Annotated in this window: 53 protein-coding genes and 1 other RNA gene (2 of these 54 cut by a window edge); 24 read left to right on the top strand and 30 right to left on the bottom strand. The window is 61.7% G+C overall.

Annotated elements, in window-relative coordinates; all coding sequences use genetic code 11:
* On the bottom strand, positions 1–78 hold the 5' end (the start) of the coding sequence (locus CAG02_RS06150; RefSeq protein WP_085708987.1) for a peroxiredoxin. It extends 561 nt beyond the left edge of the window; only the first 78 of its 639 coding nucleotides appear in the window; its start codon is at positions 76–78; its stop codon lies off the left edge, out of view.
* A gap of 293 nt (positions 79–371) precedes the next feature.
* On the bottom strand, positions 372–1715 hold the full coding sequence (locus tag CAG02_RS06155) for an OprD family porin (RefSeq protein ID WP_085708986.1): 1344 nt from the start codon (positions 1713–1715) through the stop codon (positions 372–374).
* Between the two features lie 365 nt (positions 1716–2080).
* Here CAG02_RS06155 and tauA point away from each other — a divergent pair, with 365 nt between their 5' ends.
* Positions 2081–3070, top strand: coding sequence for a taurine ABC transporter substrate-binding protein (gene tauA, locus CAG02_RS06160; RefSeq protein WP_139831847.1), 990 nt, complete (start codon positions 2081–2083; stop codon positions 3068–3070).
* A gap of 39 nt (positions 3071–3109) precedes the next feature.
* Here the strand turns inward: tauA and argA are convergent, their stop codons facing one another.
* Together argA and argE are read right to left on the bottom strand one after the other, a co-directional pair.
* The gene (argA, locus tag CAG02_RS06165; protein ID WP_007951778.1) at positions 3110–4408 is read right to left on the bottom strand and encodes an amino-acid N-acetyltransferase; all 1299 of its coding nucleotides are present in this window, start codon (positions 4406–4408) and stop codon (positions 3110–3112) included.
* A 135-nt stretch (positions 4409–4543) separates the two neighbouring features.
* Entirely contained in the window at positions 4544–5692 is a 1149-nt protein-coding gene (gene argE, locus CAG02_RS06170) for an acetylornithine deacetylase (protein WP_085708984.1), read from the bottom strand.
* A gap of 156 nt (positions 5693–5848) precedes the next feature.
* On the opposite strand from argE, the gene CAG02_RS06175 reads away from it, so the two are divergent.
* Positions 5849–7219 carry an inorganic triphosphatase gene (locus tag CAG02_RS06175; protein ID WP_085708983.1) on the top strand — a complete coding sequence of 457 codons (1371 nt, stop codon included), beginning with the start codon at positions 5849–5851 and terminating at the stop codon, positions 7217–7219.
* A gap of 39 nt (positions 7220–7258) precedes the next feature.
* Here CAG02_RS06175 and CAG02_RS06180 read toward each other — a convergent pair whose 3' ends face one another.
* Positions 7259–7729 (bottom strand): Lrp/AsnC family transcriptional regulator, encoded by a 471-nt coding sequence (locus CAG02_RS06180; protein ID WP_007951785.1) that lies wholly within the window; start codon positions 7727–7729, stop codon positions 7259–7261.
* Positions 7730–7855: 126 nt separating this feature from the next.
* On the opposite strand from CAG02_RS06180, the gene CAG02_RS06185 reads away from it, so the two are divergent.
* From CAG02_RS06185 to CAG02_RS06195, 3 genes are all read left to right on the top strand, one after another.
* The gene (locus CAG02_RS06185; protein WP_085708982.1) at positions 7856–8194 is read left to right on the top strand and encodes a hypothetical protein; all 339 of its coding nucleotides are present in this window, start codon (positions 7856–7858) and stop codon (positions 8192–8194) included.
* A gap of 90 nt (positions 8195–8284) precedes the next feature.
* Entirely contained in the window at positions 8285–10069 is a 1785-nt protein-coding gene (locus CAG02_RS06190) for a GspE/PulE family protein (protein ID WP_085708981.1), read from the top strand.
* A 69-nt stretch (positions 10070–10138) separates the two neighbouring features.
* Complete coding sequence (locus CAG02_RS06195; protein ID WP_007951791.1) at positions 10139–10456, top strand: DUF2388 domain-containing protein; 318 nt, start codon at positions 10139–10141, stop codon at positions 10454–10456.
* 54 nt (positions 10457–10510) lie between these two features.
* Here the strand turns inward: CAG02_RS06195 and gcvP are convergent, their stop codons facing one another.
* A complete protein-coding gene (gene gcvP / locus CAG02_RS06200) occupies positions 10511–13384 on the bottom strand; it encodes an aminomethyl-transferring glycine dehydrogenase (RefSeq protein WP_085708980.1) in 2874 nt (957 codons plus the stop codon).
* A 156-nt stretch (positions 13385–13540) separates the two neighbouring features.
* Here gcvP and CAG02_RS06205 point away from each other — a divergent pair, with 156 nt between their 5' ends.
* Positions 13541–14683 carry a DegT/DnrJ/EryC1/StrS aminotransferase family protein gene (locus CAG02_RS06205; RefSeq protein ID WP_085708979.1) on the top strand — a complete coding sequence of 381 codons (1143 nt, stop codon included), beginning with the start codon at positions 13541–13543 and terminating at the stop codon, positions 14681–14683.
* Between the two features lie 72 nt (positions 14684–14755).
* Here CAG02_RS06205 and gcvH read toward each other — a convergent pair whose 3' ends face one another.
* From gcvH to CAG02_RS06250, 9 genes are all read right to left on the bottom strand, one after another.
* A complete protein-coding gene (gcvH, locus tag CAG02_RS06210; RefSeq protein ID WP_085708978.1) occupies positions 14756–15139 on the bottom strand; it encodes a glycine cleavage system protein GcvH in 384 nt (127 codons plus the stop codon).
* A gap of 48 nt (positions 15140–15187) precedes the next feature.
* The gene (gene gcvT, locus CAG02_RS06215; protein ID WP_085708977.1) at positions 15188–16270 is read right to left on the bottom strand and encodes a glycine cleavage system aminomethyltransferase GcvT; all 1083 of its coding nucleotides are present in this window, start codon (positions 16268–16270) and stop codon (positions 15188–15190) included.
* Positions 16271–16426: 156 nt separating this feature from the next.
* Positions 16427–18043, bottom strand: coding sequence for an iron ABC transporter permease (locus CAG02_RS06220; RefSeq protein WP_085708976.1), 1617 nt, complete (start codon positions 18041–18043; stop codon positions 16427–16429).
* Between the two features lie 95 nt (positions 18044–18138).
* A complete protein-coding gene (locus tag CAG02_RS06225) occupies positions 18139–19143 on the bottom strand; it encodes an extracellular solute-binding protein (RefSeq protein ID WP_085708975.1) in 1005 nt (334 codons plus the stop codon).
* Between the two features lie 107 nt (positions 19144–19250).
* Complete coding sequence (locus CAG02_RS06230; protein ID WP_170931575.1) at positions 19251–20468, bottom strand: 2-octaprenyl-3-methyl-6-methoxy-1,4-benzoquinol hydroxylase; 1218 nt, start codon at positions 20466–20468, stop codon at positions 19251–19253.
* A gap of 9 nt (positions 20469–20477) precedes the next feature.
* Positions 20478–20963, bottom strand: a complete 486-nt coding sequence (locus CAG02_RS06235; protein WP_085708973.1) for a DUF4442 domain-containing protein — start codon at positions 20961–20963, stop codon at positions 20478–20480.
* Entirely contained in the window at positions 20956–22143 is a 1188-nt protein-coding gene (ubiH, locus tag CAG02_RS06240) for a 2-octaprenyl-6-methoxyphenyl hydroxylase (protein ID WP_085708972.1), read from the bottom strand. Before ubiH ends, CAG02_RS06235 begins: the two co-directional genes overlap by 8 nt.
* Positions 22140–23474 (bottom strand): Xaa-Pro aminopeptidase, encoded by a 1335-nt coding sequence (gene pepP / locus CAG02_RS06245; protein ID WP_085708971.1) that lies wholly within the window; start codon positions 23472–23474, stop codon positions 22140–22142. Before pepP ends, ubiH begins: the two co-directional genes overlap by 4 nt.
* Before the next feature lie 27 nt (positions 23475–23501).
* Positions 23502–24062 (bottom strand): YecA family protein, encoded by a 561-nt coding sequence (locus CAG02_RS06250; protein ID WP_085708970.1) that lies wholly within the window; start codon positions 24060–24062, stop codon positions 23502–23504.
* Positions 24063–24187: 125 nt separating this feature from the next.
* On the opposite strand from CAG02_RS06250, the gene CAG02_RS06255 reads away from it, so the two are divergent.
* The 4 genes from CAG02_RS06255 (at position 24188) to CAG02_RS06270 (ending at position 25606) form a co-directional block, all read left to right on the top strand.
* A complete protein-coding gene (locus tag CAG02_RS06255) occupies positions 24188–24397 on the top strand; it encodes a TIGR02449 family protein (protein ID WP_007940359.1) in 210 nt (69 codons plus the stop codon).
* On the top strand, positions 24394–24711 hold the full coding sequence (locus CAG02_RS06260; RefSeq protein ID WP_007967943.1) for a cell division protein ZapA: 318 nt from the start codon (positions 24394–24396) through the stop codon (positions 24709–24711). The genes CAG02_RS06255 and CAG02_RS06260 overlap by 4 nt, the downstream gene beginning before the upstream one ends.
* 30 nt (positions 24712–24741) lie before the next feature.
* Positions 24742–24920: non-coding RNA, 6S RNA (gene ssrS / locus CAG02_RS06265), on the top strand.
* Positions 24921–25000: 80 nt separating this feature from the next.
* Positions 25001–25606, top strand: a complete 606-nt coding sequence (locus CAG02_RS06270) for a 5-formyltetrahydrofolate cyclo-ligase (protein ID WP_085708969.1) — start codon at positions 25001–25003, stop codon at positions 25604–25606.
* 37 nt (positions 25607–25643) lie between these two features.
* Here CAG02_RS06270 and CAG02_RS29775 read toward each other — a convergent pair whose 3' ends face one another.
* Positions 25644–25799, bottom strand: coding sequence for a hypothetical protein (locus CAG02_RS29775; RefSeq protein ID WP_007911192.1), 156 nt, complete (start codon positions 25797–25799; stop codon positions 25644–25646).
* 197 nt (positions 25800–25996) lie between these two features.
* Here CAG02_RS29775 and CAG02_RS06275 point away from each other — a divergent pair, with 197 nt between their 5' ends.
* Positions 25997–26449 carry an EVE domain-containing protein gene (locus CAG02_RS06275; RefSeq protein ID WP_085708968.1) on the top strand — a complete coding sequence of 151 codons (453 nt, stop codon included), beginning with the start codon at positions 25997–25999 and terminating at the stop codon, positions 26447–26449.
* A 142-nt stretch (positions 26450–26591) separates the two neighbouring features.
* Here CAG02_RS06275 and CAG02_RS06280 read toward each other — a convergent pair whose 3' ends face one another.
* Positions 26592–26999 carry a flagellar basal body-associated protein FliL gene (locus tag CAG02_RS06280; RefSeq protein WP_065259922.1) on the bottom strand — a complete coding sequence of 136 codons (408 nt, stop codon included), beginning with the start codon at positions 26997–26999 and terminating at the stop codon, positions 26592–26594.
* A 150-nt stretch (positions 27000–27149) separates the two neighbouring features.
* On the opposite strand from CAG02_RS06280, the gene CAG02_RS06285 reads away from it, so the two are divergent.
* Entirely contained in the window at positions 27150–28127 is a 978-nt protein-coding gene (locus CAG02_RS06285; protein WP_085708967.1) for an NADPH:quinone oxidoreductase family protein, read from the top strand.
* A gap of 6 nt (positions 28128–28133) precedes the next feature.
* Here the strand turns inward: CAG02_RS06285 and CAG02_RS06290 are convergent, their stop codons facing one another.
* The gene (locus tag CAG02_RS06290) at positions 28134–28766 is read right to left on the bottom strand and encodes a flagellar basal body-associated protein FliL (protein WP_085708966.1); all 633 of its coding nucleotides are present in this window, start codon (positions 28764–28766) and stop codon (positions 28134–28136) included.
* 225 nt (positions 28767–28991) lie between these two features.
* On the opposite strand from CAG02_RS06290, the gene glpT reads away from it, so the two are divergent.
* Positions 28992–30341 carry a glycerol-3-phosphate transporter gene (glpT, locus tag CAG02_RS06295; protein ID WP_085708965.1) on the top strand — a complete coding sequence of 450 codons (1350 nt, stop codon included), beginning with the start codon at positions 28992–28994 and terminating at the stop codon, positions 30339–30341.
* Here the strand turns inward: glpT and CAG02_RS06300 are convergent.
* Positions 30317–30985, bottom strand: coding sequence for a gamma-glutamylcyclotransferase (locus CAG02_RS06300; RefSeq protein WP_085708964.1), 669 nt, complete (start codon positions 30983–30985; stop codon positions 30317–30319). The two genes, glpT and CAG02_RS06300, sit on opposite strands and share 25 nt — an antisense overlap.
* A 355-nt stretch (positions 30986–31340) precedes the next feature.
* On the opposite strand from CAG02_RS06300, the gene CAG02_RS06305 reads away from it, so the two are divergent.
* On the top strand, positions 31341–31817 hold the full coding sequence (locus tag CAG02_RS06305) for a sn-glycerol-3-phosphate transporter (RefSeq protein ID WP_085708963.1): 477 nt from the start codon (positions 31341–31343) through the stop codon (positions 31815–31817).
* Positions 31818–31859: 42 nt separating this feature from the next.
* Here CAG02_RS06305 and CAG02_RS06310 read toward each other — a convergent pair whose 3' ends face one another.
* The 6 genes from CAG02_RS06310 to CAG02_RS06335 all read right to left on the bottom strand — a co-directional run bounded on the left by CAG02_RS06310 (position 31860) and on the right by CAG02_RS06335 (position 39212).
* On the bottom strand, positions 31860–32828 hold the full coding sequence (locus tag CAG02_RS06310; RefSeq protein ID WP_085708962.1) for a CDP-6-deoxy-delta-3,4-glucoseen reductase: 969 nt from the start codon (positions 32826–32828) through the stop codon (positions 31860–31862).
* Complete coding sequence (gene ubiD / locus CAG02_RS06315) at positions 32828–34294, bottom strand: 4-hydroxy-3-polyprenylbenzoate decarboxylase (protein WP_085708961.1); 1467 nt, start codon at positions 34292–34294, stop codon at positions 32828–32830. The genes CAG02_RS06310 and ubiD overlap by 1 nt, the downstream gene beginning before the upstream one ends.
* Positions 34295–34363: 69 nt before the next feature.
* Positions 34364–36361, bottom strand: a complete 1998-nt coding sequence (locus CAG02_RS06320) for an acyltransferase family protein (RefSeq protein WP_085708960.1) — start codon at positions 36359–36361, stop codon at positions 34364–34366.
* 183 nt (positions 36362–36544) lie between these two features.
* A complete protein-coding gene (gene rho / locus CAG02_RS06325; RefSeq protein ID WP_007951825.1) occupies positions 36545–37804 on the bottom strand; it encodes a transcription termination factor Rho in 1260 nt (419 codons plus the stop codon).
* 250 nt (positions 37805–38054) lie between these two features.
* On the bottom strand, positions 38055–38384 hold the full coding sequence (gene trxA, locus CAG02_RS06330) for a thioredoxin TrxA (RefSeq protein ID WP_003206727.1): 330 nt from the start codon (positions 38382–38384) through the stop codon (positions 38055–38057).
* A 120-nt stretch (positions 38385–38504) separates the two neighbouring features.
* Positions 38505–39212, bottom strand: a complete 708-nt coding sequence (locus tag CAG02_RS06335) for a FadR/GntR family transcriptional regulator (RefSeq protein WP_085708959.1) — start codon at positions 39210–39212, stop codon at positions 38505–38507.
* Between the two features lie 256 nt (positions 39213–39468).
* Between CAG02_RS06335 and CAG02_RS06340 the strand changes: the two genes are divergently transcribed.
* The 5 genes from CAG02_RS06340 to ppx all read left to right on the top strand — a co-directional run bounded on the left by CAG02_RS06340 (position 39469) and on the right by ppx (position 44038).
* Complete coding sequence (locus CAG02_RS06340; RefSeq protein ID WP_085708958.1) at positions 39469–40254, top strand: transporter substrate-binding domain-containing protein; 786 nt, start codon at positions 39469–39471, stop codon at positions 40252–40254.
* 21 nt (positions 40255–40275) lie between these two features.
* Positions 40276–40956 carry an amino acid ABC transporter permease gene (locus CAG02_RS06345; RefSeq protein WP_039765327.1) on the top strand — a complete coding sequence of 227 codons (681 nt, stop codon included), beginning with the start codon at positions 40276–40278 and terminating at the stop codon, positions 40954–40956.
* Entirely contained in the window at positions 40953–41603 is a 651-nt protein-coding gene (locus CAG02_RS06350; RefSeq protein WP_085708957.1) for an amino acid ABC transporter permease, read from the top strand. The genes CAG02_RS06345 and CAG02_RS06350 overlap by 4 nt, the downstream gene beginning before the upstream one ends.
* Positions 41590–42327, top strand: a complete 738-nt coding sequence (locus tag CAG02_RS06355; protein ID WP_085708956.1) for an amino acid ABC transporter ATP-binding protein — start codon at positions 41590–41592, stop codon at positions 42325–42327. Before CAG02_RS06350 ends, CAG02_RS06355 begins: the two co-directional genes overlap by 14 nt.
* Positions 42328–42535: 208 nt before the next feature.
* Entirely contained in the window at positions 42536–44038 is a 1503-nt protein-coding gene (gene ppx / locus CAG02_RS06360) for an exopolyphosphatase (RefSeq protein ID WP_085708955.1), read from the top strand.
* A gap of 66 nt (positions 44039–44104) precedes the next feature.
* On the opposite strand, the gene ppk1 is transcribed toward ppx, so the two are convergent.
* A complete protein-coding gene (gene ppk1 / locus CAG02_RS06365; protein WP_085708954.1) occupies positions 44105–46330 on the bottom strand; it encodes a polyphosphate kinase 1 in 2226 nt (741 codons plus the stop codon).
* 18 nt (positions 46331–46348) lie between these two features.
* Complete coding sequence (hemB, locus tag CAG02_RS06370; protein ID WP_007951836.1) at positions 46349–47362, bottom strand: porphobilinogen synthase; 1014 nt, start codon at positions 47360–47362, stop codon at positions 46349–46351.
* Between the two features lie 208 nt (positions 47363–47570).
* Here hemB and CAG02_RS06375 point away from each other — a divergent pair, with 208 nt between their 5' ends.
* Positions 47571–48227 (top strand): DedA family protein, encoded by a 657-nt coding sequence (locus tag CAG02_RS06375; RefSeq protein ID WP_085708953.1) that lies wholly within the window; start codon positions 47571–47573, stop codon positions 48225–48227.
* Here the strand turns inward: CAG02_RS06375 and CAG02_RS06380 are convergent.
* The gene (locus tag CAG02_RS06380) at positions 48208–49443 is read right to left on the bottom strand and encodes a sterol desaturase family protein (RefSeq protein ID WP_085708952.1); all 1236 of its coding nucleotides are present in this window, start codon (positions 49441–49443) and stop codon (positions 48208–48210) included. The two genes, CAG02_RS06375 and CAG02_RS06380, sit on opposite strands and share 20 nt — an antisense overlap.
* Positions 49444–49559: 116 nt before the next feature.
* Here CAG02_RS06380 and elbB point away from each other — a divergent pair, with 116 nt between their 5' ends.
* Positions 49560–50228 (top strand): isoprenoid biosynthesis glyoxalase ElbB, encoded by a 669-nt coding sequence (elbB, locus tag CAG02_RS06385; RefSeq protein ID WP_085708951.1) that lies wholly within the window; start codon positions 49560–49562, stop codon positions 50226–50228.
* Between the two features lie 137 nt (positions 50229–50365).
* Here elbB and CAG02_RS06390 read toward each other — a convergent pair whose 3' ends face one another.
* Positions 50366–50821, bottom strand: a complete 456-nt coding sequence (locus CAG02_RS06390) for a YaiI/YqxD family protein (RefSeq protein ID WP_065258237.1) — start codon at positions 50819–50821, stop codon at positions 50366–50368.
* Positions 50822–50940: 119 nt separating this feature from the next.
* Positions 50941–52836: an FTR1 family protein gene (locus CAG02_RS06395; RefSeq protein WP_085708950.1), complete on the bottom strand. Its 1896-nt coding sequence runs from the start codon at positions 52834–52836 to the stop codon at positions 50941–50943.
* A 151-nt stretch (positions 52837–52987) separates the two neighbouring features.
* Here CAG02_RS06395 and CAG02_RS06400 point away from each other — a divergent pair, with 151 nt between their 5' ends.
* The 3 genes from CAG02_RS06400 to CAG02_RS06410 form a co-directional block, all read left to right on the top strand.
* Positions 52988–54361 (top strand): COG3014 family protein, encoded by a 1374-nt coding sequence (locus CAG02_RS06400; protein WP_085709253.1) that lies wholly within the window; start codon positions 52988–52990, stop codon positions 54359–54361.
* A gap of 201 nt (positions 54362–54562) precedes the next feature.
* On the top strand, positions 54563–55957 hold the full coding sequence (locus CAG02_RS06405) for a COG3014 family protein (RefSeq protein WP_085708949.1): 1395 nt from the start codon (positions 54563–54565) through the stop codon (positions 55955–55957).
* A gap of 15 nt (positions 55958–55972) precedes the next feature.
* On the top strand, positions 55973–56049 hold the 5' portion of the coding sequence (locus CAG02_RS06410) for a YcfL family protein (RefSeq protein WP_085708948.1). Its footprint extends 298 nt past the window's final position; 77 of the gene's 375 nt are visible here — the first part of the coding sequence; its start codon is at positions 55973–55975; its stop codon lies off the right edge, out of view.

Consider the following 56049-nt stretch of genomic DNA (forward strand, 5'->3'; position numbering starts at 1 on the left):
CCATTCGTGGAAACGAATCTTGCCGGCGCTGGAGTCCTGTTCGAAATCGGGGGCGATATCGCCGAGTCTGAGGCTCATGGTGCTGCTCCTGATGAGTTGTTGGAGACCTCAACTGTAGCTCGGGATTTGCCATTCAGAAAAAGAATAAATAACTAGATATCTAGACCATTTGAGAATATTAAACTTCTGTTCACTGGACGCTCGCCGGCAACGCGCCGAACATCGGCCCCAAGGTTCGAGAAGGCCTTGAGTTGCTGTAAAGAGGGAAATGTCGGGAAAGGTCTACGGGGGTGGGCCTGACCCGAAAACACAAAAGCCCCGTCCGGCGCGATGCCGGACGGGGCTTTTTTACGTCGGTTGCTCGAGCGCTATTACAGCAGCGGGATCGAGTAGCTGACGATCAGGCGGTTTTCGTCCTGGGAACGGGTGTTCGCCAGGTCGGTGCGCCATACAGCGTTCTTCCAGGCAACGCCGAGGTTTTTCAGCGGGCCTTCCGGAATCACGTAACCAACGGTCAGGTCACGTTCCCACTCGGTGCTGTCGCCCTGAGGGGTATTGATGTTGTCGCCACGCAGGTAGATCACACCGGCGGTCAGGCCAGGTACGCCGACTTTGGCGAAGTCATAAGCGTAGCGAGCTTGCCAGGTACGCTCGCCGGCACGGGCGAACTTCTGGATCTGCATGTCGGTGATGGTGCTGTTGGACGAGCCGTCACCCTGGTTCAGCCAAGGGAAGTCACTGTCGCCCTTGGTGTACTGGTAGCCGCCACCGAAGGTGTGACCTTCAACCGAGTACAGAGCCAGGTAGCTGTACAGATCGTTGTCGACCTTGCCCTTGACGGTTTTGCCGCCGTAGAAGCCGCTGGTGTAGTAGGCAGGCGTGTCACCGTTGTTGCCGTTGTCACGGCTGCGGTAGTAACGCAGGTCGCTTTTCAGTACGCCTGGACCGATGGCCCAGTTGTGTACCAGACCCAGGAAGTTCTGCGAGTAGAACTCTTTCAGCTCGCCGTAGTAGTACGAGGCGGTCAGGTCTTTGGTGATTTTGTAATCAGCACCGGCGTAGTAGAACTTGTTGCTGAACACGCCGGCGTCGTAGTTCGAACCGGCGTTCGCACCAGCGATCGACATGTTCTCGTTGTTGCTCGAGTTACGGCCCTTGACGGCTTCAACCTGACCGGCAGTCAGGGTCAGGTCCTTGATCTCGTTCGACGTGATCGCTTCGCCCTGGAAGGTCTGTGGCACCAGACGACCATCGTTGTACTTGATGACCGGGTTGTTCGGCAGCAAGGTACCGACCTTCAGCTCGGTCTGGGAGATTTTGACCTTGCCGGTCACACCCAGGCTGGCGAAGTCGTGTACGGCTTCGTTGCCATCGCTTGGGAAAACGGTGCCGCCCGAAGCAGTGCCGGTGTAGTTACCGTGTTCGGCACGGCTGGAGTCCAGGCGCACGCCGTACAGGCCGATGGCGTCAACACCGAACTGAACGGTGCCCTGGGTGTAACCGGAGATGAAGCGCAGATCGAAGGCTTGGCCCCACTCGGCGTTCTTGTTGCGGGTGTTCGACGACGCAGACGGCTGGCCATCGCGGTTGTCGGTGTTGATGTAGAAGTTACGCAGCCCCAGTGTGGCCTTGCTGTCTTCGATGAAACCGGCTGCGCCTGCCTGCTGCGCAATAACCCCTACGGCCACGGCCAGGGCCAAGGTGGACTTGTTCATGTATCGCTCCTCTCGTTTCTAATTCTTGTGTTCCTGGTCCGGAGTCTGATGCCCCTGGATCCTAAGATGCGCGATTAGCGCCAGACCGTGACTGACAAGTCAATCGTAACCTTGTGCGTCTACGACCAAGGTCTAATCGCAGTTATTTGGTCCTTGCAGGGTAAAGACTTCCAGATAAACCCAAAAAGAATTTATTCATTCTTTTTCATACCATTCAGGAATATGACCGGATAGTGGCCATCTGTACCGGGATACAGCGTATCGGCGCCTAAGCTCATTCCTAAATGGTATTTATTAGCCTTTTTTTAGATCGTTTAGCTTTGGCGAAACCCCGATTCGTCAAACCCTATCGAAAAGGCGACGCCATCATGGCCAAACGTGCACTATCTAGTCAATTTGTTACAGTTTGTGTGTCAGCGCTGATTTCTTTTTCTGTCCATGCTTCCAGCCTCACTGTCGGCTACCAGACCGGCATCGATCCAAGCAAAGTCCCCCAGGCCGACGGCGTTTACGAGAAGACCATAGGCGAGAAAATCGACTGGCGCCGTTTCAACAGCGGCCCGGAAGTAGTGACAGCCATCGCTTCCGGCGACGTACAGATCGGCAACCTCGGCTCCAGCCCGCTGGCGGCAGCCGCTTCGCGCAACCTGCCGATTGTCGCCTTCATCGTTTCGGCACAGATCAATGCCGCCGAAGCACTGGTGGTGCGCAACGGCAGTGGTATCGACAAACCCGAGGATCTGGTGGGCAAGACCATCGCCACACCCTTCGTCTCCACCTCCCACTACAGCCTGCTTGGCGCGCTCAAGCACTGGGGCCTGGACACCTCGAAAGTCAAAGTGGTTAACCTGCAACCCGCAGAAATCGCGGCGGCCTGGAAACGCGGCGACATCGATGGCGCCTTTGTCTGGTCGCCGGCACTGGGCGAGATCCGCAAGACCGGCAAGACCCTGACCGACGCCGCACAGGTCGGCCAGTGGGGCGCGCCAACCTTTGAAGTCTGGGTCGCGCGCAAGGACTTTGCCGAGAAGCATCCGGAGGTCGTGGCCAAATTCGCCAAGGTGACGCTGGACTCGTTCGCCGACTACGCCGCCCATAAAGACAGCTGGACCGCCGATTCGGTGCCGGTGCAGAAAATCGCCAAACTGACCGGTGCCAACGCCGCCGACGTCCCGGAATTGCTCGCAGGTTCAGCGTTCCCCGATGCCAAGGTGCAACAGACCACGGCGCTGCTGGACGGCGGCACGGCGAAGGCGATTGGCGAAACGGCAAAGTTTTTGAAGGAACAAGGCAAGGTCGAAAGCGTACTGCCCGACTACTCGCCTTATGTCAGTGCGAAGTTTGTAGCTGAATAAAAGCATTGCCCCCACTCATTGGGTGGGGGCAATCGCACTTCACAGGGACTTTTCGAAGATCTTCGAATTGCGCTGATAGTTATAGAGAGAAGCCCGCGCTGCCGGCAGGCGCTCGACGCTGCTCGGCTCGAAGCCGCGCTCGCGGAACCAGTGGGCAGTGCGAGTGGTGAGGACGAACAGAGTCTTCAGGCCCTGCGCCCGGGCACGGGTCTCGATGCGCTCAAGCAATTCATCACCGCGACCGCCATGGCGATACTCAGGATTCACCGCCAGGCACGCCAGTTCGCCAGCATCCGAATCGGCAATCTGATACAGCGCCGCACAGGCGATGATCATCCCTTCGCGCTCGACCACGCTGAACTGCTCGATCTCGCGCTCCAGTACTTCACGGGAGCGACGCACCAGAATCCCCTGCTCCTCCAGCGGACTGATCAGGTCGAGTAGACCGCCGACGTCTTCAATCGCTGCCTCGCGCACCAGCTCGAATTGCTCCTGGGCCACCAGCGTACCGCCACCGTCACGGGTGAACAGTTCGGTCAGCAGCGCGCCGTCCTCGGCATAACTGACGATATGGCTACGCGCCACGCCGCCACGGCAGGCTTCGGCGGCGGCATCCAGCAGTTCTGCCTGATAGTTGCTGCCCAGACGCTGCAAATGCGCCGGTACTTGTTGCGGGCGCAGCTCGCGCACCAGTTTGCCGTTTTCGTCGATCAGGCCGAGGTCGGCACCGAACAGCAGCAGCTTGTCGGCGCCCAGATCGATGGCGGCACGGGTGGCGACGTCTTCGCAGGCCAGGTTGAAAATCTCACCGGTCGGCGAGTAACCCAGTGGCGACAGCAGCACGATGGAGCGCTCGTCGAGCAGGCGGTTGATACCCTTGCGGTCGACCCGGCGCACTTCACCGGTGTGGTGATAGTCGACACCTTCCAGCACGCCGATTGGCCGTGCGGTCACGAGGTTGCCGCTGGCCACCCGCAGGCGCGAGCCCTGCATCGGTGACGAGGCCATGTCCATCGACAGCCGCGCTTCGATGGCGATGCGCAGCTGGCCGACCGCATCGATCACGCACTCAAGCGTCGCGGCATCGGTGATGCGCATGCCGTGGTGGTAATGCGGGGTCAGGCCACGAGCTGCGAGGCGGGTTTCAATCTGTGGGCGGGAACCGTGCACCAGCACCAGTCGCACGCCGAGACTGTGCAGCAGCACGATGTCATGGACGATGTTGCCGAAATTCGGATGCTCCACGCCGTCGCCGGGCAGCATGACGACGAAGGTGCAGTCGCGGTGGGCATTGATATAAGGAGACGCGTGACGAAGCCAATTGACGTATTCGGGCATGAACCTGGGCCTGTAATAAATAGCAGCCGGAAAAAGGGCGAAACGGAAAACGCACAGCGGGCTGATGGTTATCGTCGGAACAGGCTTGGCGACACGCGCGCGCTCCTCATGAATACGGGTTGGTCGGACGGCAATTTATACAGCTTTGAGACAGTAATGTTCGATCAACTGCCGCAATAGATGCACGGTAGGCTGCAAACGTGACATTTCAAGGTACTCGTCCGGCTGGTGGGCACAGGCGATGTCGCCGGGGCCGAGCACGATGGTTTCGCAACCAAGGCGCTGAAGATAAGGCGCTTCGGTGCCGAACGCTACCGCTTCGGCCGTGTGGCCGGTGAGTTTTTCGGCGATTCGCACCAGCTCGGCGTCCTCGGACTGCTCGAACGGCGGCACCTCGGGAAACAGCGGCGCGTAATCGATCTTCACCTGATGCCGCTCGGCGACCGGGTTGAGCTTGCGCAGGATCTCGGCCCGCAGCACTTTCGGGTCCATTCCCGGCAACGGCCGCAGATCGAACTCCAGCGAACACTGACCACAGATGCGGTTGGGGTTGTCGCCACCATGGATGCAGCCGAAGTTCATGGTCGGCTGCGGCACGCTGAACTGCGGGTTGTTGAATTCGCGTTGCCACAGCAGACGCAGGCCACGCAGCTCGCCGATGGCGTCGTGCATCGCTTCGAGGGCGCTGTGCCCCAGGCGCGGATCCGACGAATGGCCGCTCTGCCCGAGGATATCGATGCGCTCCATCATGATGCCCTTGTGCATGCGGATCGGCTTGAGCCCGGTCGGCTCGCCGATCACCGCCGCCCGGCCCAGCGGCCGCCCCGCTTCGGCCAGCGCCCGGGCACCGGACATCGAGCTTTCTTCATCGCAGGTGGCGAGGATCAGCAATGGCTGCCTGAACGGCTGGTCGAGCAGCGGTTGCACGGCCTCGATGATCAGGGCGAAAAAACCCTTCATGTCGCAGCTGCCGAGGCCGACCCAGCGGCCGTCGACTTCGGTGAGTTTCAGCGGATCGGTTTTCCACAATGCATCGTCGTAAGGCACGGTGTCGCTGTGCCCGGCCAGCACCAGCCCGCGGGGGCCGCTGCCGAAACTGGCGAGCAGGTTGAACTTGCCGGGGCTGACCTGCTGGATGTCGCAACTGAAGCCCAGATCGCCGAGCCATCCGGCGAGCAGATCGATCACCGCCCGGTTGGATTGATCCAGGTTCGGTTGGGTGCAGCTGACCGACGGCACGGCGATCAGTGCAGCGAACTGGTCTTGCATGGATGGCAAAGGCATCGCTGACTCCAACTCCCGGATTGAAGTCCATCATAGAACCATCCTGCGCCGAGAATAAACCGCCGCAAAGCGTAGGAAGGTTCAGTCCTGTACACTGCACGACCTTGGCAGCCACACATTCCCCCGGCTGCGCTCCCGATCCTGGATTTTCCGGCCATGCAGAAAGAAACCGAAATCAAACTCCGCGTCAGCCGCGAAACCCTCGCCGCCCTGCGCGAGCACCCTCTCCTGAAAAAACGCAACAAAAGTGGCTGGGAACGCCGTGAGTTGATGAATCAGTACTTCGACACGCCCGAGCGTGACCTGGCCCGGGCCAAGGTTGCCCTGCGCCTGCGCAAGGACGGCGAAGAAGTGATTCAGACCCTCAAGACCCGTGGCCAGAGCGTCGCCGGTCTGTCCGAGCGTAACGAATACGACTGGCACCTGCCCAAAGCCAAGCTCGACGTGAAGAAACTCGACGGCGAATGCTGGCCCGAGTCCCTCGCCGAGCTGGACAAGAAAACCCTGAAACCGATCTTCACCACCGATTTCGTCCGCGAGCGCGCCGAAATCGCCTGGGGCCGTGGCAAGACCAAAGTGGTCATCGAAGCCGCGCTGGACCTGGGCCATGTGGTGGTCGGCAAGCAGAAAGAAGAAATCTGCGAGCTGGAACTGGAACTGCGCGAAGGCGAGCCTGCCGCGCTGCTGGAACTGGCCGCCGAGCTGGCCGAAACCCTGGCCCTGATGCCGTGCGACATCAGCAAGGCCGAGCGCGGCTATCGCCTGTACGACGCCAACAGCTACTCGCTGAGCCTGCCGGCGCCGGCCATCAGCGCTGAAACCCCGCTTGACGACGCCTTCGCCGCCCTGAGCTGGCACTTGCTCGGCAGCAGCCAGCGTCTGGCCGAACAGTATCGCTTCAACGGTCACTGGCGCCTGCTGCAGGACTGGGTCGAGAGCCTCGCGGAAATGCGCGCCCTGTTGAGCAGCCTCGGCCAGGCCGCGCCGCGTCAGTCGACCCACGACCTGCGCGTGGCACTGGATGCATTGCTGGAAGACTGGCGCCCACTGGTGCAGGTCGGCCTTGAAGACGAAGACGTGCGCAAAGCCGCGCCAGAGCAGTTCCTCGAAGAGCTGGAAGACCCGCGCTGGGGCCTGTTCTCGCTGAACACGTCGCGCTGGTTGCTGGCCCGCACCTGGGCTGCCGACCGCAACACCCGTGGCAATCGCCAGGGTGCCGCGCAATTGCAAAGCTGGCTGCCGCGCCTGCTGGGCGAAGAAGCCACTTCCCTGCAATTGCAGCGTTATCAGCAGCAGCCGGAAGATCTGGCCGAGCAACTGCCGCGCATCGAACGCATCCAGGTCTGGCTGCACCACGCGCGCAACGTGCTGGAGATCCCGGAAATGGATCGTCTGTACGGCGAGCTGAACAAACTGGCGCAACTGGCCAACGAGCCGACCATCACCGATGAACTGCTCGATGCACGCAAGCATCAGGCGATTGCGGTTTACCAGAATCGCGCCTGGAAAATGCTGCTGCGCATGTAATCCCCGGATGATGATCGTTCCCGCTCACGGGAACGATCATCAGCGCAATACCGGCAGGCTCGTCGTCGACTTGATCTCCGACAGCGCCACAATCGAGTTCACTTCCTGAATCCCCGGCACCAGCGACAGCTTCTCGAAGAAGAATCGCTCATACGCCTCGATGTCCGCCGCGACGATCCGCAGCAGGAAATCCACCGCCCCCATCAGCACGTAACACTCCAGCACTTCCGGAAAGCCGCGAATCGCCTCGGTGAATTCGGTGAAGTTCGAACGGCCGTGGGCGTTGAGTTTGATTTCGGCGAAGATCTGCGTGTTCAAGCCGATTTTCTTGCGATCGAGCAAGGTCACCTGGCCGCGAATGATCCCCTCCTCCTTCATCCGCTGAATCCGCCGCCAGCACGGCGACTGCGACAGGCCCACCTGTTCGGCGATCTGCGCGCTGGACAGGGAAGCGTCCTCTTGCAGCAGGGCGAGAATGCGCCGGTCGTAGCTGTCCAGCTCACTGTGCATAAATAATCCTCAAAATCAGACAAAGCCGAATTGATTAACCCTATCAACCGGCCAATCGGCTCATCTTAGACAAGAAATGCCCGGCATCGAATGTAAAAATTTCTCCACTGATTCCGGAGACCTGCCATGCCACACCTCGAAGCCGTCAACACCCCAGCGCCCCGTGCCGATGTGTGGAACGTCAGCAACGCCCATTGCCTTGCGCAGTACCAGATTCTGGCCGAGGCCGAGCCGGATTTGCTGGTGCGGGTGCTGAACCTGTTCGCCCTGCAGTTCCTCACCCCGGAACAGGTCAATGTCCAGCGTCTGGACGACCTGCTGTCCATCGACATCGTCATGGGTGGCCTGAGCTGGCACCGCGCCCAGGTGATCGCGGAAAAACTTCGTAACCTGATCAGCGTCTGCTCGGTGAATCTGCAGAACCCCGATGCGGCGTGGGATGCGCCGGCTCAGGCGGCTGGCTGACAAAAGCGGAAACGCCTTTGTCGGGTAGTGGCCCAACGGTCGGCGGGGCCACGACTATCCTTTGCGGACTGTCGTTCAAAAGGAGCCCGCATGTCCGTTCAACTCGCCACTCAGGACCGCTGGCTGGATCTCAATGATGTATTGCGTGAACTGGTCGCCCAGGGCTTCATCAGCCAGGACTCGGCCGAACACGCGCTGAATGCCCGCCGTCGGCAGGCGACCCACGGTCAGATACATCCGCTGGAATTCATCGCCGGCCAGCAACTGGACGACCTCAGCCGTCCGGGCAAGCACCTGGACCTGGAAAGCCTGACCCTGTGGCTGGCACAGCAGGCCGGCCAGCCGTACCTGCGCATCGATCCGCTGAAGATCAACGTCGCCGCCGTGACGCCGCTGATGTCCTACGCCTTCGCCCAGCGCCACAAGATTCTCGCGGTGTCGGTTGATCGCGATGCGGTGACCGTGGCCAGCGCCCAGCCTTACGTCAGGGGTTGGGAAGCCGATCTGACCCACGTGCTGAAACTGCCGGTCAAACGGGTGGTAGCCAACCCGGCGGACATCCAGCGCTTCAGCGTCGAGTTCTTTCGCCTCGCCAAATCGGTCAGCGGCGCCAGCAACGCCGACCAGCCGGGCAGCAACCTCGGCAACTTCGAACAACTGCTCAACCTCGGCGCCAGCGATCAGGAGCCGGACGCCAACGACGCGCATATCGTCAACATCGTCGACTGGCTGTTCCAGTACGCCTTCCAGCAGCGGGCCAGCGATATCCACATCGAGCCACGGCGCGAGCAAGGCACGGTGCGATTCCGCATCGACGGCGTGCTGCACAACGTCTATCAGTTTCCGCCACAGGTGACGATGGCCATCGTCAGCCGCCTGAAAAGCCTCGGCCGGATGAACGTCGCCGAGAAGCGCAAACCCCAGGACGGCCGGGTCAAGACCAAGACCCCGGACGGCGGCGAGGTCGAGCTGCGCCTGTCGACCCTGCCCACCGCGTTCGGCGAAAAAATGGTGATGCGGATCTTCGACCCGGAAGTGCTGCTCAAGGATTTCGACCAGCTCGGGTTTTCCGCCGATGACCTGCGGCGCTGGCAGGACATGACCCGACAGCCCAACGGCATCATTCTGGTGACCGGCCCGACCGGTTCGGGCAAGACCACCACGCTCTACACCACCCTGAAAAAACTGGCGACCCCGGAGGTCAACCTCTGCACCATCGAGGACCCGATCGAGATGGTCGAGCCGGCCTTCAATCAGATGCAGGTGCAACACAACATCGACCTGACCTTCGCCGCCGGCGTGCGGGCGCTGATGCGGCAGGACCCGGACATCATCATGATCGGCGAGATCCGCGACCTGGAGACCGCCGAAATGGCGATCCAGGCTGCGTTGACCGGGCACCTGGTGCTCTCGACCCTGCACACCAACGATGCACCAAGCGCCATCAGCCGTCTGCTGGAACTCGGCGTGCCGCATTACCTGATCAAGGCCACGGTGCTCGGGGTCATGGCTCAGCGTCTGGTGCGCACACTGTGCCCGCACTGCAAGGCGCCGCTGCCTGTCGCCGAAGAGGACTGGCAAACCCTGACCCGGCCGTGGCAGGCGCCGCTGCCGGGCAATGCGCAACGGGCCATCGGCTGCCTGGAATGCCGCGACACCGGCTATCACGGCCGCGCCGGGGTCTACGAAATCATGCAGCTGACCGACAGCCTCAAGGGGCTGATCAGCCCCGATACCGATCTGACGGCGCTCCGCCGCCAGGCTTTCAAGGAAGGCATGCGCAGCCTGCGGCTATCCGGCGCGCAGAAAGTCGCGGCGGGGCTGACGACCATCGAGGAGGTCCTGCGGGTGACGCCGCAGAGCGAGCAGAAATAGCCCGTCACGGAACCGGATCGTCGAAATGACGATCCAAGCCGTTATTCAACACCAGTGGAGTCATCCCTCATGCGTCTCAAACTTGCTGTCGCCACCCTTGCCCTGCTGTCTCTGCCCGTCGGTTCGGCAATGGCTGACAGCTTTTGGCGTAACGTCATTTCGTCCGGCGCCACCACCGGCTCGACGTACCTGACCTTCAAGGATCACAAACTGATCGTCGCCGCCCAGGACGACGCCGGCAGTTTCGTTGCCAGCGATGGCGGCATCCGTGGCCCGTACCTGGAAGCCGCCATGCAGAAAGTCCGCGCCGACAACCCGGGCCTGCAGGCGACGGACATGGAACTGGCGAACGCGATCCTGGCGAAGAACGCCGTGGCCTCGGAATAAATCTGTCGCCCACAAAAATGCCGCTCACATGAGCGGCATTTTTTTGCTCGCCGATCAGCGGTAATCGTCTACCGGCACACACGCGCAGAACAGGTTGCGGTCGCCATAGACGTTGTCCACCCGGTTTACCGCCGGCCAATACTTATGCGCCTTGGTGTGCGCATCCGGCGTGATGCCCTGCTCGATGCTGTAGGGCCGTTCCCAGACGCCGGTGACATCGGCCAGCGTATGCGGTGCCCGCTTGAGCGGATTGTCCTCGGCCGGCCAGTTGCCGTTCTGCACTTCGGTGATTTCCGCACGGATGCTCAACATGGCGCCGATGAATCGGTCCAGTTCAGCCTTGGATTCACTCTCGGTCGGCTCGACCATCAAAGTGCCCGGCACCGGGAACGACATGGTCGGTGCATGGAAGCCGTAATCCATCAGGCGCTTGGCGATGTCTTCCTCACTGATGCCGGTCTGCGCTTTCAGCGGCCGCAGATCCAGAATGCACTCGTGGGCCACCCGATCATTGCGCCCGGTATAGAGCACCGGGAAGGCGCCGGACAGATGCTGCGCCAGGTAATTCGCCGCAAGGATCGCCACTTCGCTGGCGTCCGCCAGTTGCGGCCCCATCATGGCGATGTACATCCAGCTGATCGGCAAAATGCTCGCACTGCCCCAGGGTGCCGCGCTCACCGCGCCGTTCTGCGGCTGCGGCCCGTCGATCGGCACCACCGGGTGATTGGCGACGAACGGTGCCAGATGCGCGCGAATGCCGATCGGGCCCATGCCCGGCCCGCCTCCGCCGTGGGGAATGCAGAAAGTCTTGTGCAGATTCATGTGCGAGACGTCGGCGCCGATATCCGCCGGCCGCGCCAGCCCGACCTGGGCATTGAGGTTGGCGCCGTCCATGTACACCTGGCCGCCGTGCTTGTGGATAACTTCGCAGATTTCGCTGATGCCCTCCTCGTACACACCGTGGGTCGACGGATACGTCGCCATCAGACACGACAACTTGTCTCCCGCCTCGGATGCCTTGGATTTCAGGTCATCCAGATCGACGTTGCCCGCCTCGTCGCACTCGACGATCACCACGCGCATCCCGGCCATTTGCGCCGAGGCCGGGTTGGTGCCGTGGGCCGAGGACGGGATCAGGCAGATGTCGCGCCCGCCCTGGTGGCGGCTCTCGTGGTACTTGCGGATCGCCAGCAACCCGGCGTATTCGCCCTGGGCCCCGGAGTTGGGCTGCATGCAGATCGCATCGAACCCGGTGATCGCGCATAACCAGCGTTCCAGCTCTTCGATCATCAGCGTGTAACCGACGGCCTGCTCCCGGGGTACGAACGGGTGCAGGTTAGCGAATTGCGGCCAGGTGATCGGGATCATCTCGCTGGTGGCGTTGAGTTTCATGGTGCAGGAGCCGAGCGGGATCATCGACTGGTTGAGCGCCAGATCCTTGTTTTCCAGCTGTTTGAGGTAGCGCAGCATCTCGGTTTCGCTGTGATGGGCGTTGAACACCGGGTGGCGCAGGTACGGCGAGCTGCGTTGCAGGTTGTCAGGAATCCCGGACACCAACGCTTCGGCGTCGAGTTCTTCGACGTTCAACCCATGATCGACACCCAGCAGCACATCGAACAGCTTACCGACGGTGCTCTCGTCACAGGTTTCATCGAGGCTCAGGCCCAGGTGGCCGCGACCGAGAATCCGCAGATTGATCTGCGCAGCCTGAGCGCTTTCGATGATCGCGGTCTGCGCGCCACCGACGTCCAGAGTCAGCGTGTCGAAAAACTGCTGGTTGATGCGTTTGATGCCATGCCGCTCAAGGCCGGCAGCGAGGATGCAGGTCAACCGATGGACTCGATGGGCAATACGCTTGAGGCCTTCCGGCCCGTGGTATACCGCGTAGCAACTGGCGATGTTGGCCAGCAGTACTTGAGCGGTGCAGATGTTCGAATTGGCCTTCTCCCGGCGGATGTGCTGCTCGCGGGTCTGCAGGGCCATGCGCAGCGCAACGTTGCCCCGCGCGTCTTTCGAGACACCGATGATGCGCCCGGGAATCGCCCGCTTGTACTCCTCGCGACTGGCGAAAAACGCCGCATGCGGCCCGCCGTATCCCATCGGCACACCGAAACGCTGGGACGAACCGAACACCACATCGGCGCCCAGTTCGCCCGGCGGTGTCAGCAGCAACAGACTCAGCAAGTCGGCCGCGACGCAGGCCAGCGCCTGTTGCGCATGCAGGTGATCGATCAACGGACGCAGGTCGCGGACCTCGCCGTGGGTGTCGGGGTATTGCAGCAGCGCACCGAATACCTGGTGCTGCTTCAAGTTATCCACAGCGTCGACGATCAGCTCGAAGCCGAAGCCTTCGGCGCGGGTCTGCACCACGGAAATGGTTTGCGGATGACAGTTTTCATCGACGAAAAACAGATTGCTCTTCGACTTCGCCACACGCTTGGCCAGCGCCATGGCCTCGGCGGCTGCGGTGGCTTCGTCGAGCAGCGAAGCATTGGCCAGCTCCAGGCCGGTGAGGTCGATGGTCAGTTGCTGGAAGTTGAGCAACGCTTCGAGCCGGCCCTGGGCGATTTCCGGTTGGTACGGCGTGTACGCGGTGTACCAGCCAGGATTTTCCAGCACGTTGCGCAGAATGACCGTCGGCGTGAGGGTGCCGTGGTAACCCATGCCGATGAGGCTGGTCCAGACCTGATTCTGTTCGGCGTAACCGCGCAGTTTCGCCAGCGCGGCCTGCTCGTCCAGTGCCGGTGGCAAGTCCAGTTCACGGTTGAGGCGGATGGCGGGCGGGACGGTCTGCTCGATCAGTTCGATCCGGCTGCCCAGGCCCAGGCTGTCGAGCATGGCCTGCTGCTCGGCGGCATCGGGGCCGAGGTGACGGCGCAGGAAGGCATGGGGGTCGCGTAACTGGCTCAAGGATGGCAACTGGGACATGACGGGCTCTCTCTTGGCTGTCGCTCGGCGTCAATGCAACACGGTCAAACCAGCATAGCAGTCGATCCCGTCGCGGACGGCTTGGCGGCGGGTGGTCGAACGGGGCATGCTGTGGCACCTGTAACACGCGCCCAACCCTTGGATGATCGAATCCTCATGAGCCAACTGCCGTTTCTGCCGTTTTCCAAACCTGTCATCGACGAAGCCACCATCGCCGCCGTCGGCGATGTCCTGCGTTCCGGCTGGATCACCAGCGGACCGAAGGTCCAGGCCTTCGAAGCGCAACTGTCGGAGTATTTCGGCGGGCGTCCGGTCCGCACCTTCAACTCCGGCACCTGCACCATGGAGATTGCCCTGCGCATCGCCGGCATCGGACCGGGTGACGAAGTGATCACCACGCCGATCTCTTGGGTGGCCACGGCCAACGTGATTCTTGAAGTGGGCGCTACCCCGGTGTTCGCCGACATCGACCCGGTCACCCGCAACATCGACCTGGATAAACTGGAAGCGGCCATCACGCCGCGCACCAAAGCTGTCATCCCGGTCTACCTCGCCGGGCTGCCGGTGGACATGGAGCGCCTGTACGCCATTGCCAAAAAGCACAACCTGCGCATCATCGAAGACGCCGCCCAGGCTCTGGGTTCGAGCTGGAACGGCCAGCGCATCGGCGCCACCGGCGACTTCGTGTCGTTCAGCTTCCAGGCCAACAAGAACGTGACCTGCTCCGAAGGTGGTTGCCTGGTGCTGAACACGCCCGAGGAAGCACGTCTGGCGGAGAAGTATCGTCTGCAGGGCGTCACCCGCACCGGCTTCGACGGCCTGGATGTCGATGTGCTCGGCGGCAAGTTCAACATGACCGACGTAGCAGCGACCATCGGCCTCGGCCAGTTCGCCCACATTGAAGCGCTGACGGCCCATCGTCAGGAACTGGCTCGCCATTACTTCAAATGCTTTGGCGATGACTTCGAAGCCAAGTACGGCGCACAACTGCCGCCAGCCGACTTCACCAACAGCAACTGGCACCTGTTCCAATTGGTATTGCCGGAGCGCAAGGACGGCTTGCCGGCGCGGGCCACGTTCATGGAGCAGATTCAGGCGCTGGGCATCGGCATCGGTTATCACTATCCGCCGATCCACCTGCTGAGCCTGTACCGCGAGCGCGGTTTCAAGGAAGGCATGTTGCCGGTGGCCGAACGGGTCGGACGGTTGATCGTGTCGTTGCCGATGTTCACGGCCATGACCAAGGCCGATGTCGAGCGCTCGGTAGCGGCGGTCAAAGCGGTGCTGGGCAACGCCTGAGCCGTCCCCGATAAAAAGCTGCACCCACAAAAAAGCCCCGACGGATCGGGGCTTTGCGGTGTTGCGTGCAACTTATTCGCCGATGGACTGCTTGTAGGCCGCGGCGTCGAGCAGCTTGTCCAGCTCGGACTTGTCGCTTGGCTTGAGTTTGAAGATCCACGAGCTGTACGGTTCTTCGTTCAGCAGCTCCGGCGAATCCGCCAGCTCTTCGTTGACCGCGATCACTTCACCGCCGACCGGGGAGTAGATGTCGGAAGCGGCCTTCACCGACTCGACAACACCCGCCGCATCACCGGCAGCAAACACCTTGCCGACTTCAGTCAGCTCGACAAACACCACGTCGCCCAGCGCTTGCTGTGCGTGATCGCTGATGCCCACGGTGACGGTGCCGTCGGCTTCCAGGCGCGCCCATTCATGACTTTCGGCAAAACGCAGGTCGGCGGGGATATTGCTCATGCTCGGTGTCCTCAAGAAATTGTCAGCGGTCGTGCCCGCCGGAAAAGGTTAGATCAAGGTTTTGCCGTGACGGACGAAGGTCGGCTTGACCACTCGTACCGGATACCACTTGCCACGGATTTCCACTTCGGCGCGGTCGGCAGTCGCCATCGGTACACGCGCCAGGGCAATCGACTTGCTAAGCGTAGGAGAGAAACTACCACTGGTGATCTCTCCTTCGCCAACATCAGCGATACGAACCACCTGATGCGCACGCAAAACCCCGCGTTCCTCGAGCACCAGACCCACCAGTTTGTGCTGCACGCCGGCGGTTTTTTCCGCTTCCAGCGCATCGCGACCGATGAATCGGCGCGTGGCCGGTTCCCAGGCGATGCTCCAGGCCATGTTCGAGGCCAGCGGCGAAACGTCCTGATGGATGTCCTGACCGTAGAGGTTCATCCCGGCTTCCACCCGCAGGGTGTCGCGAGCGCCGAGGCCAATGGGAGAAATGCCGGCGCCCACCAGATCGTTGAAGAAGCCGGGGGCCTGATCGGCCGGCAGGGCAATTTCCAGACCGTCCTCACCGGTGTAACCGGTGCGTGCAATGAACCAGTCGCCATCGACCTGGCCTTCGAACGGCTTGAGCATCTGGATCAGATTGGCGCGGGACTGGGTCACCAGTTCGGCAATCTTGTGCCGGGCATGGGGGCCTTGAATGGCGAGCATCGCCAGATCCGTGCGCTCTTGCAGCTGCACGTCGAAGCCGGTGAGATGGGCCTGCATCCAGGCCAGATCCTGATCGCGGGTCGAGGCGTTGACCACCAGTCGGTAACCGTCCTCGAGACGGTAGACGATCATGTCGTCGACGATGCCGCCGCGCTCGTTAAGCATGGTGCTGTACAACGCACGGCCGGGGCTGTGCAGGCGTTCGACGTCGTTGGCCAGCAAATGCTGAAGCCAGGCCTTGGCCTGATGGCCGGCGACATCGATCACGGTCATGTGGGATACATCGAACACCCCGCAATCGCGGCGCACCTCGTGGTGCTCCTCGACCTGCGAGCCGTAATGCAGTGGCATGTCCCAACCGCCAAAATCGACCATCTTCGCGCCAAGGGCGAGATGCAGGTCATACAGAGGCGTACGCTGTCCCATGGGTTTCTCCTTCCGGGCGTGGCGAAGGTGCGGAGCGCTGCTGCACGGTTTGAAGCCCCTGTATTACAGGGCTTTCAGCCGATTTCAGCGACAGGGTCTGTCAGACGGACCGCACCGAATGCCGCGCATTGTAGCCGCATGATTCAGGACTGACGACTAAGTGTTTCGATGCGCCGAGCGGCGGATAAGTCCGATGACCGGCAACAACCCGACCAACACCAGGGTCAGCGCCGGCAACGATGCCCTCGCCCATTCGCCCTCGCTGGTCATTTCAAAGATGCGCACCGCCAGCGTGTCCCAGCCAAACGGGCGCATCAGCAGGGTGGCGGACATTTCCTTGAGCACATCGACGAACACCAGCAACGCGGCGCTGAGCGTGCCGGGCAGCAACAACGGCAGATACACTTTGAAAAACAGTCGCGGCCCACTGACACCCAGGCTACGTGCCGCTTCAGGCAAAGAGGGCCGTATACGCGCCAGACTGCTTTCCAGCGGCCCATAGGCCACCGCCACGAAGCGCACCAGATACGCCATCAGCAACGCCGCCAGACTGCCCAGCAGCAACGGTTTGCCTGCGCCAACGAGCCAGCCGGACAGCGGAATCACCAACTCACGATCCAGATAACTGAACGCCAGCATGATCGACACCGCCAGCACCGAGCCCGGCAACGCGTAGCCGAGGTTGGCCAGACTGACGCCGGAGCGGATCGCAGGGGTCGGCGCCAGACGTCGGGCGAATGCCAGCAGCATCGCCACGCTTACCGTGATCAGCGCCGCCATGCCGCCCAGATACAGGGTGTGCAGAATCAGCCCGGCGTAACGCTCATCCAGATCGAAGCGCCCGCGCTGCCAGAACCACACCAGCAATTGCAGCACCGGGATGACAAACGCACAGGCGAACACCAGACCGCACCAGCCTGTTGCCGCCCAGGCCTTGGGGCCGCGCAGGTGGTACAGCGCCTTGACCCGCGGCCGCTCGTTGCTCGCCCGATTGGCGCCACGGGCGCGACGCTCGCCGTACAACACCAGCATCACCACCAGCAACAACAGGCTGGCCAGTTGTGCGGCGCTCGACAGACTGAAGAAGCCATACCAGGTCTTGTAGATTGCTGTGGTGAAGGTGTCGAAATTGAACACCGACACTGCGCCGAAATCCGCCAGGGTTTCCATCAAGGCCAGCGCCACGCCGGCACCGATGGCCGGCCGCGCCATCGGCAATGCCACCCGCCAGAACGCCTGCCACGGCGACTGGCCGAGCACCCGCGCCGCTTCCATCAGACCTTTGCCTTGAGCGAGAAACGCAGTGCGTGCCAGCAAGTAAACGTAGGGGTAGAACACCAGCACCAACACCAGAATCACGCCACCGGTGGAGCGCACCCTTGGCAGGCGCAGGCCGGTGCCAAACCATTCTCGGAGCAGGGTTTGCACGGGACCGGCGAAGTCCAGCAGGCCGACGAAGACGAATGCCAGCACGTAGGCCGGGATTGCGAACGGGAGCATCAACGCCCAGTCGAGCCAGCGCCGGCCGGGGAACTCACAGAGGCTGGTGAGCCAGGCGAGGCTCACACCGATCAGTGTCACACCGACGCCTACGCCGAGGACCAGCGTCAGGGTGTTGCCCAGCAGGCGCGGCATCTGGGTTTCCCACAGGTGCGACCAGATCTGCTGGTCGATGGTCTGCCACGACAGCAGGAGGACGCTGAGGGGGAGCAGCACCAACGCGGCGATGGCGAAGACGATGGGGTACCAGCGGCGTTGGGCGGGGTGGGCCAAGGAAAAACTCTCGTTGAATGATTGTGCCCACGCATGGCGTGGGCACTTATCGTGTGACGCTGCGCATCACGCTTGCGGCGATTCGACTCGCAGCGTCAGTTCCAACCCGCCCGATCCATCATCCGGATCGCTTCAGCCTGTCGCTTCCCCGCCACCTCAACCGGCAGTGTATCAGCCACAAACTGCCCCCACGCCGCCACTTCTTCCGAAGGCTTCACCGCCGGATTCGCCGGGAATTCCTGGTTCACGTCAGCGAAGATCTTCTGCGCCTCAGGCGTGGTCATCCACTCCACCAGTGCCTTGGCGGCTTCCGGATGAGGTGCATGTTTGGTCAAACCGATGCCCGATAGATTGACGTGCACACCGCGATCCGCCTGGTTCGGCCAGAACAGTTTCACCGGCAGGTCCGGCTTCTGCTTGTGCAGGCGACCGTAGTAGTAGGTGTTGACGATGCCGACGTCGCACTGGCCGGCGTTGATCGCTTCCAGCACCGCAACGTCGTCGGAGAACACGTCGGTGGACAGGTTGTTGACCCAGCCCTTGAGGATCTTCTCGGTTTTCTCGGCACCGTGGACTTCGATCATGGTGGCGGTCAGCGACTGGTTGTAGACCTTCTTCGCCGTGCGCAGGCACAGGCGACCTTCCCAGTTCTTGTCGGCCAGCGCTTCGTAGGTGGTCAGCTCGCCCGGTTTCACGCGCTCGGTGGAGTAGGCGATGGTCCGTGCGCGCAGGCTCAGACCGGTCCAGGCGTGGCTGGACGAGCGATATTGCAGGGGAATGTTGGCGTCGATGGTTTTCGAAGTGAACGGCTGGAGAATGCCCATCTGCTCGGCCTGCCAGAGGTTGCCGGCATCGACGGTCAGCAGCAGGTCGGCGGTGGCGTTCTCGCCTTCGGCCTTGATCCGCTGCATCAGCGGCGCTTCCTTGTCGGTGATGAACTTGATCTTCACCCCGGTCTTGGCGGTGTAGGCATCGAACACCGGTTTGATCAGTTCATCGATGCGCGACGAGTAGACCACCACCTCGTCGGCGGCCTGGGCGGCGGTGCTGCCGATCAGGGTCAGGGCCAGTGCGGTCAGAAGACGCTGGGGTGCCAACATGGGAGTGATCTCTCGGTCGGGAAAAGTGGCCCAAATGATAAGGACTCACATTTACCAGCTCAATCGATCACTTTCCCAAGGAGTTACCAGATGTTGCACGACGTTCGTCAGACCTTGGCAAGCGCCGGCAAGTCCCCGGTCAGCCCCAATGCTTCGCGTACGAACAGCGCTTTGGCCTCGGGCATCTGCTCGACGATTTTCAGTCCGGTGTTGCGCAACCAGCGCAGCGGCAGCGGATCGGCCTGGAACAACCGCTCGAAGCCTTCCATCGCCGCCATCAGCGCCAGGTTGTGCGGCATGCGCCGACGCTCGTAGCGGCTCAGCACTTTCACGTCCGCCAGGCGTTCGCCGCGTTCGTTGGCTTGCAACAGCACTTCGGCGAGTACGGCAGCGTCGAGGAAACCGAGGTTCACGCCCTGCCCCGCCAGCGGGTGGATGGTGTGCGCGGCATCGCCGATCAACGCCAGCCCTTCGGCCACGTAGCGCTTGGCGTGACGCTGACGCAGCGGCACGCACAGCCGCGGGTCGGCGCTGATGACGTCGCCGAGACAACCTTCGAAGGCACGCTCCAGCTCGCGGCAGAAATCCGCTTCATCCAGCGCCATCAACCGTTCGGCTTCGCTGGGCGTGGTCGACCAGACGATCGAGCACCAGTCCTGCTGACCGTCACGCTCCAGCGGCAGAAACGCCAGTGGCCCGTGATCGGTAAAACGCTGCCACGCGGTCATGCGGTGCGGCTTGCTGCTGCGCACGCTGGTGACGATGGCGTGATGCAGATAATCCCATTCGCGAGTGGCGACGCCGGTCAGACGACGCACGGCGGAATTGGCGCCGTCCGCCGCGATCACCAGTGGCGCGCGCAGGGTGCGACCGTCGGCCAGGGTCAGCAGCCAGTCGTCACCGGAGCGGCGCATCTGCTCCAGCCGCGCATTGGCCAGCAGGCCGAGATCGCAATCGTGCAGACGGTCGAGCAAGGCATCCTGGACCACGCGGTTCTCGACAATGTGGCCGAGCACTTCGGCGTGCACGCTGCTGGCCGAGAAATGGATCTGCCCGGTGCCGCTGCCGTCCCAGACATGCATGTCGGTGTAAGGGCTGCTGCGTCGATTGACGATGCCGTCCCACACACCGAGGCGATCGAGGATCCGCTGGCTGGCCGCCGACAACGCACTGACTCGCGGCTCGAACGGCGCATCGCCATTGAAGGGTTTGACGCTCAGCGGGCTGCCGTCGAGCAGCAGGACTTCCAGCCCGCTGTCCTGCAACGCCAACGCCAGGGCGCTGCCGACCATTCCGGCTCCGACAATCAGCACATCTGCGCGCATTTCCATGCTTTAAGCCTGTCTCGCTTGCGGCTTGAGCCGCACGTAAAGGGTTTTACCGACCCGCGCCACCAGGTTGCCGGCGCCGTCATGAATGTCGACCTGCAACTGCGGCAGGTATTTCTCGCCACTGGCGGTCTGCCGACGGATTTCGTCGAGCAGGGTGTCGTCGATGTTGAACCGGGCGAACACCGGGCCTTTGCCTGGCGCAATGAAATCAATGTCGGCAGCCTTGTCCCAGACGATGTACCGCGAGCCGAGGTTCTCCATGAGCATCAACATGAAAAACGGATCGACCATCGAATACAGACTGCCGCCGAACTGGGTGCCGACGTAATTGCGGTTGTACCAGCCCAGGCCCATCGAGACCCGGATGTCACGAAAGTCATCGCTGATGTGCTTCACCCGGACTCCGGCGCCGAAGTACGGCGGGTAGAACGTCATGATCCAGCGCATCAGCCGCGCCTTGCCAAACTGTTTGATCAGCCACTCACGCATCCGGCCGCGTCCCCAGCCCCATGGCCTGACGGGCGAACCAGCGTTTGGCCGGCGGCAGCAGATCGAGGCCGAGCAGGCCGATATTGCGCCCCAGCGACACCAGCGGCTGAGTGCTGCCGAACAGGCGCGTGACCTGATCGGAGAAACCGACGGTGAGGTCCTGATCGAGGCGCTGACGCTCGCGATAGGCCTGCAGCGTGGCGAAATCCCCCAGCGGTTTGTCACTGGCCAGCAGCGCGGCGGCCAAGGCATCGGCATCGCGCAGGGACAGATTGAAACCCTGTCCGGCAATCGGGTGCAGGCTGTGGGCGGCGTTGCCGAGGACGGCCAGATGCGATCGCACCTGCTCTTCGGCCTCGACCAGCGACAGCGGGTACAGATGCCGCGCGCCGACCTGCTTCAAAGTGCCGAGGCGGTAACCGAACACACCTTGCAGCTCGCTGAGGAAATCACGATCACTCAGGTCCGCCAGACGTTGCGCGTCCATGCCCAGACGGGTCCAGACCAGCGCGCAGCGGTTTTCCGGCAGCGGCAGCAGCGCCATCGGGCCTTCGTCGGTGAAGCGCTCGAAGGCCATGCCGTTGTGCGCTTCGCTCGGGGTGATGTTGGCGATCAGCGCGCTCTGGTTGTACGGGCGCTTGCGCACGTTGATGCCCAGTTGTTCACGCAGACCGGAACGGCCACCATCGGCGAGCACCGCCAGATCGCATTCGACGGTGGTCTCATCGTTGAGGGTCAGGCGATAGCCATCGGGCAGCGGCTCCATGCGGATGACTTCCGCCGGGCAGCGCCAACTGATCACGTCTTTGTCGAGGTGTTGCCACAGGCTATGACCGAGCCACGCGTTTTCCACAACATAGCCGAGCGCCGGGACGCCCTCTTCCATCGCCGACAGTCGGGCGGTGGAGAAACGTCCACGGTCGGACACATGAATCTGCTTGATCGGCTCGGCGCGACGGGAGATTTCCTGCCACACGCCCAGCCGCTGATAAATCTGCCGCGAGCCAAAGGACAGCGCCGACGAACGTGCGTCGTAGCTCGGCTGCCAGCTGTCGCCGGGAGCGAACGGTTCGATCAGCACGATCTTCCAGCCCCGGGCCTTGGCCCCGGCCTGCAGCGCCAACGCCAGACTGGCGCCAACCAGACCGCCACCGATGATTGCCAGATTGACCCGACTCATGCTGCGCAGGTCCGTGCTTGCGCCATCAGGGCTTCGATCTCGGCGACGGTTTTCGGCACACCGCCGGTCAGGATTTCACAACCGCTCTTGGTCACTACCACGTCGTCCTCGATGCGCACGCCAATGCCGCGCCATTTCTTCGCTACGTTCTGATTGTCCGGGGCGATGTAAATGCCCGGCTCCACGGTCAACGCCATACCGACTTCCAGCACTCGCCATTCGCCGCCGACCTTGTACTCGCCGACGTCATGCACATCCATCCCCAGCCAGTGGCCGGCGCGGTGCATGTAAAACGCCTTGTAGGCCTCGGACGCGATCAACTCGTCCACCTCGCCCTGCAACAACCCCAGCTGCACCAGCCCGGCGGTGATCACCCGAACCGTGGCTTCGTGCGCCTGGTTCCAGTGCTTGTTCGGGGCGATTTCGGCGAACGCGGCTTCCTGCGAGGCCAACACCAATTCGTAGATCGCTTTCTGCTCGGCGGAAAACTTGCCGTTGACCGGCCACGTACGGGTGATGTCGCTGGCGTAGCAGTCGATTTCGCAACCGGCGTCGATCAGCACCAGATCACCGTCCTTGAGCAACGCGTCATTCTGCTGGTAATGCAGGATGCAGCTGTTGCGCCCGGCAGCGACGATCGAACCATAGGCCGGCATCTTCGCCCCGCCCTTGCGGAACTCGTAATCCAGCTCGGCTTCGAGGCTGTATTCGTAGAGGCCGGCACGGCTGGCCTGCATCGCGCGGATGTGAGCCTGGGCGGAAATTCGCGCCGCTTCGCGCATCACCTTCACTTCTGCCGCCGATTTATACAGGCGCATGTCGTGCAGCAGGTGATCCAGGGCAACGAATTCGTTCGGCGGCTGGGCGCCGAGGTGCGCCTTGGAGCGGATCACGTTGATCCAGTCCATCAGGTGACGGTCGAATTCCGGGTTGCTGCCCATGGCCGAATACACCCGGTCGCGGCCTTCGATCAGGCCCGGCAGGATGTCGTCGATGTCGGTGATGGGGAAGGCGTCGTCGGCGCCAAAGTCGCGAATCGCGCCTTCCTGGCCGGCGCGCAGGCCGTCCCAGAGTTCCCGTTCGGCATTGCGTTCACGGCAGAACAGCACGTATTCGCCGTGTTCGCGACCAGGCATCAAAACGATGACCGCCTGCGGCTCGGGGAAACCGCTCAGGTACTGGAAGTCGCTGTCCTGGCGGTAGACGTGCTCGACATCACGGTTGCGAATGGCAACCGCAGCGGCGGGCAGGATGGCGATGCTGTTGGGTTCCATCTGCGCCATGAGTGCCTTGCGGCGACGGGCGTATTCCGCTTTCGGGATATGGATCATGGGCAGATGGCTTTCCCTGGCACGCGATTAGTGCAGCGACGGCTTGGCGGCTGGCGGCACGTCGGCTTTCTTGGTTTCGGAGAACAGCAGCAGCGGCGCTACACGCAGGTACTCCATGACTTCCATGTAGTCGCTTTCGCCGTCTTCGGATTCTTCCAGGGCATCTTGCACCTGGGAGATCGCTGCCAGATCCTGCAACACCTCGGTGGCCTCGGTGCTCAGCATGCTGCTGTCGCGGCAGTTCAGGCCAAAACCGGTGAGGAAGCCCTGGCACCATTCGCCCAGTGCGGCAGCGCGATCGGCCAGCGGCACGTCATCGGTCGGCAACAGCAGCACGACGGTCACGTCGTCGCCGGTGAGCTCGCCCTTGACCATTTCCTGCAGGCCGATGAGCGCGTTGCGAACGTTGTCCTGCGGCTCGCTTTCGAGCAGCTCGGCGGCATCGATCAGCCATTCTTCGGCATTGAAGCCGGCACCGGCGCAGCTGCGGCCGAGCAGCAGGCCATGCAGTTCGGCAGGCGAGACGTTGTGACCGCTGGCAGTCAGCAGGGTGGCGAAGGCTTGGTACGGGGAATTCTGAATGGGCATGGGCAGCTAGGCGCCAGACGGCGCTATGTCTAGAATGAAGGCCTTGTATCCTACATCGACAGACTCGCCAAGACCATTAAAGGCTGTCCCCCAGCCAAACCCATCAGACCGAATCAGTGGACACAATGGAAGACACCGACCTGCAAGCGCTGATGGCCAGACTCGAACTGCTGATTACTCGGGTCGAGCAACTAAAGAGTCAAAACGCACTCTTATTAGCTCAGGAAAAGACCTGGCGCGAGGAACGCGCGCACCTCATTGAAAAAAACGAAATCGCCCGGCGTAAGGTCGAGTCGATGATTTCGCGCCTCAAGGCCCTGGAGCAAGACTCATGAGTTCAAGCAATAGCGTTACCGTGCAGATCCTCGACAAAGAATATTCGATCATCTGTCCCCAGGAAGAACGCAGCAATCTGGTCAGTGCCGCGCGTTACCTGGACGGCAAGATGCGCGAGATCCGCAGCAGCGGCAAAGTCATCGGCGCCGACCGCATCGCCGTGATGGCCGCGTTGAACATCACCCACGATCTCTTGCACAAAGAAGAGCGCCCGGACATCCAGGCCAGCGGCTCGACCCGTGAACAGGTGCGTGACTTGCTCGATCGTGTCGATCTGGTGCTGGCCGACGATCCGGACATCAGCAAGGGCTGATTCGCCAGGCCGCTTGAGGTATACTCGCCGCACTCCCTGGGGTGCTTGCCAGTTGACGATGTCCCTGAGCCGATTTGCACTACCCTGGGGGTTGCACGTTGGGCTGGTGTGCATGTCCGCCAGACGGAAAGCCTTAAAGCCTACTGCATCCTCCACCTTGAACTCTCGGGTTCAAGGGCTAAGTCGACAGCGGCTCATCCGGGGAGCCTGATTCGAATCCGATGCCGGTGCATGCCGGCATCGGATTTTTTATGCGTACGTTTTCGTCCCCACCCTGCCGAAGCCGACCATGACCGAACCCGCGCTGCTGCCCCGCCCCCAACTGCGCCGCCTGCTGCGCAAGGCCCGCCGCTCCCTGACGCCAAGTCAGCAACGCGCGGCCGCCGAAGGTCTGTACAAACAGCTCGCGCAAGACCCGCAATTTCGCCGGGCGAAACACATTTCCCTGTACCTGCCCACCGACGGCGAGATCGACCCGCGCCTGTTGCTGCGCGCCGCCCAGCGCCGCGGCAAGAAAACCTACCTGCCGGTGTTGAGTGCCTGGCCGCGGACCAAAATGGTCTTTCAGCAGATCCGCCCCGGCGAAAAGCTGCGGCCCAACCGTTTCCGTATTCTCGAGCCTCGGGTCAATGTCGCCCGTCAGCGCAAAATCTGGGCACTGGATCTGGTGTTGTTGCCATTGGTAGGGTTTGACGATGTCGGCGGACGCCTGGGGATGGGCGGCGGATTCTACGATCGCAGCCTGGCATATCTGGCCCGACGTCAGAACTGGCGCAAGCCGACGCTGCTGGGCCTGGCCCATGAATGCCAGAAAGTCGAACGACTGGCGCAGGCCAGCTGGGATGTACCGTTGCAGGGAACGGTGACCGACAAGGCGTGGTATTTCGCAGGGTAGACGCCGCGAGGGAATCAGCGGCGTCGGAAAGACGGAATCAGCGTTTGAACGCTGTCGACTGCTGTACTTGTTGCGCCACTTCAATCGGAGCATCGGCCTTGTTGGCCCACAGACTTTGCGCATAACCGGTGGTCACGACGCCAAGGCCGAACAAAATCACCAAAGTCCACAGCAAATCCGGTTTGCGTTTCATCGATTGCCCCCCTCAAGGCACATCATCACGATGACAGCAGCGGTTTCCATTCGTAGGCCGTGCAGCAGCGTCAAGCTTTAAAGGCCGGCATTTTGCGACAACGTGAACCTCTGCGCAAATGCTGGCGTCAACCGACTGTCGGTTTGTCATAAAATTGCCCGACAACCTGCCCAATGACCGTTTCAGGAGCAACCACCATGGCCTACTGGCTGATGAAATCCGAGCCCGACGAACTCTCGATCAAGGGTCTGGAAAAACTCGGCAAGGCGCGCTGGGACGGGGTGCGCAACTACCAGGCGCGCAATTTCCTGCGGGCCATGGTGGTGGGGGATGAGTTCTTTTTCTATCACTCCAGCTGCCCGGAGCCAGGCATTGCCGGAATCGGCAGGATCATCGAAGCCGCGTACCCGGATCCCACCGCACTGGAACCGGAGAGCCACTACTTCGATCCGAAAGCCACGCCGGAGAAAAACGCCTGGAGCGCGATCGATGTCGCCCATGTCGAGACGTTTGCCCGGGTGTTGAAGCTGGATTATCTGAAGCAGCAGACCGCGCTGGCCGAGATGCCACTGGTGCAGAAGGGTTCGCGACTGTCGGTGATGCCGGTGACGGCCGAGCAATGGGCGGCGGTTATCGCGCTCAAACCCTGAGTCATTTGTCGCCTGACAAAATGCCATCGCGAGCAAGCTCGCTCCCACAGGGTTCAGCGGCGATCACACAAATGTGTGGCACCACAAAACCACTGTGGGAGCGAGCTTGCTCGCGATGAGGCCCGCCCGGACAACGAATGCCTTACTGAATGATCAGGTTGTTGAACAACAGATCCTCGACCACCGGCTTGCCGGTCTCGTCATTCATCACTTGCTGGGTCTGCTTCAAGGCTTCCTGACGCAGCTTTTCCTTGCCTTCGATGCTGCCCATTGCGTCGGTGGTCTGCTGGGTGAACAGCGCCACCAGTTGATTACGGATCAGCGGCTCGTTGGCCTTGACCAGCTTGGTTGCCTCGTCGCCGGTCACCCGCAGGGCCACGTCGGCCTTGTAGACCTTGAGCTTCGGCGTGCCGTCCAGCCCGTAGTTGCCCACGAACGGCGGGCTCAGGGTGATGTAGTTGACCTTCGGCGCCTCGCCTTCTTTGGCTTCTTCGGCCAGCGCTGCCACAGGCAGAGACAGGGCCAGCAACAACATGATCCACGCTTTCACAATTCGCTCCTTATCCGGTTTGCGGCCTAGCATAACGACCCGCCGCGCAAGCACAAGCTTATGGCGGACTATCAGGGCCGGGCATGCTCGTTGACCCGTTGACTGCCACACCTACACTTATCGGCCATCACTCCCAAAGGAATAGCCCTGATGAAAGCCGTGCTGTGCAAAGCCTTCGGCCCTGCCGAATCGCTGGTGCTGGAAGACGTCGCCAGTCCTGTCGCGAAGAAGAATGAAATCCTGCTGGACGTGCACGCCGCCGGGGTCAACTTCCCGGACACGCTGATCATCGAGGGCAAGTACCAGTTCAAGCCGCCCTTCCCGTTCTCGCCGGGTGGCGAAGCGGCTGGCGTGGTCCGCGAAGTCGGCGAAAAGATCAGTCACCTCAAGATTGGCGACCGGGTCATGGCCCTGACCGGCTGGGGCAGCTTCGCCGAGCAGGTCGCAGTGCCGGGCTATAACGTGCTGCCGATCCCGCCGTCGATGGATTTCAACACCGCCGCCGCGTTCAGCATGACCTACGGCACGTCGATGCACGCGCTCAAGCAGCGCGGCAACCTGCAACCGGGGGAAACCCTGCTGGTGCTCGGTGCCTCCGGCGGTGTCGGCCTGGCTGCCGTGGAGATCGGCAAAGCCATGGGCGCCCGGGTCATCGCCGCCGCCAGCAGCGCCGAAAAACTTGCCGTGGCCAAGGCCGCCGGTGCGGACGAACTGATCAACTACAGCGAAACCAGCCTCAAGGATGAAATCAAACGCCTGACCGACGGCCAGGGCGCCGACGTGATCTACGACCCGGTCGGCGGCGATCTGTTCGACCAGGCCATTCGCGCCATCGCCTGGAACGGCCGCCTGCTGGTGGTCGGTTTCGCTAGCGGGCGCATCCCCGAACTGCCGGTCAACCTCGCACTGCTCAAGGGCGCGGCAGTGCTGGGTGTGTTCTGGGGCTCTTTCGCCCAGCGCCAGCCACAGGACAACGCGGCGAACTTCCAGCAACTGTTCGGCTGGTTCGCCGAGGGCAAGCTGAAACCGCTGGTGTCGCAGGTCTATCCGCTGAGTGAGGCGGCACAGGCGATCAATGATCTTGGGCAGCGCAAGGCTGTGGGCAAGGTTGTGGTGCAGGTGCGCTGAAGCACGTCATTTGTTGCCGGGAGAATCCACAGCGTCGCCCGGCAACAGGTGCTCCAGAACCTTCCGGCTATCAGCCTTGATGATCCGGCCCTTGTCATCGAAACGCAGCACGAGCATCCAGTCGTACACCTCGTCCGGCCATTTTTTCTGGCCCATCAGGGCCGTGCTGTCGCCACCGAACGCACTGATCAGCTTGTTGATGCGCCCGTGGTGCCAGGCGATCAGGATCACTGGCGCCTGATTGCTCTTGCGCAACAACTTGACCAGTTCATGCACGTCGCCATTGATGTAAGGCTGTTCGATGGACAGATTCAGGCGTTCGGCCAGCGGCGTCAGGGTCAAACGTGAGCGGGAGCTCTCGGGAGTGTCGCCGGCGGCGATCAGCCGCTCCGGGGTCAGCGTCAGGCCATCGAGCTTCAATGGATTGAAGTAGTCGGCATAGGCGCGGGCCCGCTCTTCGCCCCGGGCATTGAGCACCGATCCTTCAGTCGGCTTTTCCGCATGGCGGATGATCAGCACCGTGGCATTGCGCAAACCGGACCGGGCAGGGTGATCGGCGTAAATCAACCCCAGCACCGCAGCGGCGATAACCGCCGCCGCCAATAATCGGCGCATGAGCATGCGAACCTTCAAAGCCATCATTCATCTCTGCTGATCAGTCGATCGACGGATCGCGAGTCTATGCCACCCCATGTTCATAAGTGGTGAAAACGCCCTGTTCTTACAGCAGAGCGACAGGTTCGTAAAAGAACGTGCGACTTCCAACATTTTCCGCTGTTTTGCCGATGCGAACCGGTGCTATTTTCGGTAACGAAACTGTAACATTCGCATCCGCAGTCAAAACAAGAAATCTGGAGCTCTTGAATGTTTGCTTTCTTTCGACCTGCCGCACATCAGGCTCCATTGCCTGAAGAAAAAATAGACAGTACCTACCGACGCCTGCGCTGGCAGATCTTCGCCGGTATTTTCTTTGGCTATGCGGGTTACTACCTGCTGCGCAAGAACTTCTCCCTGGCCATGCCGTACCTGATCGACGAGGGTTACACCCGCGGCGAACTGGGTCTGGCGATGTCGGCCATCGCCATTGCCTACGGTCTGTCCAAGTTCCTCATGGGCCTGGTGTCCGACCGTTCCAACCCGCGCTACTTCCTGCCGTTCGGCCTGCTGGTTTCGGCGGGGGTGATGTTCATTTTCGGTTTCGCACCTTGGGCAACGTCCAGCGTGACCATGATGTTCATCCTGCTGTTCATCAACGGCTGGGCCCAGGGCATGGGCTGGCCGCCGAGCGGACGGACCATGGTGCACTGGTGGTCGCAGAAGGAGCGCGGCGGCGTGGTGTCCGTGTGGAACGTGGCGCATAACGTCGGCGGCGGCCTGATCGGCCCGCTGTTCCTGATCGGCATGGGCCTTTTCAACGACTGGCACGCGGCGTTCTATGTACCGGCGGCGGTAGCCCTGGCGGTGGCGGCATTTGCCTTCATCACCATGCGTGACACCCCGCAATCGGTTGGCCTGCCGCCGATCGAGAAGTACAAGAACGACTACCCGGAAGGCTACGACGCCAGCCACGAAGACGAATTCAGCGCCAAGGAAATCTTCGTCAAATACGTGCTGCGCAACAAAATGCTCTGGTACATCGCCATGGCCAACGTGTTCGTCTATCTGCTGCGCTACGGCGTACTGGACTGGGCGCCGACCTACCTCAAGGAAGCCAAGCATTTCGACGTCGACAAGACTTCGTGGGCGTACTTCTTCTATGAGTGGGCGGGCATTCCGGGCACATTGCTGTGCGGCTGGATGTCGGACAAGATCTTCCGTGGCAACCGTGGCCTGACGGGCATGGTGTTCATGGCCCTGGTGACCGTGGCGACCCTGGTTTACTGGCTGAACCCGGCCGGCAACCCGACCATCGACATGATCGCGCTGTTCTCCATCGGCTTCCTGATCTACGGCCCGGTGATGCTGATCGGCCTGCAGGCGCTGGAACTGGCACCGAAGAAAGCCGCCGGCACTGCCGCAGGCTTCACCGGCCTGTTCGGTTATCTGGGTGGTTCGGTCGCGGCCAGTGCCGCCATGGGCTACACCGTGGACCACTTCGGTTGGGATGGCGGTTTCGTGCTGCTGGTGGGCGCTTGCCTGCTGTCGATGGCCTTCCTGGCCCCGACCCTGTGGCACAAGCAAGTCGCCAGTCAGAGCCGCGAAGCAGTCGCCTGATCGGCCTTTGACTTGCAGCGCTTGAGTCGCGCCTCCAGATTCCGGTCTGGCATGGCGTGGCTGCGCAGGGCGTGGGCGGTCTGCTCGACATAATCGCGAGTGGTGCCGTAACGCCCGCAAGCGCTTTCGAACACCTGGCTCAGCACATGATCCGGCAGATTGCCGGCATAGCTGGGCAGGTGTCGCTCCAACACGAATCCCAAGGCCTGTACCTGGCTGCCATCTTCGAGACGGCAGTTGAGCCAGTGCGGGCGATAGGACGGGAACGGCATCTCGCGTTTCCACAGCGCATACAGCGCACTGTCGAGGTTGTCCTCCGGCAACCGGTAGGCAAAGCCGCTGCACGATCCGCCGCGATCCAGACCGAATACCAGCCCCGGCATTTCCGGCGTGCCGCGATGTTCGTGGGACCACAGGTACAAGCCGCGATGGTAGCCATGCACCCGTCCGCGTACCCGCTCCACCGCCGAACACTCTGGCCGCCAGATCAGCGAACCATACGCGAACAACCACACCGGCCCGCCCTTGTGGCGTGCCATGGTCGATTGCATGGAAGCGAGAAGTTGTTCGTGAGTCAGCTGCGGACCCAGATCGAGCCGCGGAGGGTAAGCCAGATTCAGAAAAGCAGATTCTATGGCTGTCATGACGGAAGTGTTCGGCCCCGCAAGTATTACAAGATGTAAGCACAATTCGCTTGATAGAACATATAGCAGTAACTGTAAAACGAAAAGTGCTAAAGGATGTATGACACCTTTGATAGCGCTAATTCGGGGTTATCCGCGAGGGCTACCTTGTTTGATATAGCCTAATACCATTGCGCAGATATCTTAAATACCCGAATGAAATATCGTTAAGCCCTCTCTTCGTTCAGGATTCGTTCATGAAGTCCCGGGATTTTTCCTACTAAAATTTCGGACTTCCCATATTTACCGTCGCTGATCGCCTGCGTAAAACGGCTTTCCTCTGGCGCAAGCCAACCCGTTCAACCGAGGCTGCACGATGAACACAACGAGGCTTTTGGCCGCACTTTTATTGATTCAGACCGGCCAGGCACTGGCCACGGATGACTCCCGGGAAGACAAAGGTTTCTGGTACGCACAAACCAGTGTCTACACCAAACATTACTCACCCGACCCCGAACACAATAATCATCAGGACTTGATCGGCATTGAACGCAATCAGGCTTCCGGCTGGGTATTTGGCGGGGCAACTTTCCGTAACTCGTTCAGCCAGCGCTCCAATTACGCCTATGCCGGCAAACGCTTCGAGAGTGCAGATTATCCGGTGTACGTGAAACTCACGGGCGGGTTGCTGCAGGGCTATCGGGGTGACTACAAGGACAAGATCCCGCTCAATCACTTCGGCGTTGCGCCGGTGATCATTCCGTCGGTCGGCACCCACTATGGCCCGCTGGGCGCCGAGCTGGTGTTTCTCGGCGCCAACGCGGCCATGGTGACGACGGGCGTACGCTTCTAAAGCGACTCAGGCAGGCTCAATCGTGCGGCTCAAGAGCGCGGCTCAAGAGCGCGGCGCATACGCAAACACGTCGGCGCGCATCTGGTGCGCGTCCATCCCGGCTTCCACCAGCGCATCCAGGGTGCCGTAGACCATCGCCGGCGAGCCGCTGGCGTAGACGTGCAGCGATTTCAGATCCGGGAAGTCCTCGCACACCGCCTCATGCAACATCCCGCAGCGCCCTTCCCAGCCGCACTGGTCGCTGACGACCTTGTGCAGGAACAGGTTGGGCAGCTTCAACCATTCGTCCCAATGCTCGATTTCATAGAAATCTTCCGGACGACGCACGCCCCAGTACAAATGCACCGGATGCTTGAAGCCGTTGGCCCGGCAATGTTCGATCAGGCTGTGGATCTGGCCCATGCCGGTGCCCGCGGCGATCAGTACCAGCGGCCCGTCCGGCAACTCCGCCAGATGGGTGTCGCCGAACGGCAGTTCGACCCGCACCATCGAATTGCGCTGCAGTTGCTCGATCAGGCTGAGGGCACTGGCTTCACGCGCCAGAACGTGGATTTCCAGATCTCGCCCGCCGTGGGGCGCCGAGGCCATGGAAAAGGCTGATTTCTCGCCGCTCTCGCGTTCGATCATCAGGTACTGACCGGCGTGATAACGCGGCGGTTTGCCGGCCGGCGCCCGCAGGCGCACGCGCCAGGTATCGCCACCGACGTCCCGGCATTCGATGACCTGACACGACAGGCTGCGCACCGGCAGTTCTCCCAGCGCAAGCACGCCATCCCACAGCAGGATGCAGTCTTCCAGCGGCTGCGCTATGCAAGTGTAGAACTCGCCGTGGTCATGCACCTTGCCGGCCTGTTCGACCCGGCCTTCCACCAGCAGCGCTGCGCATACGTGACAATTGCCGTTGCGGCAGCTTTGCGGGCATTCGTAGCCCAGGCGCCGCGCACCATCGAGAATCCGCTCTCCGGGCCGTATCTCGAGCACCGCTCCGGAGGGCTGCAGGGTTACACGCATCAATCTATTCCTAACTGATTCCAGATGGCATCGATCCGTTGGGTGACGGCATCATCCTTGACGATGACGCGGCCCCATTCGCGAGTGGTTTCGCCCGGCCACTTGTGGGTGGCATCCAGGCCCATTTTCGAGCCAAGTCCCGACACCGGAGAGGCGAAGTCGAGGTAGTCGATCGGCGTGTTGTCGATCATCACCGTGTCGCGCTTGGGGTCCATTCGCGTGGTGATGGCCCAGATCACGTCGTTCCAGTCCCGCGCGTTGATATCGTCGTCGGTGACGATAACGAACTTGGTGTACATGAACTGTCGCAAAAACGACCAGACACCCAGCATCACGCGCTTGGCGTGGCCCGGATACGACTTCTTCATCGTCACCACGGCCATGCGGTACGAGCAGCCTTCCGGCGGCAGGTAGAAGTCGGTGATCTCCGGGAACTGCTTCTGCAGGATCGGCACGAACACTTCGTTCAGCGCCACACCAAGAATCGCCGGCTCATCCGGCGGACGGCCGGTGTAGGTGCTGTGGTAGATCGGTTTGACCCGGTGGGTGATGCGCTCGACGGTGAACACCGGGAAGCTGTCGACTTCGTTGTAGTAGCCGGTGTGGTCTCCGTACGGACCTTCGTCGGCCATCTCGCCCGGATGGATCACACCTTCAAGGATGATCTCGGCAGTGGCCGGCACTTGCAGGTCGTTGCCACGGCACTTGACCAGTTCGGTGCGACTGTCGCGCAGCAGACCGGCGAAGGCGTATTCGGAGAGGCTGTCCGGCACCGGAGTGACCGCGCCAAGAATGGTCGCAGGATCCGCGCCGAGGGCCACGGACACCGGGAACGGCTGGCCCGGATGCTTCTCGCACCACTCACGGAAATCCAGCGCACCACCACGGTGGCTGAGCCAGCGCATGATGACCTTGTTGCGGCCGATCACTTGCTGACGGTAGATGCCAAGGTTCTGCCGGTCCTTGTTCGGGCCTTTGGTGACGGTCAGGCCCCAGGTGATCAGCGGCGCCACGTCTCCCGGCCAGCAGGTCTGCACCGGCAGCATCGCCAGATCGACGTCATCGCCTTCGATAACCACTTCCTGGCACGGCGCGTCTTTGACGACTTTCGGCGCCATCGCAATGATCTTGCGGAAGATCGGCAGCTTCGACCACGCGTCCTTCAAGCCCTTCGGCGGCTCCGGCTCCTTGAGGAACGCCAGCAGCTTGCCGATCTCGCGCAGCTCGCTGACGGACTCGGCGCCCATGCCCATGGCCACCCGCTCTGGAGTGCCGAACAGGTTGCCGAGCACCGGGATGTCGTAACCGGTCGGCTTCTCGAACAGCAACGCCGGGCCCTTGGCCCGCAGTGTGCGATCGCACACCTCGGTCATTTCCAGCACCGGCGAGACGGGAATCTGGATGCGTTTCAACTCTCCGCGCTGCTCAAGCTGCTGCACGAAATCCCGAAGATCCTTGAATTTCATTGACGATGGCACCCTCAAAATAGGCGTACATCCTACCTGCTATGCCGGTCGCTGGCAGCCCGTCACTGCTTACTTGGCAGCATTCGCCTGACCTTTCGCGAGTTTTTTCCCCGCTTGCAGACCGACAAACAACGGTTCAAGGATCGGTGCCACCAGCCGTGCCCCGACTTCCGACAGGTGATTGTCATCGGTATACAGGGAGTAGCCATCGAGCTCGACGCGGCACAGACCGCTTTCGTCGCACAACCGTGGCGCCGGGTCGACCACCCGTACCGCCGGATCCTTGGCCAGTTGGGCGAACAACTGGCTGATGAAGGCCTGGCGTTTGTGATGCTCATCGACACTCTGGCCAACGCCCTCTACCGAGTGGTCCAGCATTGCCAGCCGTGTGAGCCGATACGGTGGGCTGAAGGCCTGCAACGGCACCTCCTTCACCAGCCAGACCCGATGGCCGCCCGCCCGCAGCTGCGCAACCCGCGCCCGCAGGCCGTCGGCCAAGCGCTGTTCGGCGGCGCTGCGGTCATATTTGCCGTCGCCCGTTCTGAGCACATGACCAAGATCGCCTTTGGCATCGCCGTACAGATAGAGACTCCAGCGCGCGACCAGCACCACATCGCTGACCCGCTGTGCGCTCAAGCCCTGCTCGACCCGTCGGTTGAAACGCGCACAAACCCCGTCATGCTCCAACCCTTCAACCGGGATACAACCGGGAGAGCTGGCGAGAATCACGCTGACACCGTGGGCTTTCGCGCCGTCATCGAATACCGGAATCAGCGCCGTGGCATGACTGTCCCCCCAGACCATGGCCTGAGCCGGCAGGTTTTCCACACCGTAATGACAGAACAGTTTGTCGTCCGGCGTCTTGTCGTCCGCCAGGCAGGCCATCAGTTCCGGGCGCCATTCGCGCCCCTTGGCGTATTGCAGTGCCTGTTCGGACAGGCGCCACGGCAAACCATCGGTCCAGCGCAACGCCTGTCCGGCCAGGCCGATCACCAGGACGCCGCACAAGCCTGCCAGCAGAATCTGCCGGCGTCCGGCGAGCAAGCGTCGTTCGCGAAACGGCGTCTCGACGAATTTCCACGACAGATAGCCCAGCACCAGCGTCAACAGGATCAATCCTGCGACATCCAGTGCGCCGGGTTCTCCAACGCTGGCGTAGCTGGAAAACACGAATACCGGCCAATGCCAGAGGTACCAGGAATAAGAGATCAGACCGAGGCCGACCATTACCCGACTGCTCAGAAAGCGCCCCACTGCGGTTTCGCGATGACCGTTGGCCAGAATCAGCAGCACCACGCCCAGCACCGGCAACAACGCGGTCGCACCCGGGAACGGCGTTGACTTGTCATAGACGAACACCGCCAACAGGATCAGCCCCATGCCCGACAGACTCAACAGCTGCGCTGCCAAAGGTTTCAAACGCCACGCCTGTTTCGGCGCCACCGCCAGCATCGCACCGGCCAGCAACTCCCAGGCTCGCATCGGCAGCAGAAAGAAGGCTTTCTCCGGGTGGTGATTGATTGCCCACACACTCAGCCCGAAGGACAGCAGCAATATACCGAACAGCGCCAGCCGCCAGTGTTTCAAGCGACTCAAGATCAGGGTCAGCAACAGCGGGAAGACGATGTAGAACTGCTCTTCCACCGCCAGCGACCAAGTGTGCAGCAGCGGTTTGAGATCAGAGGCAACATCGAAATAGCCATCCTGGCGCATGAACAGGATGTTTGAGACAAAGGTCACTTGATAGCGCACCGAGCGCCCAAGTTCTTCGTAATCCTTGGGCGCCATCAGGAACCATCCCACCGCCAGCACCGCAACGATCATCGCAAACAGCGCCGGCAGAATCCGCCGTGCACGCCGCGACCAGAACTCGACGAAACTGAACCGGCCGGCCTGGCGCTGATTCCAGATGATCGAGGTGATGAGGTAACCGGAGATCACGAAAAACACGTCCACACCGACAAAACCGCCGGTGAAACCCGGAACGCCAAAATGGAACAGCACCACGGCTATCACCGCGACTGCCCGCAAGCCGTCGATATCGCTTCGATAAGCGAGTGTGTTCATAAATCTTTAATGCCAAATCAGGTGGTTGTTTTTTTGTACAGCCTTCCCATCACGAGCGCTGTTTCTTGTTGTGCCAACCCACTGACCTTAGCCGATCGAAAACCTCCCATTATTTGTACAAAAAACAGGCAAAAAAAAATGGCGCCCCCTGAAGGACACCATTTTCTGAATCAACCGACGATGTTACTTGCGCTTCATCGACAGGAAGAATTCGTCGTTGGTCTTGGTCGTTTTCAGCTTGTCGACCAAGAACTCGATGGCCGCCACTTCGTCCATCGGGTGCAGCAGCTTGCGCAGGATCCACATGCGCTGCAGTTCGTCGTCGGCGGTCAGCAACTCTTCACGGCGAGTACCGGACTTGTTGATGTTGATGGCCGGGAACACACGCTTCTCGGCGATGCGACGGTCCAGAGGCAGTTCCATGTTGCCGGTACCCTTGAACTCTTCGTAGATCACTTCGTCCATCTTCGAGCCGGTTTCAACCAGCGCGGTGGCGATAATGGTCAGCGAGCCGCCTTCTTCGATGTTACGCGCGGCACCGAAGAAACGCTTCGGCTTCTCCAGGGCGTGGGCATCGACACCACCGGTCAGCACTTTGCCGGAGCTCGGGATCACGGTGTTGTAGGCACGAGCCAGACGAGTGATGGAGTCGAGCAGGATCACCACGTCCTTCTTGTGTTCGACCAGGCGCTTGGCCTTCTCGATCACCATTTCAGCCACCTGCACGTGACGGGTCGGCGGCTCGTCGAAGGTCGAGGCAACCACTTCGCCGCGCACGGTGCGCTGCATTTCGGTCACTTCTTCCGGACGTTCGTCGATCAACAGCACAATCAGGTGAACTTCAGGGTTGTTACGGGCGATGTTCGCTGCGATGTTCTGCAGCATGATCGTTTTACCGGCTTTCGGCGGTGCAACGATCAGACCGCGCTGGCCTTTGCCGATCGGGGCGCACAGGTCGATCACTCGACCGGTCAGGTCTTCGGTGGAACCGTTGCCGGCTTCCATCTTCATGCGCACGTTCGGGAACAGCGGGGTCAGGTTCTCGAAGAGAATCTTGTTCTTCGCGTTCTCAGGACGATCGAAGTTGATCGTGTCGACCTTGAGCAGGGCGAAATAACGCTCGCCTTCCTTCGGCGGCCGGATCTTGCCAACGATGGTGTCACCGGTGCGCAGGTTGAAACGGCGGATCTGGCTCGGCGAGACGTAGATGTCGTCAGGGCCGGCGAGGTAGGAAGCGTCAGCGGAGCGCAGGAAGCCGAAGCCGTCCTGGAGAATCTCCAGCACGCCATCACCGGAGATTTCCTCACCGCTTTTAGCGTGCTTTTTCAGCAGGGAGAAAATCACGTCCTGCTTGCGCGAACGGGCCATATTTTCTATGCCCATCTGTTCGGCCAATTCGAGCAGTTCGGTAATCGGCTTTTGCTTGAGTTCAGTCAGATTCATATAGGAATGACGTAATCATTTATGGAGGGGGGGAAATTAAGCTTTTGGCTTAATGAGGCCGCGCCGCGGAGAAGGCGACAGGATCGCGTACTTGTTCGAAAAGGAGTGCGTCGGCGACGGCTAGCAGGGGGCAGTGGAGAAACCAGTGCGGGGCCGAATGTATCACCTGAGTTTCGGAGCGTCTAGCCCTGAATACGCAAAAAGCCCCGCAATTTGCGGGGCTTTTTGAGGACAATCTTTACCGCGACGCTTAGATGTTGGCGTCGAGGAAAGCAGCCAGTTGCGACTTCGACAGAGCGCCGACCTTGGTCGCTTCCACGTTGCCGTTCTTGAACAGCATCAGGGTCGGGATACCACGTACGCCGTGCTTGGCCGGGGTTTCCTGGTTCTCGTCGATGTTCAGTTTGGCAACGGTCAGCTTGCCTTTGTAGGTCTCTGCAATCTCGTCCAGAACCGGAGCGATCATTTTGCAAGGGCCGCACCATTCAGCCCAGTAGTCGACCAGGACAGCGCCTTCGGCCTTGAGTACGTCGGCTTCGAAGCTAGCGTCGCTAACGTGTTTGATCAGATCGCTGCTCATGGAATTCTCCAGGTTGTAAGCAAAAAAACGTGGCCCATCATAGCCGCCCTTCCCTTGTTCAGGAAGCCGCAGATGATTGAGTCTTGCTATGGCACTCGATGAGTTTGGGTATAGCTCAAGTCACGCGCCGGCGGGGGCAATGAAGGAAATTCCGGTGCGCAGCGCCGCGTTGCGCACGTGCTCCTGCATGGCTTTCTGGGCGGCTGCGGAGGCCCGGCGGGCCAGGGCGCGGAGGATCTTGCGGTGTTCCTGCCAGGTTTCCATGGCCCGTTCGGCGCGGATGAACGGTAGCTTCTGGCTCTCCAGAAAGATCTCGGCGCTGGCGGTGAGGATGCTCAGCATCGCCTGATTGCCGCTGGCCCGCAGGATCCGCTGGTGGAATTCGAAGTCCAGTTTCGCCGCCGCCTCGAAGTCGCCGGCACGCAGTTGCTCACGCATGGCGGCGACGTTGTCTTCCAGCTCGTCCAGGTCGAACGTGCTCAGCGTCACCGCCGCCAGCCCGGCCGCGAAGCCTTCCAGCGCATAGCGCAACTGGAAGATTTCCAGCGGCGAGGCCTGGGCTGCGAACGGCCAGGCCGGCGTGCCCTCCCCGCGTGGCAATTCCACTGGCGACTGCACGAATACGCCCTTGCCCGGCTGGATGCTGACCACCCCCAGCGCACTCAAGGACGACAACGCTTCGCGCAATGACGCCCGGCTGACCCCCAGCTGCACCGCCAGATCCCGTTGCGAGGGCAGCGCATCGCCGGGGCCGAAGCCCTGCTCGGTAATCAGTTTGCGGATCGCTTGCAGCGCCACTTCGGGTACGGCGCGGGAGATCGAGTTCATGGTTTTCCAGACGGACCAGGCCAAGGTGCGGCCAGTTGTAAAGCTATTCGAGGCATCAGGCAAGTCGTGCCCCAGCGGGGTTCGACGGTGCGCATCGATGCGCTATCGCAGTGCGAAACCCGACCTTACTGTTCAGACCAGTAAGACCGAACAAACCCGCTAAACCCGTGGCTTTGCGGGGCCAGACCGCTGGCTTGGCACGGCCCGTGCTCTGTCCGATCGCAGATTTTACTTCCCGCCGATCCGGAGATTGTCCATGACGAAGCGTTACAGCGCCCTCCTCGCCGCCCTGTTTGCCGGTCTGATGCTGAGCCAGGCCCCCGCCCATGCCGACGGTCTGGACGACGTGGTCAAACGCGGCACCTTGAAAGTCGCCGTGCCTCAGGACTTCCCGCCCTTCGGCTCGGTCGGCCCGGACATGAAGCCGCGCGGCCTCGATATCGACACCGCGAAGCTGCTGGCCGACCAGCTCAAGGTCAAACTCGAGCTGACCCCGGTCAACAGCACCAACCGCATCCCGTTCCTCACCACCGGCAAGGTCGATCTGGTGATTTCCAGCCTCGGCAAGAACCCCGAGCGCGAGAAGGTCATCGATTTTTCCCGTGCCTACGCGCCGTTCTACCTCGCTGTGTTCGGTCCGCCGGATGCAGCCGTCAGCACCCTGGACGACCTCAAGGGCAAGACCATCAGCGTCACCCGTGGCGCCATCGAAGACATCGAACTGACCAAGGTCGCCCCCGACGGTGTGACCATCAAGCGCTTCGAAGACAACAACTCGACCATCGCCGCCTACCTCGCAGGGCAAGTCGACCTGATCGCCAGCGGCAACGTGGTGATGGTCGCAATCAGCGAAAAGAGCCCGAAACGCGTGCCGGCGCTGAAGGTGAAGCTCAAGGATTCGCCGGTCTACGTCGGCGTGAACAAGAACGAGCCGGCGCTGCTGGGCAAGGTCAACGAGATCCTGGCCACCGCCAAGGCTGACGGCGCGCTGGAAAAGAACGCGCAGACCTGGCTCAAAGAGCCGCTGCCGGCCGACCTTTGACCGGCGACGCGGGGGACTTTCATGGCCTATCAGTTCGATTTCTTGCCGGTGGTGGAAAACACCGACCTGCTGCTGCGCGGGGCGCTGTTCACCCTTGAGCTGACGGCCATTGGCGCGCTGTTCGGCGTAGGTGTGGGCATCGTCGGGGCGCTGGTGCGGGCGTGGAACATCCGCCCGTTCTCGGCGATTTTCGGCGTGTATGTGGAGCTGATCCGCAACACGCCGTTCCTGGTGCAACTGTTCTTCATCTTCTTCGGCCTGCCGTCCCTCGGCGTGCAGATTTCCGAGTGGCAGGCGGCGGTGCTGGCGATGGTGATCAACCTCGGCGCGTACTCGACCGAGATCATCCGCGCCGGCATCCAGGCGATCCCGCGCGGGCAACTGGAAGCAGCGGCCGCGCTGGCGATGAGCCGTTTCGAAGCGTTCCGGCACGTGGTGCTGCTGCCGGCACTGGGCAAGGTCTGGCCGGCCCTGAGCAGCCAGATCATCATCGTCATGCTCGGCTCGGCGGTGTGTTCGCAGATTGCCACCGAGGAGTTGAGCTTCGCCGCCAACTTCATTCAGTCGCGCAACTTCCGCGCCTTTGAAACCTATGCCCTGACCACCCTCATTTATCTGTGCATGGCGCTGCTGATCCGTCAGTTGCTGAACTGGCTCGGCCGGCGCTACCTGTCGAAAAGCAGCGCAAGGAGCAGCCAATGAGCGACTTCACGTTCTGGGACATCCTGCGCAACCTGCTCACCGGCCTGCAATGGACGCTGGCGCTGTCACTGGTGGCGTTCATTGGCGGCGGCATCGTCGGGTTGCTGATCCTGGTCATGCGCATTTCGAAAAACCCGCTGCCCAGCAGCATTGCCCGCACCTGGATCGAACTGTTCCAGGGCACGCCGCTGTTGATGCAGCTGTTTCTGGTGTTCTTCGGCGTAGCGCTGGCCGGGGTCGAGATTTCGCCGTGGATGGCGGCGGCGATTGCCCTGACGCTGTTTACCAGCGCCTATCTGGCGGAGATCTGGCGCGGTTGCGTCGAGGCGATTCCCAATGGCCAGTGGGAGGCTTCGTCGAGCCTGGCGCTCAATCCGCTGGAGCAACTGCGCTACGTGATCCTGCCCCAAGCGCTGCGTATTGCGGTGGCACCGACCGTGGGCTTCTCGGTGCAAGTGGTCAAGGGCACCGCCGTGACCTCGATCATCGGCTTCACCGAACTGACCAAGACCGGCGGCATGCTCGCCAACGCCACTTTCGAACCGTTCATGGTCTACGGCCTCGTCGCCGCCGGCTATTTCCTGCTCTGCTACCCCCTGTCACTCAGTGCGCGCTACCTGGAAAGGAGACTGCATGCCTCTGCTTAGAATTTCCGCCCTGCATAAATACTACGGCGATCACCACGTGCTCAAAGGCATCGACCTGAGTGTCGAGGAAGGCCAGGTGATGGCGATCATCGGCCGCAGCGGCTCGGGCAAATCCACCCTGCTGCGCACCCTCAACGGCCTTGAGTCGATCAACGACGGCGTGATCGAAGTCGACGGCGAATACCTCGACGCCGCCCGCGCCGACCTGCGCAGCCTGCGGCAGAAAGTCGGCATGGTGTTTCAGCAGTTCAACCTGTTCCCGCACCTGACGGTGGGCGAAAACGTGATGCTCGCGCCGCAGGTTGTACAAAAAGTGCCCAAGGCCCAAGCGCAGAAGTTGGCGCGGCAGATGCTGGAACGCGTCGGCCTGGGTGAAAAATTCGATGCGTTCCCGGATCGGCTTTCCGGGGGCCAGCAACAGCGCGTGGCGATTGCCCGGGCGCTGGCGATGTCGCCCAAGGTGCTGCTGTGCGACGAGATCACCTCGGCGCTGGACCCGGAACTGGTCAACGAAGTGCTCAGCGTGGTCCGTCAGCTCGCCAAGGAAGGCATGACCCTGATCATGGTCACCCACGAAATGCGCTTCGCCCGGGAGGTCGGGGACAAACTGGTGTTCATGCATCAGGGCAAAGTGCATGAGGTGGGCGATCCGAAGGTACTGTTTGCCGACCCGCAGACGCCGGAGCTGGCGAATTTCATTGGCACCGTCGAAGCGACTGCCTGAGGGCTATGCGGGGGCCTGACGGACGCATTCGCGAGCAAGCTCGCTCCCACAAAGGAACGCGTACCCCTGTGGGAGCGAGCTTGCTCGCGAATGGCCGCGCCGCGGTCTTGAGACTTTATGCGCTGAATCAAGGGTTTGAACCATGCGCGTTGGCGGCAGCCTTTGATCGTGGCACGATGTCAGGGTTATCGACCGAGACCCCCAGACCATGCCGCAATCCCAAGCCAAGAATCTGTCCCTGATCGCCGCGATCGACCTGGGCTCCAACAGCTTCCACATGGTCGTGGCCAAGGCCCAGAACGGCGAAATCCGTATTCTCGAACGTCTCGGGGAGAAGGTTCAGCTGGCCGCCGGCATCGACGATGAGCGCCATCTCAACGAAGAATCCATGCAGCGCGGGCTCGATTGCCTGAAGCGTTTTGCCCAACTGATCAACGGTATGCCGCTGGGCGCCGTGCGGATCGTCGGCACCAACGCCCTGCGCGAAGCCCGTAACCGCCTGGAGTTCATCCACCGCGCCGAAGAAATCCTCGGCCACCCGGTGGAAGTCATCTCCGGCCGTGAAGAGGCGCGTCTGATCTACCTCGGCGTGTCCCATACCCTCGCCGACACCCCGGGCAAACGTCTGGTCGCCGACATCGGCGGCGGCAGTACCGAATTCATCATCGGGCAGCGATTCGAACCGCTGCTGCGTGAAAGCCTGCAAATGGGCTGCGTGAGCTTTACCCAGCGCTATTTCAAGGACGGCAAGATCACCCCGGCCCGCTATGCCCAGGCCTACACGGCGGCGCGGCTGGAAATCATGAGCATCGAACACGCCCTGCATCGCCTGACCTGGGATGAAGCCATCGGCTCCTCGGGCACCATCCGCGCCATCGGCCTGGCACTGAAGGCCGGCGGACATGGCACCGGCGAAGTGAACGCTGAAGGCCTGGCGTGGCTCAAGCGTCGCCTGTTCAAGCTGGGCGATGTCGACAAGATCGACTTCGAAGGCATCAAGCCTGACCGCCGGGCGATTTTCCCGGCCGGTCTGGCGATCCTTGAAGCAATCTTCGACGCCCTCGAACTGCAACGCATGGATCACTGCGAAGGCGCGCTGCGTGAAGGCGTGCTCTACGACCTGCTCGGCCGCCATCATCACGAAGACGTGCGCGAACGCACCCTGACCTCGCTGATGGAGCGCTACCACGTCGACCTGGAACAGGCCGCACGGGTCGAGCGCAAAGCCCTGCACGCGTTCGATCAAGTGGCTGTCGACTGGCAACTGGACGACGGCATCTGGCGCGAACTGCTAGGCTGGGCGGCGAAAGTGCACGAAGTCGGGCTCGACATCGCGCACTACCACTACCACAAGCATGGTGCCTACCTGATCGAGCACTCGGACCTCGCCGGGTTCTCCCGCGAAGACCAGCAAATGCTCGCCCTGCTGGTGCGTGGCCACCGCCGCAACATCCCCAAGGACAAGTTTGCCGAGTTCGGCGACGACGGCGACAAGCTGATCCGTCTGTGCGTGCTGCTGCGCTTCGCGATCCTGTTCCACCACATTCGCGGCACCCAGACCATGCCGCAGGTCGCGTTGCACGCCAATGGCGACAACCTCGATGTGGAATTCCCGGAAAACTGGCTGGATGAAAACCAGCTGACCCAGGCGGATTTTGCGCTTGAAGCCGAGTGGCTGACACGGGTGGGCGTTGTCCTGACTGTGCACTGAGTAACCAGCAGGTACAAAAAAGGCGATCCGAATGGATCGCCTTTTTTATTGCCTTGAGACCTGTGGTCAGCTGCTCACCGGCAGAATCGGGCTACCCAGCCGCTCCAGCAACGTCGCCTGCGCACTGCGCGGGTTCTGGTTGCCGGTCGGCGTGTTGCGGATGTAGCGGCCGTCCGACTGCAGGCTCCAGCTGTGAGTGTTGTCGGTCAGGTACAGCTCCAGCTCTTTCTTGACCCGGGTCAGCAGCTTCTTGCCTTCCACCGGGAAGCAAGTCTCGACGCGCTTGTCGAGGTTGCGCTCCATCCAGTCGGCGCTGGACAGGAACATCTGCTCCTCGCCGCCGTTGAGGAAGTAGAACACCCGGGTGTGCTCAAGGAAGCGGCCGATGATCGAGCGCACGTGAATGTTGTGCGAAACCCCGGCGATGCCTGGACGCAGGCAGCACATGCCGCGCACCACGAGGTCAATGCGCACGCCGGATTGGCTGGCCTTGTACAGCGCGCGGATGATTTTCGGATCGGTCAGCGAGTTGAACTTGGCGATGATGTGCGCCGGTTTGCCGTCGAGCGCGAATTGCGTCTCGCGGGTGATCATGTCGAGCATGCCTTTCTTCAGGGTGAACGGCGCGTGCAACAGCTTCTTCATGCGCAGCGTCTTGCCCATGCCGATCAACTGACTGAACAGTTTGCCGACGTCTTCGCACAAGGCGTCGTCGGAGGTCAGCAGGCTGTAGTCGGTGTACAGACGCGCGTTGCCGGCGTGGTAGTTACCGGTGCCGAGGTGCGCGTAACGCACGATCTCGCCGGCCTCGCGACGCAGGATCAGCATCATCTTGGCGTGGGTCTTGAAGCCGACCACGCCGTAGATCACCACCGCACCGGCCGCTTGCAGACGGCTGGCCAGTTGCAGGTTGGATTCTTCGTCGAAGCGCGCCCGCAGCTCGATGACCGCCGTCACTTCCTTGCCGTTACGCGCGGCGTCCACCAGCGCATCGACGATTTCCGAGTTGGCGCCGGAGCGGTACAGGGTCTGGCGCACAGCCAGAACGTGCGGGTCTTTCGCGGCCTGGCGCAGCAGGTCGACCACCGGGGTGAACGACTCGAACGGGTGCAGCAGCAGGATGTCCTGTTTGCTGACAACGCTGAAAATGTTCTCGCTGTTCTGCAGCAGTTTCGGGATCTGCGGGGTGAACGGCGTGTATTGCAGCTCTGGATGGCTGTCCAGACCGGTGATGCTGAACAGACGCGTCAGGTTGACCGGACCGTTGACCTGATACAGCTCGGTCTCGCTCAGGTTGAACTGCTTGAGCAGGTAATCCGACAGGTGTTTCGGGCAGGTGTCGGCGACTTCCAGGCGCACGGCGTCACCGTAACGACGGGAGAACAACTCGCCACGCAGGGCGCGGGCCAGATCTTCGACGTCTTCGGAGTCGAGCGCCAGGTCGGCGTTTCGGGTCAGGCGGAACTGGTAGCAGCCCTTTACCTTCATGCCCTGGAACAGGTCATCGGCGTGAGCGTGGATCATCGACGACAGGAACACATAGTTGTCGCCAGGGCCACCGACTTCTTCCGGTACCTTGATGATCCGTGGCAGCAGACGCGGCGCCGGGATGATCGCCAGACCGGAGTCGCGACCGAAGGCGTCGATGCCTTCGAGCTCGACGATGAAGTTCAAGCTCTTGTTCACCAGCAACGGGAACGGGTGCGTCGGGTCGAGGCCGATCGGGGTGATGATCGGCGCGATCTCGTCGCGGAAGTAACGACGTACCCAGGTCTTGAGCTTGGTCGTCCAGTAGCGGCGACGGATGAAGCGGACCTGATGCTTTTCCAGCTCCGGCAGCAGGATGTCGTTGAGGATCGCGTACTGACGGTCTACATGACCATGCACCAGCTCGCTGATGCGGGCCAGGGCCTGATGCGGTTGCAGGCCGTCGGCGCCGGCCTGTTCACGGGCGAAGGTGATCTGCTTCTTGAGGCCGGCGACACGGATCTCGAAGAATTCGTCGAGGTTGCTGGAGAAGATCAGCAGGAACTTCAGCCGCTCCAGCAACGGGTAGGACTCGTCCAGCGCCTGTTCCAGCACGCGGATGTTGAACTGCAGTTGCGACAATTCCCGGTGGATATACAGGCTGCTGTCATCCAGGCCGGGAATCGCGATCGCCGGGGCCGCCGCAGCGGGCTCTGCCGCCTGCGCGGGTGGCGCAGGCTCCAGTTCCGGCGGGGTTTCGGTAATCTGCTCGACCACGGGTTGAGCTTCTTTTACGGCAACTTCAGTGAGTCCTTCGGTATTCATCGAATGTTCCTGGGAGGGCTATTTCTGCTCTCGTAACAATTGAGCGGCACGGACAGCAAAGTAAGTCAGGATGCCATCAGCGCCGGCACGTTTAAAGGCGGTCAGGGATTCGAGGATCACGCCTTCGCTCAACCAGCCATTCTGGATCGCCGCCATGTGCATGGCGTATTCGCCGCTAACCTGATAGACGAACGTCGGCACTTTGAAGGCATCTTTTACCCGGAACAAAATATCCAGGTACGGCATGCCGGGTTTGACCATGACCATGTCCGCGCCTTCAGACAAGTCCGCGCCCACTTCGTGCAACGCTTCGTCGCTGTTGGCCGGGTCCATCTGGTAGGAAGCCTTGTTCGCTTTGCCCAGGTTCGCGGCCGAACCCACGGCATCGCGGAACGGACCGTAATAGGCACTGGCGTACTTGGCCGAGTAGGCCATGATCCGCACGTTGACGTGACCGGCCAGCTCCAGCGCCTCGCGGATCGCCTGGATGCGACCGTCCATCATGTCCGACGGGGCCACCACCTGGGCGCCAGCGGCGGCGTGGGACAACGCCTGTTTGACCAGTGCATCGACGGTGATGTCGTTCTGCACATAGCCTTCTTCATCGAGAATGCCGTCCTGACCATGAGTGGTGAACGGATCGAGGGCGACATCGGTGATCACACCCAGCTCCGGGAAGCGGTCACGCAGGGCGCGGGTGGCGCGCTGGGCGATACCTTCGGGATTCCACGCTTCGGCGGCATCGAGGGATTTGAGTTCAGGCGGCGTGACCGGGAACAGCGCCAGCGCCGGAATCCCCAGCTCGACCCATTTCGCCGCTTCTTCAAGCAGCAGGTCGATGGTCAGGCGCTCGACACCCGGCATCGAGGCCACGGCTTCGCGACGGTTTTCGCCGTCGAGCACGAACACCGGCAGGATCAGGTCATCGACCGTCAACACGTTCTCACGCACCAGCCGCCGAGAAAAATCATCACGGCGATTGCGACGCAGGCGGGTGGCAGGGAACAGGCGGTTGGCTGGGGTAAAGCTCACGGCAGACTCCTGAGCCCGCGCAGACGGGCGAGTGTGGCAGTTATAAGCGGCCATTATGACGGTCGTATTACAGTTATGTGCACCCCTGTGACATGTAGCCGCAATCCATTGTCGTTGTAGGAAATGTTAACGTCGAGACACATTTCGACACTTTCCTGAATGTGTCCGAAGGGTTAGGCTGCGCGTTCATTTCGCCAGCACCCAGACAATGCTCCAACAATTTCTGCATGACTTCGGCTACTTTGCCTTGTTTCTCGGCACGTTCTTCGAAGGCGAAACCATCCTGGTGCTCGCGGGCTTCCTCGCGTTCCGTGGTTACATGGACATCAACCTGGTGGTGGTCGTGGCGTTCTTCGGCAGCTATGCCGGCGATCAGCTGTGGTACTTCCTGGGCCGCAAGCACGGGCGCAAGTTGCTGGCGCGCAAACCGCGCTGGCAAATGATGGGCGACCGCGCGCTGGAGCATATCCGCAAGCACCCGGACATCTGGGTCCTGAGCTTCCGCTTCGTTTACGGCCTGCGCACGGTAATGCCGGTGGCGATCGGCCTGTCGGGCTACCCGCCGGGACGCTATCTGCTGCTGAACGGCATTGGCGCAGCGATCTGGGCCGCCGCCCTGGCCGCGGCCGCGTACCACTTCGGTGCGGTGCTTGAAGGCATGCTGGGCAGCATCAAGAAATATGAACTGTGGGTGCTCGGCGCGCTGCTGGTGCTGGGCGTCGGCCTGTGGCTGCGCCGCCGGTTCAAGAATGCCCGGCTGGCCAAGAAGGTCTACGAGGACGAGCAGGCCGAGCAACTGGCCAAGGCCGAACGGCACAAAGCCGAACAGGCCAAATCCGCCGAACCTAAGACGCCAGCCGAGTAAAACGCTGGCGGCAGTAATACAGCCCGATGCCACTGAGCAGGCTGTAACCGAGCAGGCCGGCCCAGACCTCGGGGCTGGCCGGCCATAGCCCGACCTGCGGCGCCAGCCACACCAGCGGCAGATTAGCCGCCAACCGCAGCAGCTCCAGCCTCAACGCCCACGGACGATTCTCCAGGGCCGCGCCCAACACGAACAAACCGAACGCCACCGCGCCCCAGCCCAGCACCAGAGCGCTGGTCGACAGGCTGCGCTCCAGATTCATCAGGTAACTGCCCAGCGCCACGTACACGCCGAATTGCAGCAGCACGTACCACTGCTGTCGGGCACCCAGTGGCACTTCGAATTTACGGAACCGGCTCAAGTCCGGCTTGTGCATCGGGTACTTCGCCGCCACGTCCGCCGGGCGCCATCCGGTACGCATGAACCAGATCCGCAGCTTGTCCCGTTTGCTCCCGGCGCGCCGCGCGTCGTCCCACAGCTGCGCATAGAACTGCAGGTTAGCCCACAACGGATTCCAGCTCGCCAGCGGTGTGGTCACTCCGAAAATCACCGGTTCGTTGTCGTCCTCTTCCTGGAACGAGCCGAACAGGCGATCCCAAATAATGAACACCCCACCGTAGTTGCGATCCATGTAGAGAGTGTTCTGTGCATGGTGGGCCCGATGATTGGACGGCGTGACGAAGATCCATTCGAACCAGCCGAGCTTGGGAATGTGCTTTGTATGCACCCAGAACTGATACAGCAGGTTCATCGCCGCGACGCTGACAAACACCAGCAGCGGCACACCGAGCACGGCCATTGGCAGATAAAAGATCCAGCCCAGCAGAAACCCGGTGCTGGTCTGGCGCAAAGCGGTGGAAAGGTTGTAGTCCTCGCTCTGGTGATGCACCGAGTGAGCGGCCCAGAGAATGTTCCGTTCGTGCCCCATGCGGTGCAGCCAGTAGTAGCAGAAGTCGTAGAGGACAAAAGCGAAGAGCCACACCCAGAAGCTGTCTGCCGACAGCCTGACCAGCGCCAGATGCTCCAGGGCAAACCCATAGGTCACCAGCCCCACGCCTTTGGTCAGCAGGCCGGTGGTGGTCGACAGCACCCCGGTGCTGATGCTGTTCACCGCATCGGCCAGGCGATAGTTGCTCACCCCGCGCCAACGGTCGGCGATCAACTCGGCCGCGATCAATACGAAGAAAAACGGCACCGCATACAGAATGAAGTTCATGACGCGCCCTGATCGAGATCCGTGTGCACAGATCCTAGGTGTAGCCACGGCTTGGCCCTATGGCAACGAACGACAAATTAGTGGACATTTAGCGCCATGAATCTGGAGAGAAACCCATGAGCAAAAAAGTTGCAGTGATCCTGTCCGGTTGCGGCGTGTACGACGGCGCCGAGATCCACGAAAGCGTCATTACCCTGTTGCGTCTTGATCAGCGCGGCGCCCAGGTGCAGTGCTTCGCCCCGGACATCGCGCAATTGCATGTGATCAACCACCTCACCGGCAAAGAGATGCCCGAGTCGCGCAACGTGCTGGTGGAGTCGGCGCGCATCGCCCGGGGCAACGTCAAGGATGTCCGTGAAGCCGATGTCGATGATTTCGATGCGCTGATCGTGCCCGGCGGTTTTGGTGCAGCGAAGAACCTGTCGAACTTCGCCGCCGACGGCGCCGGCTGCTGCGTTCAGCCGGACGTACTGGCGCTGACCGAGGCGTTTGCCGAAGCGGGCAAACCGGTGGGCCTGATGTGCATTTCGCCGGCACTGGCCGCGAAGATCTACGGCCCGGGCGTGACCTGCACCATCGGCAACGACGCGGAGACGGCCAAGGCCATCGGCAAGATGGGCGCCACCCACGAAGACTGCGCCGTGACCGACATCATCGAAGACAAGGCGCGCAAACTGGTGACCACCCCGGCCTACATGCTGGCGCAGTCGATCAGTGAAGCGGCGTCGGGGATCAACAAGCTGGTGGATCGCGTCCTTGAGCTGACCCACGAAAACGACGCCTGAGCACCTCTTCCACTGGATCAATACTCAACCGTGTGGGAGCGAGCTTGCTCGCGAAAGCGATGGGCCATTCAATACTGTGTTGTTTGGCCTGACGCCTTCGCGAGCAAGCTCGCTCCCACAAGGGGTTTGTGTAATGTTCAGGGTTTGCGGGTGAGCCTGGTGAGGATCCGGTCCAGCGCATTGGCGAACGCCTGCTTCTCCCGGTCACCGAACGGCGCCGGGCCGCCGCTGACCTGGCCCTGCTCACGCAGATCGGTGAACAGGTTGCGTGTCGCCAGCCGCTCACCCATGTTCTGCGCGTCGAACTCCTTGCCTCGCGGGTCCAGCGCTGCAACACCCTTCTTCACCAGCCGGTCGGCCAGCGGAATGTCGCTGCAGATCACCAGCTCGCCCGGCACCGCGTGCTCCACCAGATAATCATCCGCCGCATCCGGGCCGCTCGGCACCACGATCAGCTTGACGATCGCCAGTGCCGGTTTGCTCTGCGGCTGCCCTGCCACCAGCACCACCTCGAAGCGGCGCTTGAGGGCGAACTTGACCACCAGCTCCTTGGCCATCTTCGGGCAGGCGTCGGCATCGATCCATACGCGCATGTTTTCTACCTCCAAAAAATTCGCGAGCAAGCTCGCTCCCACAAGGTTATACACAATCCCTGTGGGAGCGGGCTTGCCCCGGGCGGCGATCCGACGAATGTGAGCGCAGCGAATGCTGTTTAAGCAGCCACTCGGCGCTTTTCCGCCACCCGGCTGCGACCGTACAGCACGATGATCGCTGCAATCGCCACGGCCTGCGCCGCCAGCGAGTAGGCGTCGGCATGAATGCCCAGCCATTCGAAATCGAAGAACGCCACCGGCCGGGTGCCGAAGATCCCGGCTTCCTGCAACGCCTTCACACCATGACCGGCAAACACCACCGACAGCGCGCACAGCAGCCCCGCGTTGATGCTGAAGAACAGCGCCAACGGCAATTTCGCCGAGCCGCGCAGGATCACCCACGCCAGACCGAACAGCAGCACCAGCGCCGTCGCACCACCGGCCAGTACCGCGTTGTGCCCGGCAGGACCGGCCTGCAGCCACAGGGTTTCGTAGAACAGGATCACTTCGAACAGCTCGCGATACACCGAGAAGAAAGCCAGGATCGCGAAGCCGAATCGACCGCCGCCACCGACCAGGCTCTGTTTGATGTAATCCTGCCAGGCCGCCGCGTGGCGACGGTCGTGCATCCACACCCCGAGCCACAGCACCATGACACTGGCGAACAGCGCCGTGGCGCCTTCCAGCAGTTCACGCTGGGAGCCGCTGACATCGATCACGTACGCCGCCAGCGCCCAGGTGCCGAGACCGGCCAACAGCGCCAGCCCCCAACCGACGTTGACGCTGCGCACCGCCGATTGCTGACCGGTATTGCGCAGGAACGCGAGGATCGCCGCCAGCACCAGAATCGCTTCCAGGCCTTCGCGCAGTAGAATCAGCAGCCCGGAGATGTAGCTCAGCGACCAGCTCAGACCGTCGCTGCCCAGCAAATCGGCGGACTCCTTGAGCTTGGCCTTGGCCGCGTCGAGACGCTGCTCGGCCTGCTCCACCGACAAGCCGTCCTGCAGCGATTGCCGATAGGCCATCAGGGATTTTTCGGTGTCCTTGCGCACATTGGCGTCGACGTTATCCAGCGAACTTTCGACCAGTTCGAAGCCTTCCAGATAGGCGGCGACGGACAGGTCATAAGCCTGATCACGCTCACCGGCGCGGTAGGCGGCGAGGCTCTTGTCCAGGGTCGCGGCGGTGTAGTCGAGCAACTGCGCCGGGCCACGCTTGACCTGCGGTGGTTGCGCCCGCTGTGCGCGGAAGGTCGCGGCGGCTTCGGCGCCTTCGGCGGCCTGCACTTCGGCCGGCGTCTGACGGGCGAGGTCGGCGATGTTGTAGGTCTTGTCGGATTTGGCCGTGGCCGGGTCGGCACTGAACTGGGCGATGTAGGTCGCCAGGTCCCAGCGCTGACGGTCGTCCAGTTGGTCGGCGAAGGCCGGCATGTCGGTGCCTTCGACGCCCTGGCCGAGGGTGTTGTAGATCGCGTAGAGGCTCAGATGATCCAGACGTTTGGCATCACGCAGGTTGGCCGGCGCGGGCTCCATGCCGACACCCGCAGGGCCATCGCCGGCCCCGTTGGTGCCATGACACACCGAGCAGTGCTGGGTGTAGAGCGGCGCGCCACGGGTCGGATCCGGGGTAATGATCGGCGCCTGGCTGACTTCATAGGCCACCGCCAGTTTCGCCCCCAGTTGCCGGGCCTGACGGGCGACGTCCGCGCCCTCCTGCTTCGCAGTGATGGCAGCCAGCAGTGCGTCGATGCCCTGCTCCAGGCCGGCCTTCTCCGGTTTGGCCGGCATGCCGGCAATCAAACCCTGCAGCGCCCGGGTGAACTCCAGTTGTTCACGGTATTCGGCATCGTCGATGACCTTGCCTGCCTCTACCGTTGGCGGGTAGTCGGCGCTGATGTAATCGAGCAGGTGCAGCGCTTGCGGCGCGCCTTCCACGGTATCGGCCAGCAGATTGAAGCTGCTCAGGGCAAACAACGGGAACACCAGCCAGGTCAGGAATCGGGACGAGGCAGTCATGAAGGGGTCTCAATTGGAAATGCGAAGTAACACATTGTTCACGTCGGGGGAGCCTGACTCAAGCTTTCTCTCCAATCCCCGGCACATGGCCATCGCCCGCCCCTATAATCCGACACCTTTCGCCTCACTGTTCAAGGAAGAGCTGCACTCCATGCGCCAATGCCTGCTGTTCCCGGTGTTAATCGGCACGATCCTGCTATTGAGCGGCTGCGCCGCCTACCGCAATTACGACCTGGAAATGCAACAGACCAACGCCCAGTTGATGCGCGGCGACTTTCAGGGCGCGCTGGATCTGCTGGAATGGCACAACCCCTGGGAAGACAAGGATCTGCTCTATTACTTCGAAAAGGGCTCGATCCTCAGCTTCGCCAACGCCTTGCCGCAGAGTCAGACGGCCTGGCGCAGCGCCGACCGCATGGTGTTTCAACGTGAAGAGGCCGTGCCTTCTGCGCCCATGAAGCTGCTCAATCAGTTCTCCTATGAAATGGGCACCATGCTGGTCAACGACAAGTTGAGCCGCTACGACGGCTACGACTATGAAAAGGTCATGCTGACCACGCAGATGGCCCTCAATCAACTGGCCGTCGGCGATTTTGACGGCGCCCGGGCCGACATCAAGAAAACCCACGAGCGCGAAGCGCTGATCGCCCGTCAACGGGAACGCCAGTACGAAGAACTCGAAGAGCAGGCCAAAACTCAAGGCATTTCCGTGCAATACAAGGATCTGCAGGGCTATCCGGTCCAGACCCTGGATGCGCCGGCAGTGATTGAACTGAAAAACGGTTACCAGAGTGCCTTCAGCCATTACCTGGCCGGCTTCACCTATGAAGCGCTGGGTGAGCGCGGCCTTGCTGCACCGGGCTATCGCCAGGCAATCGAACTGCGCCCGAACACGCCTTTTCTGGAGCAAGCGCTGCGCAACCTCGACAAACCACCGGCCAACAATGATGAAAGCGACGTGCTGATCGTCGTCCAGAGCGGTCTGGCACCGGCGCGCAGTTCCATCAGCGTGCCGATCCCGGTGCGGCTCAATGAAAACCTGGTCATTACCGCGCCGATCTCGTTTCCCATCCTGGTGCCTGACACCGTCACCCCGGTGTTCGACCACATCATGGTGGATGGCCGCAAACGGCCGCTGACCGCGATCAACAGCGTCACCGACATGGCATTTCGCACGTTGCGCGACGACATGCCGGCGATCATCTCCCGGGCGATGTTCCGCGCCAACATGGCGGCCATTTCCCAGGCCCATGAAAATGAACGCAACCCGGCCAAGGCCTCGCTGGTCGTCACGGAACACGACCCTTTTGAAGAAGCGGATACGCGAACCTGGCGCACCCTGCCAGACAGGACACTGGTGGCACGGCTGCGGCTGAAAAAAGGCAATCATCAGTTCAGCGCCCCGAATGCGCCAAGTGCGGCACCGGTCACTCTGCGGATCGACCGCGATCACCAATTGGTCAACCTGCGGCTTTTGAACGATTTCGGCAATGTGATCGGCAACGCCGGGCTGCCTGACAAGTAGTGGCACAGAACTAACCGGTGCGATTAAAAAGCTATTACATGGCCAGCATCGCCCGCTTATAATGCCGCGCCCTCGTTATCGCGATGCGGCATTAAAGCTCCTCTGTTTATGAGGAATTGGCAGGAGGCCAACGCCACTGCCGATCGGTCCCAGCAGCCCGACCCGCACCGAGGCTGTCGCTACTCATGGAAGAAGTACCCCATGGCATTCCGCGCTCCCACTCTGATTGCGCTTGGCGCCGTCACTCTGCTGTCCGGTTGTTCGGCGTTTCGCAACTACGATTCCGAACTGGCCCAGACCAACCAGCAACTGGCCACCGGCAACGTCGACGCCGCCCTGACCCTGCTGGAAAAGAACAACACCGGCCCGGACAAGGACCTGCTCTATTACTTCGAAAAAGGTGAATTGCTGCGCGCCAAGGGCGACCTGTCCGGCAGCCAGAACGCCTGGACCAGCGCCGACCAGGTGGTCGGCAAGTGGGAAGACTCGGTCAAGCTCGACACCGACAAGTACCTGGCCCAGTTCGGCAGCTTCCTGGTCAACGACAAGGTCCGTCGCTACGAAGGCTACGACTACGAAAAAGTCATGCTGACCACGCAGATGGCCCTGAACCTGCTGGCGGTCAACGATTTCGACGGCGCCCGCACCGCGATCAAGAAGACCCACGAACGTGAAGCCGTGATCGCCGACCTGCGTGACAAGGAATACCTCAAGAGCGAAGAGGAAGCCGAGAAAGAAGGCATCAAGACCCAGTACAAGGACTTGCAAGGCTACCCGGTCGCCAGCCTCGACGCCCCGGAAGTGGTCGGCCTGAAGAACAGCTACCAGAGTGCGTTCAGCCACTATCTGGCCGGTTTCGTCTACGAAGCCCTGGATGAAAAAGACCTGGCCGCGCCGGGCTACCGCAAGGCGGCCGAACTGCGTCCGAACACGCCGCTGCTGGAGCAGGCGCTGGTCAACCTCGACAAACCGGTCAAGAGCGATGACAGCGACGTCCTGATCGTGGTGCAAAGCGGTCTGGCACCGGCCCGCGACTCGATCCGCGTGCCGCTGCCGCTGCCGATTTCCAACAACGTGGTGATCACCCCGCTGTCGTTCCCGATCATCAAGCCTGACACCTCGACCGCGACCTTCGCGCAGATCGGCGTCGACGGCCAGCAACTGAACCTGACCGCCCTCAACAGCACCACCGCCATGTCCCGCCGCGCCCTGCGCGATGACATGCCGGGGATCATCGTGCGCACCATGGTGCGTGCAATCACCAAAGGCGTGGCGCAGAAGAAGATCAACGAAACCAACCCGCTGGCGGGTCTGGCCGTGGGTATCTCTTCAGCGGTGCTCGAAGGTGCCGATACCCGTACGTGGCGTACCCTGCCGGACACCACTCAAGTGGTACGTCTGCGCCTGAAAAAGGGTGAGCATCAGGTTACTCTGCCGAGCGCCGTGGGTGGCACGCAGGTCAAAGTTACCGTCGATCAGCGTTATCAGGTCGTCACCCTGCGCGCCGTCGGCAATCAGGTGTTCGCCGCGGGCCTTGCCGCCCACGTGACCCCGAGCGCCGGCACCACCGCCGTAGCCAGCCTCAAACAACCTTAAGAACGGAGTCTTTGCATGCGTTTCAAACTCTTCGCCGTCGCCGCCCTTGCCGTGCTGGCCAGCGGCTGCGCCACCCCGCCGCCGCCGGAGCC

The sequence above is a fragment of the Pseudomonas sp. R43(2017) genome (assembly GCF_002112345.1).
GTDB lineage: Bacteria > Pseudomonadota > Gammaproteobacteria > Pseudomonadales > Pseudomonadaceae > Aquipseudomonas > Aquipseudomonas kribbensis.

What these genes read in the sequence shown, in the direction of transcription:
- CAG02_RS06155 (WP_085708986.1), bottom strand. Translation starts at nt 1,715, where the DNA reads ATGAACAAGTCCACCTTGGCCCTGGCCGTGGCCGTAGGGGTTATTGCG.
- argA (WP_007951778.1), bottom strand. Translation starts at nt 4,408, where the DNA reads ATGCCCGAATACGTCAATTGGCTTCGTCACGCGTCTCCTTATATCAAT.
- argE (WP_085708984.1), bottom strand. Translation starts at nt 5,692, where the DNA reads ATGCCTTTGCCATCCATGCAAGACCAGTTCGCTGCACTGATCGCCGTG.
- CAG02_RS06175 (WP_085708983.1), top strand. Translation starts at nt 5,849, where the DNA reads ATGCAGAAAGAAACCGAAATCAAACTCCGCGTCAGCCGCGAAACCCTC.
- CAG02_RS06180 (WP_007951785.1), bottom strand. Translation starts at nt 7,729, where the DNA reads ATGCACAGTGAGCTGGACAGCTACGACCGGCGCATTCTCGCCCTGCTG.
- CAG02_RS06185 (WP_085708982.1), top strand. Translation starts at nt 7,856, where the DNA reads ATGCCACACCTCGAAGCCGTCAACACCCCAGCGCCCCGTGCCGATGTG.
- CAG02_RS06190 (WP_085708981.1), top strand. Translation starts at nt 8,285, where the DNA reads ATGTCCGTTCAACTCGCCACTCAGGACCGCTGGCTGGATCTCAATGAT.
- CAG02_RS06195 (WP_007951791.1), top strand. Translation starts at nt 10,139, where the DNA reads ATGCGTCTCAAACTTGCTGTCGCCACCCTTGCCCTGCTGTCTCTGCCC.
- gcvP (WP_085708980.1), bottom strand. Translation starts at nt 13,384, where the DNA reads ATGTCCCAGTTGCCATCCTTGAGCCAGTTACGCGACCCCCATGCCTTC.
- CAG02_RS06205 (WP_085708979.1), top strand. Translation starts at nt 13,541, where the DNA reads ATGAGCCAACTGCCGTTTCTGCCGTTTTCCAAACCTGTCATCGACGAA.
- gcvH (WP_085708978.1), bottom strand. Translation starts at nt 15,139, where the DNA reads ATGAGCAATATCCCCGCCGACCTGCGTTTTGCCGAAAGTCATGAATGG.
- gcvT (WP_085708977.1), bottom strand. Translation starts at nt 16,270, where the DNA reads ATGGGACAGCGTACGCCTCTGTATGACCTGCATCTCGCCCTTGGCGCG.
- CAG02_RS06225 (WP_085708975.1), bottom strand. Translation starts at nt 19,143, where the DNA reads ATGTTGGCACCCCAGCGTCTTCTGACCGCACTGGCCCTGACCCTGATC.
- CAG02_RS06230 (WP_170931575.1), bottom strand. Translation starts at nt 20,468, where the DNA reads ATGCGCGCAGATGTGCTGATTGTCGGAGCCGGAATGGTCGGCAGCGCC.
- CAG02_RS06235 (WP_085708973.1), bottom strand. Translation starts at nt 20,963, where the DNA reads ATGCGTGAGTGGCTGATCAAACAGTTTGGCAAGGCGCGGCTGATGCGC.
- ubiH (WP_085708972.1), bottom strand. Translation starts at nt 22,143, where the DNA reads ATGAGTCGGGTCAATCTGGCAATCATCGGTGGCGGTCTGGTTGGCGCC.
- pepP (WP_085708971.1), bottom strand. Translation starts at nt 23,474, where the DNA reads ATGATCCATATCCCGAAAGCGGAATACGCCCGTCGCCGCAAGGCACTC.
- CAG02_RS06250 (WP_085708970.1), bottom strand. Translation starts at nt 24,062, where the DNA reads ATGCCCATTCAGAATTCCCCGTACCAAGCCTTCGCCACCCTGCTGACT.
- CAG02_RS06255 (WP_007940359.1), top strand. Translation starts at nt 24,188, where the DNA reads ATGGAAGACACCGACCTGCAAGCGCTGATGGCCAGACTCGAACTGCTG.
- CAG02_RS06260 (WP_007967943.1), top strand. Translation starts at nt 24,394, where the DNA reads ATGAGTTCAAGCAATAGCGTTACCGTGCAGATCCTCGACAAAGAATAT.
- CAG02_RS06270 (WP_085708969.1), top strand. Translation starts at nt 25,001, where the DNA reads ATGACCGAACCCGCGCTGCTGCCCCGCCCCCAACTGCGCCGCCTGCTG.
- CAG02_RS29775 (WP_007911192.1), bottom strand. Translation starts at nt 25,799, where the DNA reads ATGAAACGCAAACCGGATTTGCTGTGGACTTTGGTGATTTTGTTCGGC.
- CAG02_RS06275 (WP_085708968.1), top strand. Translation starts at nt 25,997, where the DNA reads ATGGCCTACTGGCTGATGAAATCCGAGCCCGACGAACTCTCGATCAAG.
- CAG02_RS06285 (WP_085708967.1), top strand. Translation starts at nt 27,150, where the DNA reads ATGAAAGCCGTGCTGTGCAAAGCCTTCGGCCCTGCCGAATCGCTGGTG.
- CAG02_RS06290 (WP_085708966.1), bottom strand. Translation starts at nt 28,766, where the DNA reads ATGGCTTTGAAGGTTCGCATGCTCATGCGCCGATTATTGGCGGCGGCG.
- glpT (WP_085708965.1), top strand. Translation starts at nt 28,992, where the DNA reads ATGTTTGCTTTCTTTCGACCTGCCGCACATCAGGCTCCATTGCCTGAA.
- CAG02_RS06300 (WP_085708964.1), bottom strand. Translation starts at nt 30,985, where the DNA reads ATGACAGCCATAGAATCTGCTTTTCTGAATCTGGCTTACCCTCCGCGG.
- CAG02_RS06305 (WP_085708963.1), top strand. Translation starts at nt 31,341, where the DNA reads ATGAACACAACGAGGCTTTTGGCCGCACTTTTATTGATTCAGACCGGC.
- CAG02_RS06310 (WP_085708962.1), bottom strand. Translation starts at nt 32,828, where the DNA reads ATGCGTGTAACCCTGCAGCCCTCCGGAGCGGTGCTCGAGATACGGCCC.
- ubiD (WP_085708961.1), bottom strand. Translation starts at nt 34,294, where the DNA reads ATGAAATTCAAGGATCTTCGGGATTTCGTGCAGCAGCTTGAGCAGCGC.
- CAG02_RS06320 (WP_085708960.1), bottom strand. Translation starts at nt 36,361, where the DNA reads ATGAACACACTCGCTTATCGAAGCGATATCGACGGCTTGCGGGCAGTC.
- rho (WP_007951825.1), bottom strand. Translation starts at nt 37,804, where the DNA reads ATGAATCTGACTGAACTCAAGCAAAAGCCGATTACCGAACTGCTCGAA.
- trxA (WP_003206727.1), bottom strand. Translation starts at nt 38,384, where the DNA reads ATGAGCAGCGATCTGATCAAACACGTTAGCGACGCTAGCTTCGAAGCC.
- CAG02_RS06335 (WP_085708959.1), bottom strand. Translation starts at nt 39,212, where the DNA reads ATGAACTCGATCTCCCGCGCCGTACCCGAAGTGGCGCTGCAAGCGATC.
- CAG02_RS06340 (WP_085708958.1), top strand. Translation starts at nt 39,469, where the DNA reads ATGACGAAGCGTTACAGCGCCCTCCTCGCCGCCCTGTTTGCCGGTCTG.
- CAG02_RS06345 (WP_039765327.1), top strand. Translation starts at nt 40,276, where the DNA reads ATGGCCTATCAGTTCGATTTCTTGCCGGTGGTGGAAAACACCGACCTG.
- CAG02_RS06350 (WP_085708957.1), top strand. Translation starts at nt 40,953, where the DNA reads ATGAGCGACTTCACGTTCTGGGACATCCTGCGCAACCTGCTCACCGGC.
- CAG02_RS06355 (WP_085708956.1), top strand. Translation starts at nt 41,590, where the DNA reads ATGCCTCTGCTTAGAATTTCCGCCCTGCATAAATACTACGGCGATCAC.
- ppx (WP_085708955.1), top strand. Translation starts at nt 42,536, where the DNA reads ATGCCGCAATCCCAAGCCAAGAATCTGTCCCTGATCGCCGCGATCGAC.
- ppk1 (WP_085708954.1), bottom strand. Translation starts at nt 46,330, where the DNA reads ATGAATACCGAAGGACTCACTGAAGTTGCCGTAAAAGAAGCTCAACCC.
- CAG02_RS06375 (WP_085708953.1), top strand. Translation starts at nt 47,571, where the DNA reads ATGCTCCAACAATTTCTGCATGACTTCGGCTACTTTGCCTTGTTTCTC.
- CAG02_RS06380 (WP_085708952.1), bottom strand. Translation starts at nt 49,443, where the DNA reads ATGAACTTCATTCTGTATGCGGTGCCGTTTTTCTTCGTATTGATCGCG.
- elbB (WP_085708951.1), top strand. Translation starts at nt 49,560, where the DNA reads ATGAGCAAAAAAGTTGCAGTGATCCTGTCCGGTTGCGGCGTGTACGAC.
- CAG02_RS06390 (WP_065258237.1), bottom strand. Translation starts at nt 50,821, where the DNA reads ATGCGCGTATGGATCGATGCCGACGCCTGCCCGAAGATGGCCAAGGAG.
- CAG02_RS06395 (WP_085708950.1), bottom strand. Translation starts at nt 52,836, where the DNA reads ATGACTGCCTCGTCCCGATTCCTGACCTGGCTGGTGTTCCCGTTGTTT.
- CAG02_RS06400 (WP_085709253.1), top strand. Translation starts at nt 52,988, where the DNA reads ATGCGCCAATGCCTGCTGTTCCCGGTGTTAATCGGCACGATCCTGCTA.
- CAG02_RS06405 (WP_085708949.1), top strand. Translation starts at nt 54,563, where the DNA reads ATGGCATTCCGCGCTCCCACTCTGATTGCGCTTGGCGCCGTCACTCTG.